Below are 56,601 nucleotides of genomic sequence, written 5' to 3'. Positions count from 1 at the left end.
AGCTGAAATGCTCATTGACTTGCTAGCGAGATTTTGCAATCTCTTTTTGAACGATTTCTCGTTCGTGCTTACTCACTCGTTGTTCAGTTTTCAAAGATCAATTTCTTTCGTATTTCTTCGCCATCCGTTTAGCGGCGACTTTTATAATATATCACATCTAGGCTGCTCAATGCAAGCTTTTTTTATTTTTCTTTTTTTCTTACTTCGCTTACATCTTGGTACTGCGTTGGCTTTCGAATGCGAACCGTTTTTAGCGGCGAGAGTTAATTTATCATAGAATCGCAATCAAAGTCAAGCAATAAAATAAGAATAAAAAAAGAACCAGAATAATACCTGATTCTTCTTGGGGTTGGCTCGATTAAACACTCGTATATCTTAACTCTATTTCTGAATTCTCTTCATCAATGAGAACGGCCACTTCTTTAATCAATCCTTTTTTGACAAGCTTATTCAACAGCAAGGGAAGCTCCGTCCTAAGCTCAACTAACTGAGAATGCTGCTGCAGTTCATCTGTGCTTAAAGGCATTTCATTTTCTCTTAGGATTTGAATAAACGCCTCACAGCAGCGCTCCATTTTCGACATAACCGAAAATTCACAAGCGAGTAGAACGAGCTGGACTCTCTGTTTCAACGTTTCCTTACTCATTGTCAGTTCCTCATATAACTTATACACCCCAGGATTAATCGCACGGATCTGCCTCCATACGGTGATTTCCGGGTGATAGCCATCTTCGATAATAACAATGCGAGCCCAGTGATGAAGTGCTTCTAGAATATTATTGTACGCATCCAGCAAATGCTCATCTAAAATGTATTCCTTGCTCTGAAGGTATTTACGTAGAAAAAGGGAGAATTCAACAAGTAGTTTGTGCTCACGCAAGTCCCCCGGAAACTCGAGTATTCGATGACGCAAGCCTTCTAAATAAGTGTTCTGATCCAGAAGTATCTCCCCTTTTAGCAGCCAGTGAAGGATATTTCGGTTGACGCCATGACGTATCCATTGCTCTATGGAAGATGGATCTATCCATCTTTCTTGTATCCTCGAATCGTCTCTTATATAATTAGTCGTATGATTGTTCAGGCTCAGGTCGTTCGTTACTATAAGAAGTAGCGTATCAAAACCATCCGTCAGTGAAGGAAGTTGCTTAGGATTATCTACCGCCATGACACTAATGATCCTCTGGTCATTTCGGAACTTAAGCAAAAACTGCTCTTTATCGATTCCCATGGGTATCCGAAGCTCCTGTCTCCAAATTGTTTATATCTATTTCTACATCGTAGAAGGAGTTTCCTGCTGATTTCTGTGACAATTCATACAAACATGATAGCAATTGAATGGGGAGGAACAACGCGTGCGTTTCAGATCAAGTAAAGTAAATGAATTCCGCTTATGGGGTCTCGGCATGACCATGGGTGGAATGCTGCTTATGATTATAGGGCTAGCGGGCATCGTTTTTGACTGGGGGAAGGCTGGGCGAATCATTGCTGTAGTCTTCATGATCATTGGTATGATAAGTATGATGGTAAGCATGGGTATATACTTCTGGGCAGGGATGCTTTCCACATCGGCAACTGTCATTGATTGTCCGGAATGCGGAAGAAGAACGAAGATGCTAGGGAAAACGGATCGCTGCATGTTTTGCAAAACGATTTTAACAGTTGATCCACAATACGAACCTACAGCCGAGAACGAAACAGCTGCCACACAAACAGTTCAACTGGAATTGGACAGAGCTCACGAACATAAGCCTCATTGATTGAAAAATAAAAGCCGCAACCCTCTTGGGTTCGGCTTTTTGTTTTGTTATTGGTTAGCTTGTTGTAATGTATCCTGAATGACTTTCCACGTTGCCGGCTGTTCAAAGCCTCTTCTCCATGAGGCCACTCCTGCTAAATCGTACTTCTTCACGAGTTCAAGCCTTGCTTTCATCGATGTTTCATCTTCTAACCAGATACGTATGAGTTTCTCTCCTTCTTTGTACTCCACATAGTTCTGACCTGTTTCAGCTAAGAAAGTAGGTGTTAGTTTCTTATCTTTAATAATCATCTGGGCGGCTTCCATCGTTAAAGTCTTGGAGGTGACAGTCGTTTTACCATTCTTCGTCTCTTCGGTCCACTGACGTGTATAGAATGGCACACCTAGGACAAGCTTAGATGGTGGCACCTTCTCGCTCCCCAAGAGCTGGGTAACAGAGCGCTCTGTCCACGGCAGCGATGAAACGGAGCCAGATTTGGGGCTAGAAGCCCAGTATTCGTCATAAGCCATCAGCATCATATAGTCAACAACTTCGGCAAGAGCAGGTCTGTCATAAAACATGGACCACATCTCATTCGTTGATTTCGGTGTTACATCGATGGAAACGGCAAGACCTTGTTCATGCATAAAAGGTGTCAATTCACGGACGAATTGGACCAAATTTTCTTTGTCTTTGAGATGCACATTTTCAAAATCAATATTGATGCCCTGCAAATTGTACGTTTGTGCAAAGCCGAGCAACTGTTTAATCATATTCATACGACGATCATAGGACGAAAGTGCTTGAGACGTTCGATCGGGTTCAAAGCCGTTGCTAAACAACGCCCAGACTTGATAATTGCGCGTTTGCGCCCATTTCACATAAGAAGCGTCGGCCAAGTTCTTAATGCGCCCCTCACCGTCAGCCAGAGAGAACCAGGTAGGGCTAACAACATGTAAGCCGGGCATATCGCCAAGCTTAGAAGTGTCGGGATTCTTCGTAACGACGTGTTCCCAAGTGAGATTTAGTTTACCGTTAAGCGGCTTCCAAGGTACATAAGCTGATGCCTGCTCCTGAGCTGGTATAGTTTCTTCATGATCCTCCAATATATCAGCTTTACGCACATAGCCTATAGGACCACTCTGCTGCTGAACCCGATACCATTCTCCCTCTACGGCTAGTATCATAACTTGCTCATTGTTTGCGATCGTGGAGACTATCGGTGCTTTTATAGAAGCAAATGTCCGTAGCTGGGCATCTTCGGTACCCACATGCTTCCCCCACTTGACGAGGTCGCCCTTTTTGAATAAAAGAATGGCACCTGATTTCTCGGACTCTCTAATTTCAAAAGGATATAGCTGCCGAAGAGGCTCAATGGGAACGTAAATGTCATTCCCTTTCTTTTCAACAGGAAAAGATAAGGTGATTGGTTTCTCGTTCATTAAAGCTGAAAGCTCCGTAGTCTTTAACCGCAATACTTTATCTTTCGATGTGATAATAACGGAATCACTGCTTTTTTCATATATAATCGATGGGTCCATCCACTCCTGAATAAGATCCAACGGAAGCTTCAGTCCCTCTTTTTCCCCAATCGCGCTTGTCTTATAGTAATTACCTTGATAAAAAACCGGCTTGCTTAACTCGTTATATTCTAACTCTACCTTCGTCCGGTTCGGCGCTAACTGCTGCCATAAGAAAGTAGCTGCTCCCGCGGCAAACATTCCAATACAAAGGCCAAATAATAAGAGAATTCTCTTCGTAGATCTTTTGCGTTTCGGTTGCAGATCTGTAGGTGATGAATGCAAGGTTTCACTTCCTTTATGTGATATATAAAAAGAAAAAACGTGTTCTTACCTCTCTACATCCGAAAGGAAGGATCACGTTTCATTATACATCATAGGTACAGATAATGAGGAATTCTGCTTAAGTTAATGCTTGGTAATCCCTGTACAATCCGGGCAAACGCCATAAACCTCTAGTCGATAACCGCCAACTCGGAAGCCTGTTTGCTCAGCAGCGGTAGTCTCTATATCCGAAAGTGGCGGATACTCAAAATCCGAAATCTTCCCACACATATCGCAAACAGCATGATAATGGTCCGTCATATCCGCATCAAAGCGACTCGAGCTGTCTCCATAAGTCAGTTCCCGAACGAGTCCCGATTCAATAAATACTTTAAGATTATTGTAAACAGTCGCAACGCTCATGTTAGGAAATTTCGATTCAAGAGACTTGTAAATGTCATCTGCTGTCGGATGAGTCATGGAGTCCAGCAAAAAGGATAGAATAGCATGCCGCTGCGGCGTCATCCGAACACCTGTTGTTTTCAACTTAGCTAAAGCCTGTTCTAATTGTGCTGCCATGGTACTCACCACCTGATGTTAGTCATTAAAACCTTACATTATATTGTACGTGTGTTAATTGACTTTTGTCAATGATGGTTGCGCATATAGCCCCATTTGGCTATTTATTTTTACGGGAATCTAGTACATACATAGCCAAACCAGCAAGGACAAGGATAACCGATCCAATATACGAGCCCATGAGATCAAAGAGCCCCGTGAACCAACGAGGTTTGTTACTGAGAATAAAAAACAATACTCCTGCGGCAATGAGAATAACACCAAGATTAGTGCCTTTGATCAGCTTCTGTAAAGGATCTTCACTATCATAGAGACCAGCCGCAAACTCACCTAGCTCATTGCGCCGATTCACATTGTCCGTGGTTTGAAGCGCATCGAATAAATTGTAGAAGTATATGACTGGAATGAACAATGCAAAAAGCGTAACCATTGGTACACTTGTGTCGGAACGAGACGCGAAAGATGTGATAATAAAAATATCGATAATAAGAAGCATCATAATAAATAGACCGCGCTGCATAAGGCCTAAGTAAAAATGTCCAGTTCCCGGGACAATGAACGATAGAATGCCTGCGACCCATTTGCGCTTCTTAGGAGCTTGATAATAAGGAGCATAGTGTTGAAAAGATGGATTGGGCGAATAATCCGGAATGTGCGGATTGTCTTTGGGTAGATTCACTTAAATACCTCCTATATGTTTTACAAAATTCGGGATAAATGTTGGATATAAGTTGTTATCTGAGCGATCCCCGTATCTATATTCATAATTTTGTTGATAATCCCTGATTGCATGAGGAGTACCGTCGCGGCTATCGCAACAAAACTGTTCACCCATTGTTTTCTTTTGCCAACTTGATAATTAATTGGATTCTCAGGAATTTCTGCAGATTGTACCCTGCGCATCACACGGTCCGTCAACATTGGGCTTGGTTCGCTAAGCGGCATCTCGTCCAGCAATTTATTTAGGTATTGCGTGAGCCGTGTGTCTTCCTGATGTTTGGGAATCATGTGCATTCACCTCCAACCATTTTTCTTTTAGCATCGCTTTTCCCCGATAGAGTCTAGTTTCCAACGTTTTCACGGGCAGCCCGGTCACCTCAGACATTTCTTGGTACGAGAGCTGCTTATAATGAAACAAATACATAATTAATCTATACTTGTCTGGCAATTCGGAAAGCAGAGCCTGCATACGCTCCTGCTCATCCCTCCGCATAGCCATTTCCTCGGGCTGCTCACGGGCATCCGTAAACCAGCCCTTCATTTTATCGAGAAGCGCTTCATAGGGCTTACGTTTCTGCGAACGCCGAAAGTCAGTCACGAGATTCGTCGTCATGCGATAAAGCCAAGTTGTGAACTTCGCATCCCCGCGAAATTGAGCTAATGAACGAAACAGCTTAACGAACACTTCTTGGGTTAAGTCTTCAGCAGTTTCCTTATGCCCGACCATGCGGTATACCAATGTATAGATGTAGCTCTTATGCCGTTCTACCAATACACGGTAAGCATCGGAGTGACCTTGACGGACCCGGTCGATCAGCTGCTCATCCGTCATTTTGTCCATGCCTGACTTCCCCCCTTCTGTTCGTCCAAAAGCTTAGACGCTTCTCATGGGCTGACCCCTTCAATTTTTACTTTTTTCGAGGGTAACGCCGGTAACCCCTTTCATTTGATTGATTTCTTCAAGAACCGTCCCAATAATGGACGGCCTAGGAATGGTGACGTGGAATGTAATTTGAACATGATTCGGTTTACTTTCGCTCTCTTGTTCTTCCATTGAGATCTTACGGATGTCAACTTTCTGTTTACCAAGAAGGGTCGTAATAAGTCCAAGTGTCCCCGGTTGATCACTCGCCAGTATTTTGAGAATACGAATTTTCTTGCCGTTAAAATATTTATGCTCCACTTTATTCAAAATCCATAAGGAGATGAGCACCATGAAACATGCTAGAACAGCTGGATAATAGAAGCCAGCCCCAATGGCAAGGCCGATACCCGCAACTACCCAAAGGGAAGCTGCTGTCGTAAGACCCGTAATGGATCTCCCATTAAAGATAATCGTTCCAGCACCTAAGAATCCGATACCACTAATAACTTGTGCAGCTAAACGCGAAGGATCAATACGGACATTCACTTCGTTCACAAAGGCACTAAACCCATACATGGAAAGCAACATAACAAGGGCAGAGCCCACACAAACTAAAATATGCGTACGAAGACCAGCTGCATGACTGCTGACCTCCCTCTCAAACCCGATTAAGCCGCCTAGAAAAAGTGCCAGAACTAACCGTATCGTAATATGGAGTTGATCAATAACCCAAGGATTGCTCATCGTGTAACCACTCCCTTTTTTCATACTGATAGTGCCTTGTATTACACAAGATAGCGAGAACCACTGAAAATATATTTAGGAGATGATGGCAGGCCGTTCGAAAGTGGTTAAGCTTATTCCCGGAGGAACTGTGAATACTCGACGTACGGCGAAACCGAAACTCTCGTATAACTGAACAGCAGGTAAATTCTCCGTTCCGGTGGATACAATAAAACGCGTTGCTCCATTTAACTGTTGATCCATTAGTATATGTTGTAAAAGTGACCTAGCAATCCCACGGCGAAAAAAATTCGGTTGCACCATCATGCGGCAGATCGTGACTATGCAGCCTTCTCGGGAGTAGGATATGGCCCCAGCAAGTGTCGGCTCATCATTCTCCTGAACGTAAAAGCCATAAAATGTTTCCTCCGCTTCGCGTATAGAGTGGATCCCGTCCCTCAGCGGCGGGATGTCATCGAAGCCGATAAGGTCAGCTTCCACGCGATAGGAAGCAATCTGTAGAGATAACAGGACCAAGATATCCTCGTTGGTTTCCAATAGAAGTTGTTGAATGGACAATCTGAGTCCTCCTCTCTAGAACTTACACGCTAATTAACTGAAAAAAGTGGCGTCCATAACATCGGATCACCACTTCAACCTTCATCATTTACTGTTCAGGCATTCCACAATTAACTTGTTGACCAGGCCTGGATTTGCTTTACCTTTAGTTTCTTTCATGACTTGTCCGACTAAGAAGCCCACGGCTTTTTCCTTGCCGGCTTTGAAATCCGCTACCGATTGTGGACTGTTCTCCACAACTTGCTGGGCAATGGCCTTGATAGCACCTTCGTCGCTGATTTGTACAAGCCCTTGCTCTTCAACGATCTTTTGCGGCTCTTTGCCGGATTCGATCATTTCCTTGAACACCGTTTTGGCGATTTTGGTGGAGATTGTGCCTTTCTCAATCAGACCAATCATCTCACCTAAGCCTTTACCCGTGATTTTCACATCGGCAAGTTCCAGGCTATTCGCGTTCAAATACCCAAGTAGATCTCCCATGATCCAGTTCGAGACCGCTTTGGCATCTTTGGTATATTGCAAGCTCTCTTCGAAGAAATTAGCCAGCTTCATGGATGAAGTGATTACATCAGCATCATAGCTCGGTAACCCGTACTCACTGCTGTATCTCGCTTTACGCGCGTCTGGCAATTCAGGGATAGAGGCTTTGACGCTAGCTTTCCAAGCATCGTCGATATGCAGGCTGACTAGATCCGGATCTGGGAAATAGCGATAATCATGCGCGTCCTCTTTGCCGCGCATGGATAACGTCTTGCCTTGCGCTTCATCCCAGCGGCGAGTTTCTTGATCGACTTCATCACCGCTGCGGAGAATTTCAGCTTGGCGATATTCCTCGTACTCGAGTCCTCTTTGGACACCACGGAACGAGTTCATGTTCTTCAGTTCGGCTCTTGTGCCGAATTTCTCTTGCCCGAATGGACGCAAGCTGATGTTAGCATCACAGCGCAGCGAGCCTTCCTCCATTTTCACATCGGAAACGTCACAATAGATCATGATCGCTCTGAGTTTCTCCAGATAAGCTCGCGCTTCCTCTGGTGAACGCAGATCAGGCTCGGATACGATTTCAATCAGAGGTGTTCCTGCACGGTTCAAGTCCACAAGAGAGGTGTAACCACCATCAACGTGTGTCAACTTGCCTGCATCTTCCTCTAGATGAACGCGAGTCACGCCAATACGCTTGCTTTCTCCATTCACTTCGATATCGATCCAACCGTTCAAACCGATCGGCTGATCATATTGCGATGTTTGGTAGGCGTCCGGTGAATCCGGGTAAAAGTAGTTTTTACGGTCAAATTTACTATGTGTAGAAATCGTACAATTGAGTGCCATAGCGGCTTTCATCGCATATTCGACTGCTTGACGGTTAAGTACCGGAAGTACACCCGGATGACCTAAACAAACCGGGCATGTATTCGTATTCGGAGGTGCTCCGAATGAGGTTGCACAACTACAAAATATTTTGGAAGCGGTATGAAGCTCTACGTGAACTTCAAGACCGACTACAGTTTCAAATTGGGTATCTGTTGCCGACAAAATGAATGCCTCCTTCGTTACTCATGAACTATTAACCTACAATTGCGGGCGCTGCTTATGGTGATCTGTATGCTGCTCGAAAGCGTGGGCTACACGCAAAAGGGTAGCTTCATCCAACGCTTTGCCGATGACTTGCAGGCCAACGGGAAGTTCGTTCACGAATCCGCAAGGTACGCTAATCGCAGGAATGCCCGCCAAACTGACCGGAATGGTCATGATATCGTTCAAATACATCGTGAGTGGATCACTGCTTTGCTCACCGATTTTGAAAGCAGGTGTCGGAGCCGTTGGTCCGATGATGATGTCGAATTTCTCGAACACTTGATCAAAATCTTGCTTGATCAGGGTGCGGACTTGTTGTGCTTTCAAATAGTAAGCATCATAGTAGCCTGAGCTTAATGCATAGGTTCCAAGCATGATACGGCGTTTGACCTCGGGGCCAAAGCCTTCGCTGCGGGACATATGGTATAGCTCAAGCAAGTTGCGAGCGTTGTCCGAACGCACACCGTAGCGCACGCCGTCAAAACGCGCAAGGTTCGAGGACGCTTCGGAAGAAGCGAGCAAATAGTAAGTCGCTACGGCATACTCAGAATGAGGCAGCGTCACTTCTTCCCATACAGCGCCTAAGCCTTCAAGCACTTTGAGCGCTTCAAGCACTTTCTCTTTGACAGCAGGGTCGATACCATTGCCCATGTATTCTTTGGGTACGCCGATGCGCAGACCTTTGATATCGCCAGTCAATGCGCTGAGGTAATCAGGGATATCCACTTTCGCAGACGTGGAATCCTTCGGGTCGTAGCCAGCGATAGCTTGCAGCAGGTAGGCGGAGTCTTCAACGTTTTTCGTCAGCGGCCCGATCTGGTCAAGTGAGGACGCGAACGCGACTAAGCCATAGCGGGACACGAGTCCGTACGTAGGCTTCAGCCCGACGATACCGCAGTAAGCAGCAGGCTGACGAATGGATCCGCCTGTGTCTGAGCCCAGCGCGAAGTACACTTCGCCTGCAGCTACTGCTGCAGCGGAGCCGCCGCTGGAGCCGCCTGGCACGTAATCCGTGTTCCACGGATTGTGGGACGGATGGAAAGCGGAGTTCTCGTTGGAGCCGCCCATGGCGAATTCATCCATGTTGAGCTTGCCAATCGTAACGGTTTGAGCATCCTTGAGCTTGCTAACCACGGTTGCATCATAGATCGGCGTGAAATTCGATAAGATTTTGCTTGCACAGGTCGTTTTCAAGCCTTCGGTGACCATGTTATCTTTGATCCCAATCGGAAGGCCGAATAAATGGCCACGTTCACTGTTGCTCGCGAACTGCTCGTCCAACTTGGCAGCAGCTTGTCTAGCGTTCTCTTCATCTAAGGTAAGAAAGGCGCGAACCTTGCTTTCCACTTGCTGAATTCTTGTATAGGATTGATCCACGAGATCGGCAACTTTAAGTTCTTTGCCTTGAAGCTTCGCGTGAATTTGCTGTAGGTTTAAATCAAACAAAGACAACGACAGGCACTTCCTTTCATATGGTTCTTATTCTAAAACAGCTGGGACTTTGAATTGCCCGTCTTCGTGATCGGGTGCGTTCAGCATCACTTTCTCAATAGGCAGCGATGGTTTCGTGACATCTTCACGCATGACGTTGACTAACGGCATGGCATGACTAGTCGGAATAACACCTTCGGTATTTAGCTCATTCAGCTGCTCGGCATATTTTAAAATGGCATTTAGCTGTTCAGTAAATAGTTCTTTCTCGTTATCACTCAGGTCGAGTCTAGCCAACTTCGCAACGTGCTCGACATCTGTTTTCGTTATGCTCAAGTTTTCTACACCCCTTTAATTAATCAGCATTTAGTCATTCTTTTCATTATATCCCAGATATTTTACGAACTCAATCCAGAAAAAACCACAAATCAAAAACCACAGCTTTCTTCTCAGCTTGGCTTGGAGGCCGTCGCTAAAAAGAAGCTGTGGTTGTTTGTGGTCAAGAATTATTGGATAAATCCCGTATCCATCGCTTTCGCTTTTTCTTTTAACACGTAATACTTGAGCTTAGCAGCGGCTAAGGTCGTTTCATTCTGACGGACTTTGATTTCGAATTTATTCAGATCATGCTTGGAGATGACGCCAACGCTATAGCGAAACTTCATTTTAGTCAAATCGGCCTGCACATCATTCAAGTTCCGCTGTTCTGTGAGAACGGCTTGATACGCATTCTTGGCATCGTTGTACGTCGCTTGAATTTTCTTGGTTAGTTCAAGCTTGGTCTGCTCATTTTTCTGCCCGTTTATGGCCAGATTAACGCCTTGATACATTTCGCCATACGTGTTCTGGGTAACCGTGTGACCCGTTTCCCATACAGCTTCGTCGATGTTATTGCCGGCTGTTTTCATCTGATAAGAAGCCTTCAATAAGGTGGTCGTGTCTGTCTCCGAAATGGGATCCACTGAAATGGACTCGATATCCTTGATGACTAGATTAGGGTCATAGGAAATCCCAATGTCCGTCGAAAGCTGCACAAGTCCCAACCGATAGTTATTAAGCAGTGTTGCTATATCGTCCTTTTGCTTATTGATGGCTTTCTGCACCGTCTGCACATCATCAGGTGATGCTAACCCTTGCTGCGCGAAAAGCGCAGCTTTCAGCAGGTCTTTCTCCATCACAACTTGGTATTCATTCATGAAATCAAGCTGCTTCTTCTGTGCTAATAATTGCACATATTGTGCGATGGTTTGCAGGCGAATGCCCGCCTTAGCTTCATCTGACTGCAGCAGCGAGTTCCGCCCATCCGTCCCGAGCTGATGCGCTGCCGTGCTCATTTGCGCGCGTTGGGAGGATATGATTTTATTCATTCCGCCAGCGAGAGCCCCCATCCCCTGCATCATCTGGTTCATCGCATTATTTTGCATGACTGTCCAGGCGATATCGGTCGGATTTGTTAGGTTAGGGAGCTGTGGATTCCCTGTATTGGTGACTTCTGCAGGAGTGCTTGGCAAATGACCAGGCGTCATCGAGGCCGAACCCATTTCGTTCATTTGCTGTTCGAGATCGCCCTTTTTACTGCCTTGTGCAGCGTATTTTAGCGTTAGCAAGGCAAGGTTATGGGAATCTTTCAGTGCTTTATCCAGTACATATGTCAAATCTACGGAAGATACGGTTTCCAGAATGTCTACGTTGACGTATACATTTTGAGTTGGATCTTGGGCATTATCGGCGAATACGAGAGTTTGCGTTGTGCTTGAAAGGAGTAACAGGGCTGCAGATAAACTTATGAGCGTTTTTTTCAAAAAAATCGCTTCCTTCCTCTTCGGTTATAACGTGATATTCGATCCGGATGGCAGCACAGTTCGCGTGCCAGCAGCGGTATCTTTTGATTTCTTTTTAGAGAAAATAATGAATCGAGTTAACAACATAGCAATGAAATAAGTGAGTGCACCGGTCAAAATCAATGAAACGCAATCATGCCAAATGACGGAAAAGTCATTTCCTTTAACAAATACGTTGCGCACGCCATCTAAAAAATAAGTGAGCGGAAGCATATGCCCGAGCACCTGCAGCACTTTAGGCATGGCTTCGAATGGCCAAGTGAACCCAGATAGCATGAAGGAAGGAACTGCAATTAACATGGCAGTCTGCGTCGCCCCGAGCTGATTGCTCGAGAACAAGCTGATTAGATAACCGATACCGCTGACCGCAAAGGTAAAGCTCACAACGATGGCCAAGCCGACAAGCAAACTGCCGCTCATAGGTGCACCAAAGGCATATAATGCGATGACAAAGGTAACGGATGTGTTAAAGAAATTAATTAAGAAGTACGGAGCTGTCTTCGCGTAAGCGATGCGCCACGGATTTCTTCTCCATGCCTCAAACCGCTGCCACGTCCCAGCATCTTTCTCGCGAGTGATGGTTAAAGCAATGCCTAGAAACAGAACTTGCTGTAAAATCGCGCCAACAAGCCCGTACAGCATAAAGTCGCTGTAATTGAAAGCAGAATTGTACATAATGCGATATCGGAATGGAATTGGTGAGAGTGTGTTCATCACTTCTTCATTCTGAAGTCCTTGCTTTAGTTGGAGCTTTTTTTGTGAGTACCCCATGCTGAAGGTTGAGATAACTTCGTTGGCACCTTTGGTTGCCGAGTTCGAAATCATCATGTTACTGCCGTCGATCAGTGTAAGCAGAGGCAGCGTTTCGCCATGCTTCAGCTTCGCTTCGAAATTAGAGGGAATGACGAGGCCTACCTTGGCTTCTCCAGATGAAAGCGCCCGCTTCACATCTTCCTCCGAGTGGTATTCGTTCTTGATCTGGAACGTTTCACTCTGCTCGAAGGCTTGAATAATTTGACGACTAAGAGGACTTTGGTCTTCATCGATAACAACAGTGGCCATTTCGGTCACTTTATGGTGTAAGTAAATCGATCCGAACAGCACCGTATAAAGAATCGGAACGAAGAACAAGATCAGAAAAAGACGTCGGTCCTTCAGAATGTGCTTCCATTCTTCTGTAATTAGCTTGCCAATCTGAAGATCCATCTCCTTCATCATCCTTCCGTTTTACCGTTCCATTGCAAGGTCATCCCTGTTGTTGCTGTGTCCGGCAATGTGTTCAGTTCGATTTTGATCCCAAACGAACGAATGTCCGTTTCGCCTGAGGTTTGTGTCGCTTTCTTGATTGCGAAATCCGGCGCAGCCGCTACAGTTTTAACGGTACCAACGACTTTCTCGCCCGTTGACAGCATGGTCATGCTGATGTTGTTGCCTACTTTTAGTCCAGCAATAGATGTCTCCGGCAAGTAAAACTTAGCCCAACGCTTCTCAGTCGACTCGACCGATAGTACAGGAAATCCAGAGCCTACAAGCTCGCCTACCTGTGCAGATTGACTAAGAATGACCCCATCGGTTGGTGCAACTAATTCTGTGTAGCTCAAGTAAGTCTCCGCTTCCAGCTGAGCCGCTTTCGCTTGCTGTTCACCGGATTGCGCTGATTGAATTGCTCCTTGAGCTTGCTGCACAGCCGCAGCCGCCGCCGCCACATCGCCCTGTCTCACTTGCACGTTTCCGCGATTGGCTTCAGCCAGCTTCAAGGTCGCTTGCGCTTGGGCTAGCAAAGCTTCCGCTCCGCGAATTTCTTCCTCACGAGGTCCTTGATTCGCCATGTTTAACTGCTGCTGTGCCAGATCGCGTTTCGTTTTCGCTTCTTCGTAGCTCACCTTCACTTTATCCACATCAGCTTGTGCAACAAGCCCTTGCTCCAGCATCGCTTTCATCCGATTCAAGTTTTGCTCAGCAATGGTGTATACTTCGGAAGCCGCTTGGAACTGAATCTCAGCTTGCTTCTTCTCTTCCGGACGCGCCCCGTTATGAAGCCCATCCACTTTGGCTTGCGCCGCACTAACAGCAGCTTTGGCCTGTTCGACTTGCTGCTCGGCTGTATCAGCCGTCACGTTGACACCGGCAATACCCTGCTGCTTCTTCGCTTGAGCGGTCGCGGTAGCTCCTCGCGCCTCAGCGATTTTGCCTTGAGCGAGCGCGACGGCCGCTTTGGCCTGCTCGACTTTCGCTTCAATCTCGGTGCTTTGCAGACGGGCCAGTACTTGCCCTTTTTTCACGGCATCCCCTTCTTTCACGAGGATTTCAGTGACTCTTCCGCCCACTTTGAAGCTGGCGCTTACTTCGTTCGATTCAATATAAGCCGTTGGATGCAGTTGGTTAACGACATCGGTTTGGCTAGTTGCTTGTTTCGTTGTTAAAAGAAATGCACTCGTTCCGATGACAATCGCCATCGCAGAATAAACCATTGGTCTAATAAAACGCATAATTACCCCTCCATGAAATAAAAATAAAAAAAATTACTGAATCAGAAAGTTATCAAAATACAACTGCAGTGTGCTCATAATCCGCTCGTCGGTTAATGGCGTATTCTGCTTCTGCTTCTCCCAATCAAAAACTAAAGCGACATACAGCTTGAATAAAATGAAAGCTGTCATTTTCGGGTCACAGTTCTTCATCGTGCCGTTATGTATCGCGCGTTCCATATGTTCACTCATGAACTGAATCACTTCTGTTTCGATACTGGCCATCGCTTCGATCGTTACCGGACTGCCAAATTGTTGAACCTCGTGAGCCAATTGGATGAGCAGCTCATGCTCTTTGCGAAAAACGAGAACCCCATAAATCGCACTATGAATTTTCTCGAAGGGTGTTGCTCCCTCTGCAATAGCTTTATCGGCGACTGCCTTCATTTCGGCAATTAACGACTGTACAATTTCATGCAATAGCTCTTCCTTATTCGCGAAAAACGTATAGATCGTCGCTTTACCGACACCGGCTATTTTGGCGATTTGATCCATCGTTGTACCTTTGTACCCAAAAAGTGAAAAAGATTTCTTCGCCGATTCCATAATTAACAATTTTTTGGCATCCATTTGCGCACCTCAGAACTAGAATACTAAAATAGTTTTATGTTCGGATATTAATGTACCACCATTTCATGATTTTAGCAACCCAAAAACCATGATTCTCAAGCAGCTTCTTTTGTATACATAATCACACTAATAAAACAAAACCCGCACTAGTGAGCACTAGGCGGGTTTTGGTGTTTGATGAAACATGTATTAAATCCAGGCCTTCAGGCCGATTTGTTTAATGAAATCTTCGGTTGATTGAACATCTTTGTCTCGTTCTACTTCCTGTTGTCCACTTGGCTCACCATTCATAATTTTACGAAACAGCTCTTCATTCTTCGTTGCTAGAGCGAAATCAATTAACGCTTCTCTCTCGACTTGATCCGCCTGCTGATGGAGAAGAACTTCTTCAAGCTCGATATCTGACGCAGGTACGTAATAGTGTTTATTATCCTTGGGGACGCGAACGACGTAGTCGAAAATGTTATCGTTATTCCGGTCGTAAGCAATAATATATCCATATCCGCCTATAGGCAGATTCTGTTCTAAACTATCGGCAATTACTATTATTTTTTCACCAAGACGAAGCATCTGAATTCCCCCCCACCTATATAAGCCCACAATCTATATGTCAACCAGACTTATCCTCTACTCTACTAAAAAAAATAGTTTGTGTCCAATTGATAGAGGGCTCATTAGTAAAATATGCAATTATTTTTGGAATGAGATGGAAGAAGGTATAATGAATGAAGAACTTTAAATGCTTGTATCTGAATGAATAACAAGGAGATTTCCCATGAGCGAGAAAACCACTAAGAAGCCGCGCCCGTCTTTGACGGAAGGCCCGATTGCCAAGACGTTGATCTTATTTTCGTTACCGATTCTGTTAGGTAATGTGCTCCAGACACTTAATGGTTCTATTAATGCCATATGGATTGGCAAGTACCTCGGTGAAGGTGGGCTTGCGGCGACGTCCAATGCCAACATTATCATGTTCTTCTTAATTAGCTCTATTTTCGGCATTGCAATGGCCGCCGTTATTATGATTGGTCAAAATCTCGGCGGACAAAAGGTAGAAGAAGCTAAAAAAGTTGTCGGCACCAGCGCCGTCTTTTTCCTCATTCTTTCCATCGTCGTTGCCTTATTCGGGCTGCTTTTCTCCCATACCATTCTGGGGTGGATGAATACACCTGCGGATGTTAAGGATCTTGCCGTTACGTACACGCGAATCATTTTCGCTGGTGTTCCATTTATGTTCGGCTTTAATCTCATTATGGCCATATTACGGGGTTCAGGCGACGCCAAGACTCCTTTCTATTTCCTGTTATTGTCTGCCGTTTTGGACATTATGCTTAATCCATTGCTCATTCAAGGCATGGGGCCTTTTCCGAAAATGGGGATAGCCGGCTCGGCTGTCGCTACCTTTGTGGCACAGCTAATCAGCTTCGTGCTGTTGACTGTGTATTTGTATCAGAAAAAGTATTTTCTGCGGATTACGAAAAAGGATATTCCCCTGCTTCGCATTAATTGGATGATCATTCGGACTCTGATTCAAAAAGGACTGCCGATGGGATTAAATATGGTCGTGGTTTCCCTAAGCAACTTAATTCTCATCCATCTCGTGAACTCCTATGGTTCTGAATCGACCGCTGCCTTCGGCGTTGCGATGCAAATATCCAGCTATGTGCAAATGCCCGCAATGGCGATTGGCGGAGCTGTGACTTCCATGGCCGCGCAGAACATTGGTGCTGGGAAATGGGATCGGGTGAATCGAATTACGTGGACCGGTGTTGGGGTTAACATCATGATGACGGGACTTATTGTCGTTCTTCTTCATTTGTTCAACCGTGAGGTCGTCAGTTTCTTCCTTCCTTCTGAGGGCAAAGCGATCGCAATTGGGGTACATATTAATAATATAACGCTATGGTCGTTTATTATTTTTGGCGTATTTAACGTCGTTGCCGGCGTAGTTCGTTCTGCAGGGGCTGTTGTGTTCCCGCTTATTGTTGCCTTTATTGCCCTGCTGCTTGTTCGAATTCCGCTTGCTACTGTGTTGGCGAACAAATATGGATTTGATGTGATCTGGTGGAGCTTTCCGGTTAGCTTCAGTGTAGCGGCTGCGTTGAACTTACTTTATTATCGCTTTGGTAAATGGAAGCAGGCAAGGATGCTTACGAGTAGGGGCTAGAAAAAAGTCTGCCGAGCCAGTTTAGGGCTTAGGCAGACTTTTTTTCTCACGAAAATCTATTCGTTCCAGAGCTTCACTCTGTCTTTCACCAACTGTGTGAATTGTTCACCCATTTTCTTCACGCCGACTTTCTCCAGGTCTGCCATGAAAGCATCCCATACTTTATCAAAGTCTTCCGGCTTCGCAAGAATCGCCTCTGGGATCCGTTTTTTCATAATATCTTCGGATTTTTGGAATGTGACTTGTATATCGGAGCCTGTTGGCATCGAAATTCCCCAAGCAGCGCCGTACTTTCTAACTGGGAATTCTCCATCTTTTGGCCACAGATCTTTATAAGTTGTAACATTATAAGCTTTCAATGTTTCAAGGTCTGCTTTTGTGTAATTCTTTTGGATTTGTTCAGGGAAACTAGTCGTATAGTAGTTGCCGGTAGGATCTTTAACTCCATCACCATAGCGTGCGGACAGGAAGTAGTTTCCGATTCCGTTTTCTTTCTTATAGCCGCTCGGGTTGTTGGTTTTTTTGTCCTGCGCTTCAGGTGTAAGTACACGCTTGCCATTTTCCACCTTGTAGTCGACGCCTTCAATGCCCCAGTTAACCAATACTTGGCCTTCATCCGACGCCAACCAATCCAGAAACTTGATCGCACGAACGGGATCTTTCGCTTTCGTTGTAATACCGATTCCCCAGCCTGCTAAATAACCTGTATCCTGGAAGGAGTGATCTTTTATATTCTCATTCAAAGTTACTGGGAAATGCGCATAGGTTTGATCCAACTTTCCGTCTTTCTTTAAGACGTTTTCGCCGTCGCCGTACTCCCAATTTTGGTCAATCAGACCAAGCACACGTCCGCTGGCTATTTTCGCTTTATATTGATCGTATTTTTGCACAAAGCTTTCCGGATCGAGCAGTCCGATACTGTTCATATGGTTAAGCCATTTGAAATACTCTTTTTCTTCAGGACGCAGGAAATGGTACTTGGCTTCATACGTATTTTGATCGATATTGAATTCGCCGTCATCTGTAGTTCCTGTTGTGATGACCGCCGGGTTCGTCACAGAGATCAGAATACGCCAGTCGTCTGCTAGCAAAGATAGTCCGACTGTTGGTTTTCCATCAATGGTTGGATGCTTTTCTTTGTAGGCTTTTAAAGCGTTCTCATAATCCTGCACGGTCTTGATTTTCGGATAACCAAGCTCTTTTAAAACCTGATGCTGAAGTTCAAATCCACCTCCAGCATCAAAATACTTTTGGTTCACTCCTGCGGATGGAAGCACATAAATAGCGTGATTATCATTGCTGTAACGGAGCCTTTTAAAATAATCGCCATACACTTTTTTGATGTTCGGACCGTATTTGTCAATTAGAGGCGCAAGATCCACCATAGCACCGGCATCGATTAGCTTTTGCACATCACCTTTCCCACTTATCAGATCAGGGTATTCACCGCTGGAAGCCATTAGAGCAATTTTTTGATCTGCAGCACCTACCGGGAATTCTTGTTTAAGCGTTACTCCGGTCTTTTCTTTAATTTTCTTGCCAACTCCGGATTGCATATCGTCCCAGTCTGCATTCGGATCAGCGCTAAACATAGAAAAAGTTATCGGTGCCAATTCATTTGAATCAGCTGCCTTCGTACTGCCTGGTGCTGAAGATGCAAGATCTGAAGCGTCTTTGGAGCAGCCCGTCACGGTTACGATAGCTGCAGTAAGCAAGACTGCTGTTATTGTCGCGGCTTTCTTTCTCATGGTTTGTTGTCCTCCCTTTATATGAACAAACTATTGAATCACAGGAAACCCTGTTATTACCACAACCTTTTAACTCTTTACAGCACCAAGCGTAATCCCTTTAACAAAATATTTTTGTAAAAATGGATAGACAAGTAAAATGGGTACGGAGACAACCATTGTTATCGCCATTTTAATGGACTCAGGTGAAACCTTCGCCACATTTTGCATAACATTGGGATCGTGTGATTCGTTGCCGCTTTGTGTACTCTGAAGTACTTTCATTAACTCATACTGCAGGGTGGTCAACTTTTCATTCGAGCTGTTATATAGGAATGTATCGAACCAAGAGTTCCAATGTCCTACCGCAATGAACAAAGCAATCGTTGCTAGTACAGGCTGACAGAGCGGCAATATAACCTTCCAATAAATCGTGAAATCATTAGCTCCATCGATTTTTGCCGATTCTTGCAAAGCATAAGGCAGCCCATCCATATAAGATCGAATGATGAATACGTTCCAAACTCCGAGGATACCAGGGATGATATAGACCCAGAACGTATTAATCATGTGCAGATCACGCATCAACATATAGCTAGGAATCAAGCCGCCTGAAAAATAGAGTGTAAGTGCAAACAACATGGAAACCGGTTTACGAGCTTGGAAATCTCTACGTGACAAAACAAAAGCGACCATCGATGCACTACCTACACCTAGAATGGAACCGATTACTGTGCGCAGCACGGAGTTTTCGAAGCCTTTGATTAGACCTGGAAAACGAAAGATAGACTGATAGTTTTGCAAGGTGAAAGCGCGAGGCCAAATGTGTATACCGCCCCTCACCGTATCGACAGAATCATTAAGAGATATAGCTAATACATTCAAGAAAGGATATAAGGTAGCAATTGCTGCTAAAATCATAACCATATAGAGAAACAGATCGAAAACAATATCGAAAAAGCTTCTCCTGAGTAATGCCTGCATGCTCCCACCTCCAATTGGTTGCTTTAGAACAATTTCCATCTTAAGCATAAGATCTAGATAATAGTTTCTTTAGTAACTTTTTTATAGATGGTATTGGCTGTTATGACAAGAACAATACTAACTACTGAACTAAAAATACCAACCGCGGTTCCAAACGAAAATCGTCCTAATTGAATCCCGTATTTAAGCGCATACAATTCCAGCACTTCCGCATAGTCGAAAACGAGCGAGTTTTGCAGCTGAAACTGCTTTTCAAAACCAATGCTGATCAAATTGCCAATCGACAAAATGAATACAACCATGAATGTGGTACGAATACCTGGCAACGTAATGTGCCAAATGCGACGAAATCGACCCGCTCCATCCACGGTAGCTGCTTCATACTGCTCCTGATCTATACCCGCCATGGCGGCAAGGAAAATAATCGAGTTCCACCCGGTTTCTTTCCACATATCGGAAGCTGTTACAATCCCCCAAAACCAAGTCCCTTTAGCCATAAATTGCACGGGTTGATCAATAATATGAAACTTCAAAAGCAGTTCATTAACGGCGCCTCCGTCAATAGAAAGCATCTTGGTCACCAAGCTGGCTACAACAACCCAAGATACGAAGTGAGGCAAATAGGAAATGGTTTGAATGGAACGTTTGAACAATTGCCCCTTGAGCTCATTCATCAGAATGGCAAACACGACAGGTATTGTAAAACCAACGACAAGCCCCATGATACTCATACCCAGCGTATTCTTTAATGCGTTGTAAAACCGCTCATCCATGAACAATTGTTTGAAGTTATCGAATCCGACCCATTGCTGCTGCAGAATCGACTTCCCAGGCTTGAATTTCTGGAATGCCATTAGCCAACCCCACACAGGCACATAATTAAAGATGATCACGTAGATGACAAAAGGGATCGACATCATATAGAGATAACGCTGTTGAACCATCGTTTTCCAAAACTTCGAAGACTTCTTCCGATCCGTAAGGGGGATGGTCGTCTCCGTAGATAGCGTTTTCATAGTATCCCTCCGTTTGTCTTATATTTCTATCATACTGGATCATTCCCATTCAAAAAACCACCCAAATTCAGCTTCAAATCATGTCAAAACAGCGCTTTTAGATGGTTGGTTTCACTGGGAAGAAATAAAAGAGATTGCCTTCCTATCCAGCTCTCAGGCTAGAAAGGAAGGCAATCTGTTCAATTCTTCTTCCCTTTATACGAGGAAGGCGATTCGCCTACATATTTCTTAAACTTGCTGTGAAAATAGTCTACGTTAGCGTATCCAACACGCGTAGCGACCTGATGCACCTTGTGCCCTTCGCCCAGCAGCTCAATCGCTTTTTGAATGCGGATTTGATCCAGGTAGGTGTGAAAGTGTGCGCCGGTATAGTTTTTAAAGATTTTACCTAGGTATCCGCTTGTATAATTAAACAACTCCGCTAACGTATCCAATTTCAAATTCTCAGCATAATGCCGCTCGACGAAATCCATAACCTGCTTTAACAACGGTTCATTACTAAAGACGCTAATCTGGTTCGTCAAGTCACACAACTGCTGACGGATACGATTTTGGATGGCAGTCAAGTTCGGTTGCTCGTAGATTTGCGAAATGATGGACATAGCATTCTGCACGATTGTATACGTTTTATCATTCTGTCCAGCTAGTTTGTTCAATACCATTGAGATCAGCTGTGCATAGTTCGTTTTTAGGCCATGTTCGCTGCTATCATAGGCGATGAACTCTGTTCCTGCAAGTTGGAGCCAGTGCACCAAGCTTTCTTTATTCCCCATATCCATCGAGTAGTAAAGCTTCTCAGCTAAGGAGACGATATCTAAGGTGGCCGATTGCTCACTTGATCGAATGATATCATGCTTGGCAATAAGCTCATCACCAAAGAGAAAATGGCTCGTTAGCAAGTTCGCTGCTTCTCCGAAGGAAGTGCTAATTTCTTTATTCTGCTTAACTACACGACCTATGGCACCGTGGAAGATATGATCAGGCAGAGCTGCCTTAATCTCACAGTAAACACGACTCCTTGCTCCTTCATCCACAATCGGCTCCGTTAAGAGAACACCGACATAGGAATTCGCTGCAAAGACAATACCTCTATGCTTATTAGTCTCAAACAAAACGGTTAAACGCTGTTGGATCACGGCGTAGATACGCAGATCAGCCCTTTGTGACTGGGCAAGCTGGAGCAGCAGTATTTGATACCCTCCCGCTGAAGCTCCAATTAGAGTTTCAACATCATGAGGAATGGACCGCTGATCAACATCCGCTGCTAGTAAAGCTTGTATGCATTCCTCTCTACGCTGCGCCTCACTTATTACACCTAAATTGGATAACTCCTCTTGCTTCTGAAGATATTTATAAATGCGCATTAATTCATTCACAATCTCTTCCTCGTCCACAGGCTTAAGCACATAACCATCCACCTGTCCGACAATCGCTCTCTTCGCGTAATCGAAATCCGCATATCCAGTGAGGATAAGAAACCGGCACGAAGCATCCGTTTTGCGAATTTCCTCAATGACCTGTAGCCCATCCATCACCGGCATGCGAATGTCAATAATAATTAAATGCGGCTCCAACTCTGCGTACTTGCTCATTGCTTCTCGGCCGTTCATCGCATCGCCTACAACCTGGAAGCCATAATGCTCCCAATCGATTAATGTCTGCAGACCCGCGCGAATCATAGGTTCATCGTCAACAATTAATACTTTGTACATGATCTCACCCCTGAATCGGTATCGAAAAGTAAATGTGCGACCCCATGCCCTCATGGGAAATAATCGTCACGCCATAGGTGTCGCCATACATTAATTTAAGCCTTTGGTGTACATTACGCATGCCAATGCGATGCTCTTGTTTGTCCTGGGTGTCGTTCATCGACTCCTTAATCTCCCTCAGTCTAGACTCGCTGAAACCAACCCCATTATCGATCACTTCTATACGCAAATGTTGACCTTCAATCGTTGCATGAACCTTCAAAATTCCGTTATCTTCCATACATTCCAAACCATGAATGACCGCGTTTTCAACAAGTGGTTGTACGATCAGAGGGGTAATCATAATGTTGCTAACTCCCTGATCTAAATGAATTTCATACGTCAACCGATCTCCAAACCGGAACTGCTGTATATCTAAATAACAACGAATCATGTCAAGCTCATCCTTGAGTGGAATCAGACTCCCCATGATTTCAAGCTTTTTGCGCATTAGCTTGCCCAGTGTTCGAACGATGTCGGAAATTTCTGCTTCGCCTTTCAGGTGGGCTTTCATGCGAATCGATTCCAGCGCGTTAAACAGAAAATGCGGATTAATTTGACTCGCCATCATCTTCAACTTAATCTCTTTTTGCCGCAGTTCTAACTGATGGTTCATTCGGTTAGACTCATGGATCTCGCTCATCAACTCCCGAATGCTTCGGACCATGTTATTGAACTGCCTTGCGAGCATGCCAACCTCATCGTACCCATCAATTTCCGAAGAAACATGCAGATCTCCTAGCGCCACTTTATTGATCTGTTTGTTCAACTGAAGCATTCTGGATGTCAGCATGTTGGAAAAGAAATAAATAAGTACGAAGGCAATGAGTAAACTCGCTAACGTAATGTATAAACCCATATAACTGATCTTGTTGGCTTTGCCAACGATACTCTCTACTGTGAATACGGATACTATTCGTAAGCCCTTATCACTTAACGTCGGGATGAGGTCATTGATGAGAACTTTAGAATCTCTTTCTTTGAACCGCGTCTGGTATGTGCCTTCCGGCTTATTGAGAAAATCTTTGGCGAAATCCAATTCGCTTAAGTTTTTGCCTACCCATTCCGTGTTCTTGGCAGCCACGATATTACCTTTGCCATCCAAAATCATCGTATCAAAAAGCTCTTGACTAACGATCGCATTCATTTCGTCAGGATTAACATCAATTACCAACACACCACTGGTTCGATAATTAGGGAAATAAATTCTTTTAACCAAACTAAGCACTTTTCGATTATTTTTCGTTTCATCCTCGATAAAGTACCAGCTGATCTTCTCTGTTTTTTTGCTCATTGCTTCCTGGTACCAAAAAGACTCCAAAACCACGGGGGAAGGCTGTATGAAATTCCAGTTGTTTAGCGTTGTTGGATTCGTTGTGTAGAACCGGATATTGTAGACCTCTTTATACAGCTTTACAAAATCAGTAAAATCCTGGAACTCTTTATAAGCGCTTACAACTTCATAAATAGATTGATATTGCGTGTTAATAACACGTTCCAACCGTGGATCAATCATCAGTTTGTTCGATATCTCAATCGGTATCCGGAGAATGTCGGATGCACGCTTGTTAATTTTCTCCACGTTATTGGATGTCTGTCCAATCGCATCACTAAGCACCGATTGCCGAAAGGCGTTCGTCAGGAACACACCCACGATCAGTACGGGAATGACAACCACCAAAATGAACGCGAGAATAATCTTATTTTTAATGCGAATATTGTTCGTCTTCTTCATGAAGTATTGGAGCATCGTCATCACCACTCGGCGTGAGAAATTTGTCGTACTTTTAATTATAATACAGTTTCATAACAATGGACTACCGAAGAGATTAGGCAGATTATCATGTCAAAATTGAAAACCTTCCGAAGCCATGTGATGACTTGGAAGGTTCAATGGTTGAGACGGGACTAAAGCTGCAAGAGATCTTTATGTATTTTAATAACAATCTTCTTGTTCGTCGTCTCCTCCGTAATAGAGCAGTTCGGACGATGGATATCGGAAGGAAAGCACACCGCAAACATGCCGGGTTTCAGAATAATTCCCGTTTCTTGCTGTGAAGAGTCCGATTCATAAAAGGCGATATCATGCGAGTCGAACTTATTATCGACCACTTTGGCGTCTGGATGCAGCTTGTAGAAACAAAGCTTTTCCTCGCCGCTGACTAGAAACTGAATATCCGTGTATATCACATGGGATTCAGGCATTTGCTCCTCAGATGGTCGGGTCATGACCTCCTGCACATTGGCGAACATCAGATGGCCGTTATCACCTTCTAGGTCATATCTGCCCGCTTCCGCTTCACCTAAGTTGCGATTCAAAATGTAATCGATACCTCGCCCAACCGCTGGGGGCCACAGATGGCGTTCTTGTTCAAAATGCTTCACGTCGCTAATAATCATTTGATACATGACTCCTTTTGGTTCACTTGAATAAAATTATAAGAATCGAGAAGAAATGTGAAAACATGGATTGGATTACTCAGCAGGACGAGGGCCAGGATCCATACCTGTTTCAGATGCAGTCATTAACGGTTTAACCGTGAGCTCCGCATGTACATGAATTTGACAGGATAAGCGGATATTGTCTTCTGTGATTCCTTTGGTCTCTCGGATCGCAGTCTCTACCTCATTCATGGGGCCAGCATCCCCCTCAATGATTTCAACACGGCAGGTTGCACATCTGGCGTTACCCCCACAGCGATGCAAGATGTCTACCCCTTGGTCCATCAGGGACAAAACGAGCTTTTTCCCTTCTTCAACTTCGAATTCACCTTTTCCTATAACTTGAATCAACGGCATCACAAATTCCTCCTTTTTAACCTTTGTTGCCTAATTGGCGTCATACCAAACACGAAGCTAAGCTAATCAGTTAAAAAATGACATGATAATGTGACACATTTGAAAAAACGTTCACACCATTGACGGTGAATTATCCCCGAACAGTGTGAACCTTACTTGGCTGCTTTATTACTAAAGTTTAAAACTTTTCTTGGTTAGCGCCTTCCCAATCTGCCAAAAACTTCTCGATCCCCGCGTCTGTCAGCGGGTGCTTGCTCATGGACTCGATAACTTTGTAAGGCACTGTAGCGATATGTGACCCTGCAAGCGCCGCTTCAATCACGTGAGCGGAGTGACGAACGCTGGCAGAGATGATTTCGGATTTGATACCATGTACTTGGAAAATTTGGCTGATTTCTTTAATTAGATTCATACCCACTTGGTTGATATCATCCAAACGTCCGATAAATGGAGACACGTAAGTTGCTCCTGCGCGTGCAGCAAGTAAAGCTTGCGTCGAGCTGAAGATCAAGGTTACGTTCGTTGGGATGCCCAGTGAGCGGAATACGCTAGTCGCTTGAAGTCCATCCAATGTCATTGGAAGCTTAATAACAACATTTGGGCTTAGCAAAGCAAGCTTCTTGCCCTGCTCAACCATTTCGTCTGCTTTCAGTGAAACGACTTCTGCACTAATCGGAACATCGCCTACAATGGAGATAATTTCTTTCACTGTTTCGAAGAAGTCTCTACCTTCTTTAGCAATCAATGAAGGGTTGGTTGTTACTCCTGCTACAACACCTAACGCGTGAGCTTTGCGAATTTCGTCTACATTGGCTGTGTCGATAAACAATTTCATCCTGTATCCCTACCTTTTCTCCCTTTTGTGGGCTCTTATTGGAAATACTTCTGTCTGATTTGTTGAACGATTGCATCTGCTGTAAAGCCGTATTCACGAATTACTCGATCTGCCTTCGCTGATGCACCAAATTTACGGATACCAACAACGAAGCCATCGCCTCCCGTAATCTCTTCCCATCCAGCAGGATAGGCCATCTCAATGACAACATTTGCTTTTACTTGTGGTAAAAGGATGACATTGCGCACCTCTTCAGGCTGCTGCTCGAACAATTCACGGCTTGGCATGGAAATAACACGAGCCCCAATACCATCTTGCGCCAACTGCTTCTTCACGTCAAGTGCTAAGCTCACTTCCGAGCCTGTTGCGATGAGTTGAATATCAGGTGTCGCTGATGCGTCAACATCGGATAAAATATAAGCTCCTTGATGAATATGAGCATAAGCAAGCTGATCCGTTCCCGGAAGCACCGGCAAATTCTGACGCGAAAGCGCGAATACGAACGGGCCTTCCTTCGCTTGGAGGACATACTCCCAAGCCGCTGCAGTCTCGTTAGCGTCCGCAGGACGGAACAGGGTCAGATCTGGAATCATCCGCAGGGATGGGATCTGTTCGATCGGCTGATGCGTAGGGCCGTCTTCGCCGACAGCGATGCTGTCATGCGTGAACACGTACGCAACAGGGAGCTTCATAAGCGCGGACAAGCGAATCGCGCCGCGCAAATAGTCGCTGAACACGAGGAACGTTCCGCCGAAAGCACGCAGTCCGCCGTGCAGCAGCATGCCGTTCAGTGCTGCGCCCATGGCGAACTCGCGGACGCCGAACCAGAAGTTGCGGCCGCTGTAATCGGCGGCACTGAATGCCGCGGCGTCGTTAATCATGGTGAAGTTGGAGCTCGCTAGGTCGGCGGAGCCGCCTACTAGTTGAGGTACCCGCTTCGCCAAGCCGTTAATCACTTTGCCAGAAGCTGTGCGCGTCGATATAGCACCGCTCTCTGGGGTAAAGCGCGGCACATCGGCGTTCCAGTCTGCTGGAAGGTCGCCGCTGTTAGCGAGCTCGAATTGCTGAGCGAGCTCGGGGTGCGCAGCCTGGTAGCTGTTCCACAGCTGCTCCCAGCTGGTTTGGGCTTGTGAGCCCAGTTCTTTGTGCTGGGCGAAGTGCTTGTAGACCTCGGCCGGGACGTAGAAGTCCGGCTCAAGCGGCCAACCCAGAGCTTGCTTCGTCAGCAGCAGCTCTTCTTTGCCGAGCGGCGAACCGTGCGTGCCGCCGTGGCCGCCTTTGCCGGCTTTGTTCGGACTGCCGAAGCCGATCGTTGTTTTGATCTCAATCAGGGTTGGACGACCCAGGTCCGCCTTGCCTTCTTCGATCGCGGCGGAAATCGCCTCGACGTTGTTTTGCTCTTCCACACGTAAGTATTGCCAACCATAGGATTCAATACGCGTCCGGATATTTTCAGAGAACGACATGTTCAACTCGCCATCAAGCGAAATATCATTTGAATCGTATAGCACGATTAGCTTGCCCAATTTCAAATGACCTGCCAATGAAGCAGCTTCAGAGGAAACACCTTCCATTAAATCGCCATCTCCGCAAATGGCATATGTGAAGTGATCAACAATTGGGAAGTTCGGTTTATTGTAGACAGAAGCCTGATGAGCTTCGGCCATTGCCATTCCGACAGCCATTGCAACTCCTTGACCCAGTGGTCCCGTTGTCGCTTCAACACCTGCCGTATGACCATACTCGGGATGCCCTGGTGTGCGGCTTCCCCATTGACGGAATTCCTTGATGTCGTCAAGGGTTACATCATAACCACTTAGGTGCAGTAGGCTGTAAAGAAGCATCGAACCGTGTCCTGCGGATAGAACAAATCGATCACGATCAACCCATTTGGGATTCGTCGGATTGTGCTTCAAGTGCCGTGTCCAAAGTGCATACGCCATAGGCGCCGCACCCATCGGCATACCAGGATGACCCATAGCCGCTTTCTCGACTGCATCGATTGTAAGCGTTCTAATTGTATTGATGCTTAACTCTTCAATGCCAACAGTTGTTTGATTCAAAAGAGATTCGCCTCCATCAATTTAGTTGTATTAATTCCATCTACTCTTTATTATAAGGATAGATGAAGCATTCAAATAATTGATAGTTTCGATACTCGCTATAGAAGGTGTCTATATGGTGAATTTTGAGCTTTATAAAGTATTTTATCTGACTGCCAAATCTGGCAGCTTATCTAAAGCAGCAAAAGAACTGTACATTACCCAGCCCAGCGTCTCTCACTCGATCAAATTGTTGGAGGATACTCTGGGGCTGCAGCTGTTTGCCAGAACGTCCAAAGGCGTCGAGCTTACCAAGGAAGGTGCTGTGCTATTTTCCTACATCGAACAGGCGTACAATTTCATTTCACTCGCAGAAGAAAAATTAAGTGAACTTCGTAATTTCTCTAGCGGAGAAATCAAAATTGGCGGCAGTGACTCCTTGTGCAAACACTATCTGCTCCCTTTCTTGGAATCATTCCACGTTCAGTATCCGCATGTGCAGATTAACTTAGTACACGGAACAACACCGGAAATTGTGAAGCATCTGAAGGAAGGCAAGATTGATATTGGAATTGTCAGGACGCCTATTCTAGATGATCAATTGCAGGTGCGAGAAGGCATTACCATTCAAGATTGCTTCGTAACGGGGCCAAAATACCGAGAGCTGTCATTGGGAAAAGTCTCCCTTGCTAAGCTGTTAACCTACCCGATCATCTTATTTTCGAGTAATAGCTCATCACGGAAATTCGTCACCCGACTTTTCAGTGAAAATGGCTTGCTGTTGGAACCGGAAATTGAGCTCGGCAGCGTGGATTTGCTCATTGAATTTGCAAAGATCGGCTTTGGCGTTTCCTTCGTAACCAAAGAATTTGTAGCGAAGGAGCTGGCAGACGGAAGCTTGTTTGAGGTGAATATTGACGCTACCATTCCGTCGACTAAGATTGGTATTATCACTTTGAAAAATATGCCGCTATCGACAGCAGCCTCTGCTTTCGTTGCAGAGCTGGAAAGCCCGGGAAGTTGAGCCGAGTTGAGAATAACTTGGAGTCATGCGCAAAACCTACAAACCTACAACGTTAAGCGCCTTTTCGGCGCTCCAGAACTAGATGGACCTCCCTAGGAGAGCGGGAGGCTAGGAGCTACAAGCTGGGGGCTAGCGTTGAAACCCCATCGGAACGCAAAAAAGACGCGCTCAGCCACACTGAGCACACCTTTTTCAAATTCACAAACTAACGATCGCTTTGATGACCTTCGACTCTGGCTTCAGCCAAGTCTCGAACTGATCAATCATGTCCTCGAATGTCGCACGGTGCGTGATGTAGCGCTCGATGTCGATGATGCCGTCTTGCATGGCGGCACGTACGGTGTCGAAATCCTCCATGGTCGCATTGCGGCTGCTCATTAAGGTCAGCTCCCGTTTATGAAAGTCGGGATCATGGAAGGTGATATCGGCCTTAACAAGTCCGACATATACGAGTTTGCCGCCATGTGCGACAAGTCCGAACGACTCTGTCATCGACCTAGCGTTCCCTGTCGCATCGAAGACGACAGTAGGATATTCGCCGTTCGTGAGCGCGGCTAGCTGCTCCATCGGCTGCTGCAAGGCATTAATCGTATGGTCGATGCCTGCCCAATCACGGCAAAAGGCCAACCGCTCATCGTTAATGTCCATCGCAATGACGTTTGCTCCGCGCTGCCTAGCCAGAATCATAACGCCGAGTCCGATTGGACCGGCACCAATCACGAGCACGTTTTCACCAGCGCGAAGTTCGGATCTTCTCACTGCGTGAGCTCCGATGCTAAGCGGCTCTAACATAGCTGCTTGGTCCAGCGTCAGCCCATCGGTTTTGATGAGATGGCTGACTGGTAAGGAGATCAGCTCTCTCATACCCCCGTCGATATGTACGCCAAGCACCTTCATATCTGTACAGCAGTTTGTCTTGCCGTTCCGGCAAGCAATACAAGTCCCGCAGTGCATATAAGGGACGATGCTTACTTGATCACCGATTTGCAGTCCTGTTACACCCTCACCGATCTGTTCAATATAACCCGCCAGCTCATGCCCGAGAACACGCGGATAGCTAAAAAACGGTTGATTCCCTTTATACGCGTGCAAATCCGTCCCGCAAATGCCTATCCTTTTGATGCGAACAATAGCTTCCCCTGCACTTAGACTAGGCTCCTGTACTTCTACTAGCTTAAACTTCTCGATCTGCTCACATACGATTGCTCTCATTCCTAGTTTCCCCCTGTCCTATTACACATAGGTTTTTTCGTTATATTCGGGTCTTCCACTAATCCAAGACTTATTGTGTATGGGGGTCAGAATCTCCAGCACCTCATGAAGCAGCTCCATGTCGATTGGTTCATCTGTCCACGCAATATTATTGCGAATGTTGTCAGGGTTCGCTGTGCTGACTAGTGTCGTAGGGATGCGTTCGTTCGCTGTTGCATACTGCACAGCCAACTTGGCAATGTCAGTTCCCTTACTTGCACAGTGTTCAGCAGCCTGTTTACATAGTCGCTGAATTTCGCCTGAGGCGGGATGCCATTCCGCAGCTGGTCTAGTGCTCAGAAGCCCCATCGACAGCGGCGATGCATTCACCAAACCGACCCTATGCTGTTCCAGAACTGGAACTAGATCCAGCAAGGAAGTATCGTTCAAACTATAGTGACAGTAGGACAAGACGGAATCCAGTTCTTTGTGAGCCAATGCCTTTTCAAATATAGATAACGGTAAACCGGATACCCCAAAATAACGAATCTTGCCTGATTGTTTCAATTCATCCAGCGCAGGAAAGGCGCCTTCCAGAATCTCGTTAAATGGTGCAAACTCAATATCGTGTAAATATAAAATATCGATATAATCCGTTTGAAGACGCTTTAAGCTCTCATCGACACTTTCCAGAATTCGCTGCTTCGAGAAATCAAACTCTTCTGCTCCGTACCGCCCTGCCTTCGTCGTCAGGATGAAACGATCCCGCTCCAATTGGGCTATCGCTTTACCTAGTACTGTCTCTGCTTTGGTTAACCCATAAAAAGGAGACACATCAATCAGATTAATGCCCATATCAATCGCGGTATGAACGGTTCGGATGCTTTCTTCTTCATTCGTTTCACGGAATACAGATCCTAGTGAGGATGCACCAAAGCTCAGCACAGAGACGTCAAGTCCGGTTTTGCCTAATTTACGATACTTCATAATTTATAAAATTCCTTTGCATTTAGTCCGAATAAGCGGGCTTTATCTGCTTCTGACCAATTTCCTGGCAATGCTTGAGTAAGCACATCTACAACGTCATCGTACTCTGCTGCGAGCAAACAAACCGGCCAGTCACTGCCGAATAAAACACGCTCCGTTCCAAATACCTCTAGCACATGCTGGATATAAGCAGTAAAATCCTCACACTTCCATTCCGTATGATTGGCTTCTGTCACCATACCGGATAGCTTACAATATATATTTGGATGTTTCGCAATAGCCGTCATTTGGCTTTTCCAAGGCTCAATAACACCATCCGCAATTCGAGGCTTAGCCATATGATCAATAACTGCGCGTAAACCTGGAACCAGACTCAAAAGCTGAACCACCGGTTCCAATTGATGAGATACGACAAGCAGATCAACGGGTACATCTTTTTCGGCAAAATAACGGACCGCTTCAACAAAATGAGGCTCAAGTATGACACTCGCATCCGGCATTTCTTGAATCATGACTCTAAAGCCTACATATTTAGGATGCTGGCTAAATCGTTTATAGTGAATATGAAAGTCAGGATCATTCAGATTGAGCCAACCTACTACACCGGCAATTGTATCTGATTCCTCGCTGAGGGATAATAGATAATCCGTTTCTTCTAATGTCGGCGCCGCTTGAACCACAATAGTTTGATCCAAGTTGTGCTGGTGCAGGTGGGGTAATAAGTCGTTCGGCAGGAAATCACGATACAATACCGACAGCTCCGGTGTAAGCCACCCATAGTCACCCCGATCCATCTTCCAATAATGCTGGTGTGCATCGATCCGCATAGAGATTCTCCTCTTCATTACCCATATATTTGGTACCGCTTTCTTCTATTGTATCACCAAATAAATCATATGAAATAACGATATCTCGCATCTTTATACGGTTTTTTGATATCATGGCATTACGTATTAACTTGAAGGAGGGATCTCATGCATCCTGTACGTAAAGTGTTCGAAGCGAACGACGCCTTCCCGTTTTCATTTGCCTATAAAAACACAAAAAGCTCGCAAAGCGAGCTTCCTGATCATTTCCACGATTGGTATGAAATTGTGTATGTGTATCGAGGAAAAGGAACCTTCTTTATCGATCACACGTTTTATGAAATGAAACAAGGTGATCTCTTCCTCATCCCTGGCAATACGATTCACCGGGCAACTCCGGATAAAGAGACGCCTGTAACGTCGACAGCGATTTATTTCAGCCCCAGCATTGTACAGGCTCCTAACTTAGGTGACTCTTTCTCATATTTGCATTGCTTCGAGCAAGCCGCAGCACATCACAATTACAAGTTTGAAACTCTACTCTCACAACACCAACACCTAGATTCATGGTTGGAATCCATTCAATATGAATTCAAACATCCGAATTTGGGTCACCGGCAAGCTATCTTGCTGCAGCTTCTTCAACTCCTGCTTTTTATGAATCGTGATCTGGGTTCCGGCACGAAGCCTAGTACTGGGGATTCCATTGCTCCCCCGATGTGGATGAGGGAAATTTTGCTCTATATCGATCAGCATTTCTGTGAGGACATCGGCCTTAAGACGCTTTCGAAGCAAGCCTCTGTCACACCTGCCCATTTCAGCCGTGTATTTAAGCAGTTAATTGGGATGAATATTACCACATATATCATGACCAAACGAATTATCCGAGCGAAGCAGCTGCTTAGCGAAAACGACCTCAACATTAACATCATCGCAGAAATGTGCGGCTTCGAGAGCTTACCTCATTTTCATGCCATGTTCAAAAGAGTTCTGGGTATGACTCCCGCAGCTGCTAGAAAGTCGGCTAGATAGCTGAGCTGCACTAGTTATTTAGAGACATTCAATCGAGCAATTGTGATCATATACGTGGTACCTTTGGCCAATTCACTCTTGACCTCTATCTTACCTTGCATTTTTCTAATAATACTAAACGAAACCATTGTGCCAAGGCCCGTCCCTTTATCTTTGGTCGAATAATAAGGAGTTCCAAGCCGATTCATTTGCTCTTTGGTCATACCAATGCCAGTATCTCCAACTGAAATGACAACATGTCCGTTTATCGAATGGGCTGTAAATGTCAAATTTCCACCCTCAGGCATGGCCTCAATACTATTTTTCCCGATATTAATTAGCGCTTGCCGTAATTTATTTTTATCACCAAGAATAAGAAGCTCCTCTTGTTCGATTTGTTTGATGATCTGTACATTTTGATAATTGGCATAGGAAGTAAGGACGTTAGCAACATAATCGATCTCATTCTTCATCTCGATTACTTCTATTTTTTCCGGTTCAGGCTTCGCGAAGGTTAAATAGTCGGAAATGATGTGCTCCGCACGATCCAATTCCTCCAGACAAATTTTTTGATAATATTGTCTATTGGATATCGTAAGATCATCTTTCCCCATCAGTTGAATGAACCCTCTGACAGAAGTTAAGGGGTTTCTTACCTCGTGCGCAACAGATGCCGCTATATCACTGACGATCTTCATCTTCTCGCTTCTTATGATTTCTTCGCGCAATCGGGTATTTCTCTTGAAAGTCTCGAGTACATACACAAATAAACCGGAAATAGAGCATTGGACAATAATCACGCCGTAAAAAATCGGATAATTCGTATTAAATAAAGAAGACATATTGCCTATGAGATAACTATAGATAGTTAAACTTATAAGACGAATACTAGCATAAACAAGAATGGATGAGATCATTTTTTGAATCAATGATAATCCCTGGAACTTGATTACAAACCAGATAATCACCAAAAAAGTAGGTAAAAAAGCGATGATATATGCCATCTGGTTGGGACTGCCTAGTATAAAGCGATAGACAAGAACAACCGCATACAAAAAAAGTGAGACATAAACACCTCCATATAAGGAGCCAATACTTAGCGCAACAGCACGTAAATCAAAGGTAAGACCATTAAATACAACAGGAAACGTCATTGTGACCACGAGTGTGAAACTAAATACAATGGCAATTATCATCCGAGTATAACCATTTTCACGATCTGTCTTCATGATATATGGGTAGATAATAACAGGTAGAAACACAATAAATAAATTGAATAGAAGATCTCTAACGTTATTAAACATACAGCCCCCCAGTAGCGTCCATACACATAACAGTACCACTAAACATGATGCGGAAACAATTAAAAAAAACAACCTCCATAGATGTCTATGGAAGTTGCTTATGTCTAAACCGAAGCCTATTAATTTTAGAATCGCCAGTAAGCTTTTTCACTTAATCGGGTGAAGAATCCTCGGACTTCCTTGTAAATGATGCTTTGCGAGATAAAGGTATGCACCTCGATCCGCTTCAAGAACGTCAGCAATCGAAAGCCGCTCCAGCTATAAGCAGTAAGCCCTGCCATAAAGTAGCTAAACCCATAATAATCGAAGCCCAGAGGCAGCAAGGCGAAAGTTAGTATCATATTTAAGGTGAAATAAATTCCCCCGGTAATAACTGCTCCTTTACGATCTTCGAAATATAACATGATTAAGATATTAATGAGCATGATGGAATTCATCAGTGCTCCTAGCGTACACATCTTAAAAATGTCGATTACGATTTCTTGTAAGCCTAGCCTTTCAAGGAGCATATCACTAATTAAAATGATAAATAGCGTCAATATGCCTTGCAGCTTCGTCAGACGATACAATTCACGCCATAACACCTCGACCATTCGCTTCTTCGCCTTGGTGATCATTTCCAGGGTTCCGCCATGGGTTACATAGCCATAGAACGTTTTGTATTTATCATAAAATTGCGTCTCCACCGAAACGACGAACAGAACGAGTGACGGAATGATTGTCAGATTAGCTAGGAAGACAGGGGTATCATAGATGGGGCTATACCTAAACGTCTCCTCGATCCGGACACCCGATGGTCCTAACCAAATGATGATGTTATGCGTCCAAACGCCTATGTTGTAAAGAAATCCGATCCAAAGCAGCGAAGGATATTTATCGACATAATGTAAAAAACCATATGGATTAGACGCTTCTTTAGCCGGAAACGAGCGCAGCAGCACAAATACCAGCATGCTCATGGTAAGTAGAATACCACAGCTAAAACCTATTAAAATGTTGGTCGCCTGCTCATGTTGCTCGAAAGCAATGGGGTACCTCATCAGAACAATCACACCGATGATCGAGACCAGCCCACCTGCTAAAAACGAATAAGAAATAATCTTATAATCCTTAGCCGCGGTTAAAAAGACCATGGCCAGCCATATTTGTCCAATCATGAAAAATAACAATACGCTCGTCACTTTATAAACCATTGATAATGGGGACGACCAATAAAAAATCACAGCAATAATGAGCGAAATACCGAGTATGATCCTACTTATACCAACAAAGGTAGGCGTGACGACCTCAAGGCGATTTTGAAAGAAATGATCGGCTAAATACCTTGTAACACTTAGCTGCCAGCCCCCGGAAAGTATTTGCGAGAAAATGAAACAATACGATACCGTAACAATAAACAATTGACGCTGAGCGTCATCTACATGTCCGAATTGAACAAGCATAAAGTTAATCAGAGCAATACTGCCGACAGATAGCATCCAAGGACCAGCAGCAATGAAAGAAGCGTAGGCATAAGCCCGAACTCTTAGTGTAAGATAGTCATCGCGGAACAACTTCTGTAGGGTAAATCCAATTCCCGCCATTAGGTAACCACCTCATCATATAACTGCCGATAAGCATCAATAAAATGATCAATCTGATAGTAGGCTTCCACACGATTGCGTCCTACTTGTCCCATATAGGCTCGCTCTTCAGGGAGCGAATACATTTTCACCATAGCCTCAGACATGGCTTTTGGATTAACAGGAGGAACGATATAGCCGGCTATTCCGACATCGTGCTCGTCCTTCCCCTCCAACAGCTCGCGGCAGCTGCCTACCTCTGTACAGATCCATGGTATTCCTGCGGCCATTCCTTCCAGAACGGCGAGGGGCTGTCCTTCACTAATCGAGCTCAGTATGAGCGCATCAATCTTGGGTAAATATTCGTCGATCGCTACTTTTCCCATAAAAGTAACAATCTCCTCCAGATGGAGATTGCGGGTTAAGGCTACGCATTCTTGATAGTAATCAGGATCTTCGTCCGTAGGCCCCATAATCCAAAGACGTATGTCAGGGATGTCATGACTGGCGAGCCGAACAGCATAGAGCATCGTCTTAATATCCTTAATGGGTACGAGACGCACTAAGGCTCCGAAGACTATCCCTCCACCAGAGGTACTCGTATGTCTTGGAAGTACTGACAATTTGTGATAATCAATGCCATTAGGGATAATCATAGCTTTCTCAGCATGAAGTCCGAGCTCAAGCTGAATTTGATGTGTACCTTTATAAAGAGAGATGGTTCGATCAGCCGTGTGATAAGCCCCTTGAGACATATGGTAGAAATATTCGATCCATCTTTTTTTGAAGGGAGGATCTACCCACACTGATTTCAAAATCTCTTCTTCCCGTTCACGTGCGTATACGCCATGCTCAGTAAGCAGGAATGGCTTCTTATGCTTCATTCGCAGGTAGGTGGCAATCAAGCCAGCATATCCAGTTGAAACAGCATGATACACATCGGCTACCGGATAGGACTGCTGCAGCAGATAAATGGCGGGGAGGTACATGGATCTCCACGTCCAGAAATAGCTATTGAACGAATGATTCGGCATTTCTTGCTCATAGGAAGCGACCAGGAAATCCCAAAATATTTCACTTTTCATAAAGGTAATCGGATTTCCCAGCTTTTTAGAATCAGCAATGCAGGGAATAGATTGCTCGGAATTTTTTTGAAAAGCAAACCACTCCAGACAGGAAGCAGCTTCGTTCTTGGTTAATCGTGGAGGTTTCCCCTCCTCTAGCTTCAGGTAATCCATCATGAAAACATCATGAATGCCTGAAATATTAGGCGGAAGCTTGTATTTATAGCTTGAGGCCTCTTTACGAGAGGAAGAAATCGCGATGATTTCAAATTCATGCTCTGGCATTGCCGAGACCAACATCTGAATCCAATTCGCTACCCCACCTGACACGTAAGGGTAACTCCCTTCCACTAGCAATGCGATTTTCATGGCTTCATTTCCTTCAATTGTAGGGTCACAGTAGGTTGATGTGCCTCCAAATGCCAAAGTCCGTCCGTATGCTCCATACGTGTCAGTACGCCAGCTACCTTGGAAATCTCTGGTGTTCGGTTATCTGGCACACGAACGGTGTAATGCATGGGGACCAGTTCATCCTTGGTCGTAATCGTAATTGCGTCTTGACTGTAATGAACGTCGACCTTTCCGGTCGAGTAAATACTTAGCTTTTTCACCGCGTCCCTAACCGTTAAAGGTTGAAGATATGCATAGTTTTTATTGAGTGATGCCATCCATGCTTCGAATTGCTCACTCAAGTATTTCCAGCCTTTACCCCCGGAACGTTGAATATCCAGCGCATCATCCGGATGTACAAAGTGATTTACCAAACCAAAATTAGCAATAACATCATTGATGTAAAACTTCGTGCTGTCGTCCAGCCAGTAACCGGATGAAACCCGGGGGAAATTCGTGAATTGCGGAAATTCACTGTCCACCCCAAATTCCTGCTCCAGAAAGCCCTCTTCTTCCCCCGTATAATAAAGGGAAGAAATGATATCAATGGAGGGTACTGCTTCAGCGATCGCTGCTTTCCCAGTCTTGTTCAGCACATTGGATGGAGGCACATATGTCTTCAACTCATGTCCGGGAAGCAAGTCGTTCGATAGCTCTACCATACGCTGAAGACTTTCAACCATGGAAGCCTTATCAGGCCAAGGCACATAGCCGAGATTAGTATCAATTGGCTCCTTAGCAGTGACAAGAGATTGGTGATTATAGCCATGCAGACCAATCTCACCACCTTGACCTACCAATTTAGAGCCAAAATACGGCAGAATCTTTGGGTAGTTGTCCAGTAGTGAAGGAAGTGGGGAACTCGTCTGATTTTGATAATTCCCAATCATGAGGCCTGTATACTTCCACCCGTAGAGCTTAGCGAAACGAGCCATATCCGCCCACCAAATCCGTTCATAAAATACAGGCGTGCTAAGCCCGTACTCCTGACGAATCAGCGGATTAACGACAAGCGGAACGGGGGATGGGAAATCGTCAATATTCAGACTTCGTACTGCCACTTGTGAGGTAACCAGGCTGTCTAGAGCAAGACCAATGGATTGAACCATAAGCCCTCGACCTACCTTCTGGATACTGCTGGTTGAGTTCCAGAACACGACGCTCCCCTGTCCATAGTTATTTTTCCAGAGCATAGGATTTCCTTCGGCCGATAAATAAATTTTAACCTGCGGCTTAAGCTTAATATCCAACATACTGTTGGAAAATAGCGCATTGCTAGCCGGAAGATTAGGATAGCCGGGGAATACGGTTTGGTTGACTTCTATGCCGTGTATCGTTCTTTCAATGAACCCGTTATTACTTTCTATCCCGAGCATGTCATTCCATTCTGGCGCATAAAACCGCGTATAGGCAAGAAGTCGACCGCCTTCATTCAAATAGGACTGGATAACGGTTTGATCCAGCTCACTTATATCTTCGCCGGTGAGTAGAATGACAGTCCACGGGGTTGGTCTAATTGTCCTTATTTCGTCTGCCGTTATGGAATCCGCATGCAATTTGGCAAGCTCCAGTGCTGTCTGTAGGTTGACTTTGACCTTATTGCCTTCTGAATCTTTAGGATTTGTATACATATACAGACCGAGTTTATCACCTGTTACGGATGATTGTGCCGAGCTTTTCACCGGAAACTGCGCCTCTTGGTATACATTTCTTGCTGAAGATAAAGGAAACAAGTCGACGGTTCGGACGATTTGCAGCCCGACACCGAGCAGAAGCACACTAACGATAACGCATGTAAAGATGATCAGCTTGTGGGACACCTTGTTCCTTCAGCTCCTTCCAAAATTGGATCGCAGGCAGATGCTCGACCGGAACCTCAATGCTGCTGTCCAACCATTGCTGTGCAAATTGACTAAGTTCGTTTAATTTTCCTTCTGCATACATTTTTTCTACTTTAGTTAAATAAACCATATAGCGATATTCACCCACATTGGAAAGCTGCTCAGCGTGGCGGATGGCCGTCTGGTAATCCTTTTCCATTCGTGCCAGATTGCATAACTCTGCGATAAATCGGGGCTCATCGGGAAATTGAGTAAGTCCCCTTCCTATCCATTGTTTGAACGTCTGTCTAACTTCCATAGCGAGCTCTTCCGTCAATAAATGGCTTCCCAAATAAAGTCGGTAGGCTTCCAATAGTTCTTTCCATGTTTCCCAGCTTTTATCGTCCTGCTGCAGAAGTACGGTCCATTTCTTGATACTTCGTATATATTGTTCATTTAAATAGTTCAAGCTAGTTGCTGCATAATGAACCACTTCGGGATCATCATTGCGGAGAGCTTCGTTAAATAACTGCACTTTATTATTGCCTTCATATTGGAGGAGAGAAAATAAAGCCTCCTTCTTGCCCACAGGCTCACCTGACATCAGAATTTCCCGGAATGGTAAACGGTTCGATTCCGCTTCCACATTAATATTATAGCTTTCCATGGATTGCGGAGAATAATAGACGTAGTTCTCATATTCCTCGTAAAAGTCGTGCCGAAAGCGAAAAAGTAACAATCCTAAGAAGACAACCGATCCAACCAGAAATCCAACGCTAGGAAAGAAAAGGATGATGGTTTGCACCCACCCGGCACTTAGTCGATCTTCGATTCGGAAGGAGATAATATGGAGCAGCCGATTATAAATGAGCACAAGGACGAGATGGAGAAGCAAGCTAATCCAATGAAAAGAAAGCCCAATGATCTGCAATCCGTCTAACACTGCGAATAGTAGACTAACTGCCACGGCAAGCCTTGCGTAAGGAGAAACATCAAAATGCCGGACATTCCGAGAGACTCTCATTCTGAGCCCCCCCTATTGAAACGATCCCTAATCCTGTCTTCAATACGTGATGCCAGCTCTGGAGACGTTGCAGGAAGTAGAAATAACAGCTCACCGCGGAATGAATCGTAGGCCATAGCATCTTCATCACGCAGCATCTGCTGTGTCAGAGCATTGATCTCTATCAGAGCCTCTGTCTCTTCCATTTCGCTAAACTCGATTGGAATCTGCAGTAATAGGAAATTTTGGGCAAAATCAGTTGCGCGTATCGTTTCTTCATTCAATTTGGCGTAGAAATAATCCGGCTTCATTACCCGGGTATTGGGGAAATAACGTTGTTCATTCAACTTCTGTTCCTTTTGGAACGCTTTAACGCAGCTCTCGCCCATCCAAGTGAGAATAAGTCGAAACAGGTCCATCGTATGCTTGTTCAGGGCAACAAAATCAAGCCCGTTCAAACCTATAATGCCTATAATTTGCTTGTTCTCATCCAGAAGCGGTCCTGCAAGTATGGGGATATCTGCCGATTCCCCCTCCGGGCGTATTTGAATCGTTTTCTCCTTACATACTTGGGAATACAAGGATGGTTGATCTAGGAATACGGTGGACGGATAATGTGTCTCTGCACCGTAATAGACTTTCAGCCTCAGTACATCACCGCCTGGACTCATTCGATAGATGACGATGGATCCCGCCTGAATTAAATCTTTGCATAAGCGCACCGCATCCGTGAAAATAATTTCCGAATCTTCGGAATCTAATGCTTTGGCAATTTTATAGAGGGTATACATGCTTTCTTGAGCGCCGACTACCTTCGTCTCCAGGGCTTTCTTAACAAAGAGAAGATCATGATAGCTGGTATCCATTTTCGCTAGCTGCTGCTTATTGTCCTCAAATTCATCCGCCAAAATGGCATATCGAAAACGTAAATCGGAGGAAACGTGACCTACAAATAAAGCGATCCCCCAATAACACACGAACCATTTCGCCTGATCCCATCGGTCAAACAGCCCATATAAATCACCGTTAATCTGGAGGTACGTTAAGATATGCAGCAAGCTGGCTCCAACCGCCGAGGCTGCGCCTATGCGTGTTCCATAGCGAAGTGAAAAGTAAAGAGTAACAAATAAAAATGGATTGGGTGACCAATTCAACCAATCAACGTTGTACACCATATGGATAATAAATAGAACGGCCAGAAAAAAAGCCAGTTCACACCAGGCTAACCAGCTTCGGTTTTGTCGAAAAATCAATCACGTTTCCTCCAAACTTTAACTATCCAAAGGCTTGATAATGATGGGGTTATTTTTCTTCCTATAAAACTGTTTCAATTGCTCATAGATATCATCAATTTGAAAAGGCTTAATAATATACTCATCGGCTCCAGCCATCATTGACTTCGATAATTCGCCGATGGAATGCTTCGCGCTCATCAGAAAAATGGGTGTTTTTGCAAAGGATTTGTCCGAGCGAAGCTCTCGGCATAGTTCAAATCCAGTCAAATTCGGCATAAGAACATCGGACAGCACCGCATCCGGTTTCAATTCCTTTATCGATTTTAACGCAGCAATAGGATCATTGAAGGCTGATACCTGGAGACCTCTCACTTCAAATAAATCCTGTAAAATGTGTAGTAGGACATTATCGTCGTCCACGATAGCTAGGTGATTCATGGCTGTCAACTCCTTACATTTATCTAGCTGCATATTTCATAAATTTACGTATGTAAAAGGATATGTTTGAATGTTTATAGGTTTATTTTATCATATAATGAAGCTAATCCAAATTTCAGGAAGGTCCGTGAAAAGCGATGAAGACATCACAGGTAACAGCTGCCATTATCGTCTCCATGGTCTTTTTCTCATTCCCATTCAAGAAGCAAGTCCAAGCTTCTAAACCTTTTCAAAACGTGAAAGACTACTCCCTCTACTATGGTGCACCTACTGAGCAAGCCATCATTCAATTAAAGAGCAAAGATCTTATTATTATTGAACCTCAATTGTTCTCAAAGCTACAAATACAAGACATTCAAACGACAGGCACTATGGTTATAGGTTATATAAGCGTTATGGAAACCCCTGCCTGGAACACTCTTCGTGTGAAGGAACTTCTGTCTTCGGACTATTTATTGAAGCAGGGCGAGCATATCCATTTCAAGCAATGGGACTCTTATTTGATGGATTTGCGACAATCACATTACCGTCAGCTGCTGTTATCAGAAATCAAAACTTCGATCTCAGACAAAGGTTTAGACGGTATGTTCCTAGATACGGTTGGGGATATCGATGACTGGATTCAAGATGCAGCCACTCAAACCCAAACAAGAGAAGCCTACCATTCTTTCCTTCAAGACGTGAGCGGCCAATACCCCAAGCTTTCCATTATTCAGAATCGCGGCTTTGATACACTCGACTATGCGCTGCCTTATATCGATGGTTTGTTATGGGAGGACTGGAGGGCGAATTGGAAAGAGGATGCGTGGATGAAAACAAGAGTGGACAGACTGCGAAAGGAACAAAAGAAGGGCTTGACCGTATTTTCCATCCATTTAAATAAAGAGAGCTCCCCTGGTAGAGAAGCCCGTAAACTAAAGTTTATACATATAGACGCACCTAACGGTTATACGGAAGAAGTCAACTAATTTTGATTCGACATTTTAATAGTCACATTACATGTTATCTATGATAAAATCTCACATATAGCCTACGATTTAAGAGCAAGGATGGAATGAGGTACATAGATGGATGAGGTCTGGAAGCAAAGCGCTAATTTTCTGGTTATCGATGATCAGGAATACAATATCAACCTTTTAGAGCGGATACTGCGCCGTGCGGGTTTTTCCAATATACACTGTACGACGGATCCCAAGCGTTTAGATACCCTTTTTGATGAGGTTCAGCCTGATATCATTTTATTGGATCTGCATATGCCGGAAATGGACGGATTTGCAGCGTTGAAGCTTTTGAAAGAACGTGTCTTGGAAAGCAATTACCTACCGATCGTAGTACTTACCGCCGATGTAACTCAAGAGGCAAAGAAGGAAGCACTGCATCTGGGAGCGCATGATTTCCTTACGAAGCCTTTGGATAAAACAGAAGTGGTTTTACGGATCAACAACTTACTCAAGACACGATTCTACCATTTGCAGCTTCAAGACCAGAATCAACGATTGGAGCAGCGTGTACAGGAACGAACTGCCAAACTGGAGCAAGCCAAGCTGGAAATCCTGGAATTGCTTGGACGCACCTCCGAATTTCGTGATGATCAGACAGGACAGCACACACAACGCGTAGGCCGGATAGCGAAGGAGATCGCCACTTCTCTTGGACTGCCTAACCAGGAAGCGGAGCTCCTCGAGCGGGCCACTCCTTTACACGATCTAGGGAAGATCGGCATCCCCGATGAGATTTTATTAAAACCGGGAAGATTCACCCCCGAAGAGTTTGAGCACATGAAAACACATACGACGATCGGGGCAAGCATACTCGAAGGAAGTCAATTTCCTGATCTGCAATTAGCCAGAACGATCGCTTTGTCGCACCATGAGAGGTGGGATGGAACTGGATACCCGAGCGGATTAAGCGGTGAAGAAATCCCACTAGCTGGACGTATCGTGGCAATTGCCGACTTCTATGATGCGTTGACTCACGAGCGCCCCTATAAACGGGCATGGTCGGTAGAAGAAGCTTTGACGGAAATTCAGAAGCAGCGCGGCATTCATTTTGATCCCCAAGTCGTGGACGCCTTCATGGGCATAGTCCGAAGAAACAACAATTTCGAATAGAAATGGAAGGTGTTCTTATGAAAGGCATGGTTTTTACTTCTTTTCTCGAAATGGTCGAAAATAAATTTTCTCTAAGTATTGTCGATCAAATTATTGAAAGCTCCGACTTGCCCTCAGGCGGTAGCTATACCTCTGTCGGTACATACGACCATAATGAAATGATTCAGCTTATTGTGCAGCTAAGCCAGCGGACAAACATTCCCGTTACCTACTTGATCATCACTTTCGGCGAATATCTGTTTACACAGCTAATCGAGCTTCATCCTCAATTCATCCAAGAAAACAGCACCGTATTCAGCTTTCTGCAAAAAGTGGACAGCTATATTCACGTAGAAGTCCGCAAGCTATATCCAGGCGCCGAGCTGCCGGCATTCGAATATGACACTTCGGTACCTGGAACGCTGATCATGACCTACCGGTCCTCGCGACCTTTCGCCGATTTGGCAGAGGGGCTCATCATGGGATGCATTCAGTATTATGGCGAGCAGATTAGCATAGCACGGGAGAATTTAGACGAAGGAACCGCGGCCCGATTTATTTTAACGAACACGGAAGTGAAATAGATGCAGGATACGCAGGAACTAGACGTTCTTCGCCGACAACTAGAGCGGGAAAAGAAAGCGCGCAAAGAAGCGGAACAGATCGCCGAGCAGAAAACGCGTGAAATTTATTATGTAAATCAAGAACTTAGACAGTTGAACGATCAGCTGGAGGAATTGGTGAAGGAGCGTACGGTGGAGCTATCCAAAGCACGCGATGAAGCCATTGAAGCCAATCAAATCAAAAGCCAGTTTCTGGCCAATATGAGTCATGAACTACGCACGCCGCTCAACGCCATTATCGGTTATAGTGAAATGCTCAAAGAAGATGCCGAAGATATGAATGAACCCATATTCGCAGACGACCTCGGCAAAATCCATAACGCTGGTAAACATCTGCTGACACTTATCAATGATATTCTGGATCTCTCCAAGATCGAAGCCGGCAAGATGGATCTATACTTGGAAGTATGTGATATCCCGACGCTTATTCACGAAGTTCTGACGACTGTCAATCCTCTAATAGAGTCAGGCGGCAACCATTTGGAAGTCGCCTTCCCCCAAGGCGAAATGAAGACAGACATCACGAAGCTTAGACAGATCTTGTTCAATTTGCTAAGCAATGCCGGTAAGTTTACCAAGGATGGAACGATATGGCTAACAATTGGCTATGAAATGGCAAATGGGCATCCAGGCATTAGCTTCAGCATTAAAGACACCGGCATCGGCATGACGCCTGAACAGATGGAACATTTATTTCATGCTTTTAAACAAGCCGATTCCTCGACAACAAGGAAATACGGAGGCACGGGACTGGGACTTGCGATCAGTCAAAAGCTGTGCAAAATGATGGGCGGCCAGATCACTGTCGATAGTACGCACGGTCAAGGCACAACTTTTGCTTTCTGGTTGCCTCTACTAGAGAATCATGCGGAAGGCATTAACGATCCATTAACAGACAACGGCTCATGGACGATGCAGCGAAACCGCACGGTTCTGGTTATTGATGATGATCCGGCTATGCTGCAGTTGATGCAGCGTTTTCTCAGTAAAGAGGGATGTACGGTAGCGCTGGCCCAAAATGGACAAGAAGGCATTCGTCTTGCTAGGGAGCTGCGTCCTACGCTTATCTCCCTTGATGTGCTCATGCCGGGTATGGATGGTTGGACCGTACTAACAACGCTCAAAAACGATCCAGAACTATCAGAAATACCTGTCATCATGATGACAATGACCGATGATAAAAATATGGGCTATGCACTTGGCGCTGCGGAGTTTTTGATCAAACCGATTTATAAAGAAAAATTAATTTCTGTGCTGGACAAGCATATCCCTGAGAGGCAATCTAACTCGATACTCGTCATTGAAGACGATATCACAACAAGTCAGATGATGACTCAGATGTTGGAGAAAGAAGGCTACAAGGTCACTAGAGCGAAGGATGGACGCGTGGCCTTGCAATTCATGACACAAGCGCTCCCGCAATTGATTCTGCTCGATTTAATGATGCCGGGAATGGATGGATTCGAGTTCGTTACGGAACTGCGCAAACGCGAGGAATGGCGCTGGATTCCGATTGTTGTCATTACGGCGAAAGATATTGCTTCGGAGGATCGCTTGCGACTGAACGGCTATGTGAAAAAATTAATCCAAAAAGGAAGCTTTAGGCGCGAAACATTATTACATGAAATCCGCAGCCTAATGGCTGGTTCCATGGACGACCAGACCATTGGGGAGCATACCTAAATACGCAATAAAGAGGAAGCAAACGATGTATAAAATCTTATTAGTTGAAGACAACGAAATGAACCGTGACATGTTATCCCGTCGTTTATTGCGCAAGGGTTATGAAGTCATCATGGCAATGGATGGACAGCAAGGCGTCGATGCCGCAAGGTCCGAATCCCCAGACCTCATTCTCATGGATATGAGCCTTCCTGTATTGGACGGCTGGAACGCCACACGTCAGCTTAAAGCTTCGCCGGAGACAAAGGAGATCCCCATTATCGCGCTAACCGCCCATGCAATGGCGACGGATCGAGAACAGGCATTTGAGGCGGGATGCGATGATTTTGACACGAAGCCTGTTGAATGGAATCGGCTGCTCGAGAAGATACAAGTATTTTTGAAAGATCAGTAGCGATCTTTGTAATGGTCAAAAGTTTCCTGCAAGCCACTTCTTAATGTATATACCGGACTCCAATCCAAACCAGTAAGCGCGGCACGATTATCCAATCGGCTGTGAACGATGTCTCCAGCTCGAGAAGGTGCGTAGGAGGGATTGAAGCTCATCCCGCTGATGTCGCACATTTCCTTAAGAAGAGCGTTAACACTTGTCTGCTCGTTCCAACTAATATTGTATAATCCTCGGCCGCCCTTACTCAGTGCGGCCATATTTGCGCGAACGATATCTTTCACATAAATAAAATCTCTTGTTTGCTCCCCATCACCAAAAATCAATGGTTGTTTACCCGCTAGAAGCTTGTCAACAAAAATGGAGACTACGCCTCCTTCACCCTTTGGATCCTGTCTAATCCCATATACGTTCGCATAACGCAAAATCGTATAATCCAACTCATACAGCGAAGAAAAGCTCTCTATATAGTGTTCCGGTGTATGTTTAGAAATACCATAGAAGGATAGCGGCTTTATCGGATGATTCTCATCTACTCCCAAATATTGCGGAGTTCCATACACAGCTGCGGATGAAGCATAAATCAGCTTACGAACACCATGCTCCCTGCATTGTTCCAAGACGGCAAGGGTACCGAGAATGTTTATTTTAGCGTCTAGTAAAGGATTAGTAAGCGAAGTCTGAACATCGATTTGTGCAGCATGATGAATCACGACCTCTGGGCGTGCAGCGGTGAAAGCCTCTGTTAATCCATTATCTAACAAATCTCCATGATGGAAGACAGCAAGGGGATTCAAATTTTCTTTACGACCTGTAGATAAATTATCAAAAATATGTACGTGATGCCCCGAAATGATCAATTGATCGACAATATGTGAAGCAATAAAACCCGCTCCCCCAGTAACTAAAATATTCATAAGCGCATGCCCCCATCATGATAACGTAAATAAGCTGCAAAATAGATCACCGACTTGAGTTTTATTATATTATAGATCTCCTCCGTGTAGTTAGAATGAAAAAAACACAAATAAAAAAGAGCCATTATTTCGAACTAGATGAACTAGCTCAAGATAATAGCTCTATATTTTGTTTGACTTGGATTTAATTCTTCACGACTCTATCATATAAAAAGTCGGCAATATGGACGGCCTCCATGCGGTCTTTTTGCCCGTGCTTTTCAATACCAAGCTTCATTTGCAGCAAGCAGCCAGGGTTGCTTGTAACGAGATATTGAGCGGCAGTAGCGTTCACATTTTCCATTTTATGCTCAAGAATTTGGTTCGCCATAACGGGCTGTGTGACATTATAAATGCCGGCCGAACCACAGCAGGAGCCTGCATCTTTCATTTCTATATAGGCAACGTTGCCTACCTCTTTCAGAAGCTGTCTGGCAGGATTGCTGCCTTTCATAACATTACGTAGATGACAAGAGTCCTGATACGTAACGCGAGTGGAAGTTCCACCGTCAACTGTCTCTGCGAACTGGAGTGGACGTCCTTGCTCTACAAGAATCGTACTGATGTCCTTCACTCGTGCAGCGAACCAAGCCGAGGCTTCCTTCCATTCCGGCTCCTCATGAAGCAAATGATCATACTCTACAAGAATGGCACCGCAGCCACCCGCATTGGACACGATATAATCTACACCGGCCTCTTGGAAAGCGCGAATGTTATTCTTGGCCAAAGCTTTCGCTTGATCACTCTCACCGCTGTGTGCATGTAGGGCTCCGCAGCAATTCTGCGTCTCTGGAATGACTACGTCAAATCCCGCTTCAGAAAGCAGTTTTACCGTTTTAATATTCGTTTCAGTAAACAAAACATCCATTAAACAGCCGCGGAACATGCCAACCGTAGCAATCTTTTCCCCTTTTGCCGGAATGTAGGTACCCAATTGCTCTACGATCCCTTTACTGGAAGCGTCAGGGAGTATTGTTTCCATATCGGATAAGTGCTTGGAAAATACCTTTACAGCGCCTGTTTTCCTAACGATGGTTTGCAACCCTGATTTTTTATAGAAATGTAGGCCTGATCCCAACAAACTCATCCTTTTTTGATGAGGGAACAGCTCCTTGAACACCAGCTTACGTACACCGCTTACCCACCATCTATGCTGCTTCGTATGCGTCTCAATCGCATCACGGGCCTGCTCAATTAACTGTCCATATTTCACATCTGCCGGACAGGCTGGTTCACAAGCGCGGCATCCCAGGCAATGGTTCATTTGGTCTTCGAAGCTGATACCTGGCTCCATAATACCATCCACGGCCGCTTTCATAAGTGAAATTCGTCCACGAGGGGATTCGGCTTCCACGCCGGTCTCCTTGAATGTCGGACATGCAGGCAGACAAAAACCACAGCGCATACAATTGGTTAACTGTTCATAATCCAGCTTTTGTACGAGTGTTTCTTGAAGTGTTGCTGCTGGATGCTTAGCCACGATCAATCACCACCCTGCGTCTGGTCTCTTTGGCAAACATTTTACCGGGATTTAAAAGATGGTGAGGATCGAAGACTTCCTTTATCCCTTTCATCATGGCGATCCCGGCACTTCCCACTTTCCATTCCAAGAAAGGTGCTTTAACTAAACCAACGCCATGCTCGCCAGTAATCGTCCCTCCCATCCCGATAGCCGCTTCAAATATTTCCTCGAAGGCTAATTCAACACGATGTATTTCTTCGTGATCCCTTGCATCCGTCGTCGCTGTTGGATGAAGGTTACCATCTCCTGCATGTCCAAAGGTACAAATTTGCACGCGATGCTTCTCGGCTATGCGATTAATCTCTAGGACCATATCAGCAATCTTAGAGCGTGGAACGGTCGCATCCTCTAATATCGTTGTTGGGCGTAGACGGGCGAGTGCTGTAAAAGCGCTTCTCCTTGCCGTTAACAGCTTCAGGGCTTCCTCTTGATTGCTCGCAATGCTGACTTCATCCGCCAGCTCCTCGCGGCAAATTTCCGAGATCCGTTCGATATCCCGCTCGACGGTTTCCATTTCTCCATCCTGCTCGATTAACAGAATAGCTGCCATATCGAGCGGAAGCCCCAATTTGGCGAAATCGTCTACAACACGAATCGTAGGATTATCCATGAATTCTAAGGTAGCCGGAATGATGCGATTTTCTATGATTTTAGACACCGTACGAGCTGCTCCATATAAGTCTTTGTACATGGCGAGCATCGTTTTCTTATATTTGGGAGGCGGTATTAGCTTAAGCGTTGCTTCGGTAATGACTGCTAATGTACCCTCCGAGCCAATGAGCAGCTTCGTTAAATCATAGCCGGCCACATCCTTCATCAGCTTCCCGCCTGTGCGCATAATTTCGCCTGAGGCTAGGACACATTCTAATCCGATCACATAATCTTTGGTGGTGCCGTATTTTAAGCCGCGAAGACCTCCGGAGCATTCCGCTATATTTCCGCCTATCGTCGAGATAGACATACTGCTTGGATCTGGTGGATAAAATAAGCCAAGATTTTCAATATGCTCAATGAATTGCTTCGTAATGATACCCGGCTGAACCGTTGCCGTTAAATTTTGCAAATCAATGTCGAGTATCGCATTCATACGATGCATGACCATCACGATCCCCCCTTGAACGGGAACCGTTCCGCCGCAAAGATTCGTGCCTGAACCTCTGCTGACCAGCGGAATGCGATATTCATTTAACACCTTCATAATCGCAGATACCTGCGCCGTATCTTTGGGATAGATCACACCATCAGGCAGCGCTTGGAGCATAGGTGTTCCATCGTAGGAATGCGTAACAAGAGATTCCATATCATCTTTGAAAAATGCCTCGCCTACAATATCCTGCAGTTTTTGTCTTACTCGGTTCTCAAGCATAAATACCTCCCATGGGACTACTCATTTATTTCAACACAATTGATCATGTGATCAGATGACTTTTTTTCTATTTTAACTTATGATTGAATAGATGTATAGATACTTCATGGGGGAATTATATGACATTTCAGCAGATTCGACCGCAAAAGGGCTCGGAAATCGTGCTTCAACAAATAAAAATGCAAATCGAGACGGGTACCTATGCTCCAGGTTCGAAACTTCCAACTGTTGTTGAACTTGCAGCTAGCTTTCAGGTTGGCCGTTCTACGGTTAGAGAAGCACTTAGCGGGTTAAAGGCTATGGGGTGGGTAGATATTCGACATGGCGGAGGCACCTTCGTTACGAACCCTTTGCCAACAGACAGCAGCAGCCTTTTTGACCAAGGCCAAACGCTGCAGGAAGTGCAGGAGGTGCGAAGATTCATAGAGGCGGGTTGTGCTTCGTTAGCCGCAAGTCGCCGTACGGAAGGAAATTTGACGGCACTCAGGCAGATCCTCAGCACGATGGAAGCTTCACTTGAAAATGAAGAAGAAAGCGAGCAAGCCGACATTCGCTTTCACCTAGAAATCGCCAAAGCCTCCCACAATTCCCTCATGATCGGGATGATGGAGTCATTGACAGAGCGGTTGCAGCTAAGTATGAAGGCTTCTCGCCGTCTATGGTTTTTTGCTGAACGTGCTTCCGCAGAGAAGCTCCTTCAGGAACATCGTGACATCGTCGATGCCATCGAGATGAAAGATGAGCAGCTTGCAGCGGAGAAAATGTCGCAGCATATTCATAAAGTGGACCAAGTTATTCAAAAGCTTGCTAAAATCTCTACGGATAAATTCTGAGAAACTTCCCTGCTTATTCTTCTATAACTGGAAAATTCAGAAACGACCGCGAAAAGTCTCCATAATACCAGGAACACCGCCGATTGGCGGATGTAAATGCTCCGGGCATGTTTGACCAGGGAACAGAACTAATTCTTTGGCACAATAACGATCCGTGTTCACAAAGGTAATTAATTCAAGCCCTTGAACTTCCAGTTGATTCAGCCCAAAACCAGCCACTTCAATGTTCCTGATTTCGTTGTCTGTCAGCACAATACCGCTAAGCTTCAGCACTTCTGCTGCACGCTCTCGAGCCCTCGTGATCTCGCTTCTTTTCATCTCTTCTCGCCCTCCCTAAAAGTACCATCGGAAAGTGCACATCTGCCAGTTGTATATCAAAAGAATCTAAGGCAGGGCTAACTTGCCCATGATCGTAGGTCGTTCAGCCCCGGTAGCGGACGGCAGATTATTAGGAACGCCATGAATCCAATCGTTACCCAGCAAGGCAAACAGGACAGCTTCTTTGGCATCACCCGATAAGCCAAGTTCATCCGATGTAAGAATGGATTGCTCTGGAAGCAGCTCTCGGAGCATTCCGAGCAGCGTTTGATTATGCGCACCGCCGCCGCTTACAATCACTTCCGCAATGTTATACTCCGGGAAAACGAAGTCGTTGTAAGCTCGGGCGATGGAATGCGCGGTAAATGAAGTCGCTGTCGCAACGATGTCTTCGGGAGGTAATCCTCGCTCAAGAGCAGTCGCCAAATAAGAAGAGGCATATGCTTTACCAAAGAGCTCACGCCCCGTAGTTTTGGGTGGAGGGAGTTTGAAGTAAGGATGTGCCAGCATGCTATTAAGCAGCTCTACATCTACAAAACCGATAGAGGCCCATGAGCCATTCGCATCATAAGTCAACCGGCCTTGTGAAAGCTCAAAGACAACTTGGTCCATGATCATATTGCCTGGTCCCGTATCAAAGGCGATAAGACGTTGAGCATCGGTCGATGCGGAGGCCGGAATCGCGGTGCAATTGCCAATCCCCCCGATATTTTGGAGAATACGACCCTTTTCCTCATGGCGGAACAGAATAAAGTCCCCGTAAGGCGCAAGCGGTGCACCTTGACCGCCAACCGCCATATCCGCAGTACGGAAATCGCCAACAACAGGTCTTCCCGTCCGCTTAGCAAGGACGGATAAATCGCCGATTTGCAGGGTTGATTTCGGCAGAAATGGATTTGCTTCATCCGCAACAGGGATGTGCCATACCGTCTGACCATGAGAACTGATGAGATCAATTTGCTCCAAGGGGATATTAGCCGCTGCCGCCGCACGTAACACTGCATCGGCAAAGCGTTCCGCTATCGCGAAGTTCATCCCGCATAACAAAGACACATCGGAATGTTCGATGGAACATAATTCTTTGAGCTTTTCCCGTAATTCATCTTCATAGGCGAAGCTCTCAAAGTGGAGCACCTCGACCTTCGCGTTAACGCCGCAGCCATCAATCCGAACAACCGCGACGTCAATGCCATCAAGGGAAGTACCGGACATAATTCCAGCAACCGTCAGAGACGTTTGATTCAATAAAGAACGCAGCATTATAAACCTCCCTCCCATTTCCATCCTGCAGGATAGTCTAGACCGAGCGAGACCGGCAGCCGGCCTTGCGGAGTAAGCTGACCAAGCAAGCATTTGGCCGCACTCTGAAGGGCAAGCGGCCGGCTTTCATAAGCCGCGACGAAGGTTGAAATCTCCGGCAGCTCCAGCAAATCGTACGGCACCCGTAGCGCGACGACGACAAGCGGCTTGCCGAGCGCCTGCAGGGCACGCACCAGCTCGACCTGCGCGGGATGGAATCGGGCGTTGTACGTCCCGATGACGATCTGCTCCGCCTGCTGCGCCTCGGCGAGCAGCCCAGCGCTGCTCACTGCCACCTCCGGCAGCGGTAGCACGCGATCGAGCACGTCTAGGCCGTGCTCGGCCAGCGCAGCCCCCAAGCTCGCGGGGCCCGCGTATGTTTCGTCGACACCCGACGAAACAGCTGCGGCCACAGTGATCGCGAGCGTCTTCACCCGCTTCAGCGGGAGCAGCTTCTGCTCGTCTTTGACGAGCGTGATGCTCGCCTCGCTGAGGCGCTGGGCGACCGCGCGGTGCGCCGCGGTCCCGACCTCATCCGCGGCCGCAGCACTTGGCCGCGCTTCAAACAAGCCGCGCCGCTCCTTGAGCGCGAGCAACCGGGCGACCGAAGCGTCAATACGCGCTTCGGTAATCCGCCCTTCGCGCACCGCGCTCTCCAGCGCGGTGATGGCCGCGAGCTGGCGGTCGCGGCTGTGGCTGATCAGCACGAGATCAGCCCCCGCTTCGACCGCCATGACAGCCGCCGGCGCTGTGCCGTAATGCTCGGAGATCGCGTTCATTTCCATGCAATCGGTCATGATAACTCCCTCAAAGCCGAGCTCCTCACGAAGTAATCCAGTAAGTACCGACTTCGAAAGAGTGACAGGCAGCTTAGCTGATTCTAAAGCGGGGAAATAAATGTGCGCTGACATAATAGCATCCACGCCGCTCTTGATCGATTCAACGAAAGGCACCAATTCAACCGAACGAATACGCGCTTCAGAATGCTCGATCGTTGGTAAATCCAGATGCGAATCCACGTTTGTATCACCATGACCCGGGAAATGCTTGGCCGTTGCAACGACCCCGGCATCCTGGTAACCTTGCATAGACTGACGTCCAAATTCGGCAACAAGCTCCGGAGACTCCCCGAATGATCGAACGCCGATAACGGGATTATCCGGGTTATTATTCACATCCAAAACAGGTGCGAAGTTCATATTAACGCCCAGTGTTCGCAGTTCCTGCCCTGAAATAAAGGACGACTCATAAGCAGACTTTGAACCGTCAGCTGCTTTAAGAGCTCCCGCAGCTAGTGCCATCTGCCCTGGCATAAGCGCCACTCCCTCAGTCAAGCGAGCCACCATGCCGCCCTCTTGATCGATAGATATCCATAACGGCAGATTTTCGGAACGATTTGCAACTTGTTGGAGCTGCTCGGATAACCGAGCAACTTGCTGTGTATCCTGTACATTACGTGCGAAGTAAATGACCCCGCCTATGTGGTTTTGTTCAATAAAGTTCTCCAGATATTCGGTCATACCCGTGCCTTCAAAACCACAGAGGATCATCTGACCGATTTTTTGCCGAAGCGTCAATTCATTGAGGCTTCTCTGGCTCCTGCTCGTATTCATATTCATATCGTTTACTAACTCCCCTCGTAAAGCAATCAAATTCCTAAATGTAAGTGTTTACAATGCAAACCGAATACCTATAATTATAGGAATAAAAAAATAATATTTCAATATGAATATAATATGTGAAATTTTATTTTAAAACGAAATAGAACTGAGAAGAGTGAAAAAGAGGCAAACGAATGTCACACTCGCTGCCTCTTTTTTGCTAACCCATATATGTATCAATCGCTGCCAAAACCTCTTGTAATTTGCGATTAACTTCTGTCAGCTTAGATTCCAGCTGTTCATTGTTACTTTGTGTATCAAGAGTTGTATCATGAATTGCATCCTGCAAGTCATAGGCTGAGCTGGAAAGATCTATCGCCTCAATATTGGACGCAATCACTTTCAGCGTATGGACCAGCAATATAGCTTTCTTGATGTCTTCCAATGGGGCAGCCCTTGTCGAAATCAAATTCAGGGATTAAAGAACAAAAAAAGTGGTTGAGCAGGAAAGCTTCCTGTTCAACCACTTTACTTTGTCATACGATACCGGCAAGAGGACTCGAACCTCCACCCTTTCGGACTCGATTTTGAGTCGAGCGCGTCTGCCATTCCGCCATGCCGGCTTATGTGGCGCGCCTAGATGTGTTAAGGCGCGCATGCAGTTAAGATAATGCCGAAGACCGGACTTGAACCGGTACGGTAGTCACCTACCGCAGGATTTTAAGTCCTGTGCGTCTGCCGATTCCGCCACTCCGGCTTAATTGAAAGCTCCGAACTGGAAGTAACTAAGTTACCATCCAGTTCGTCACTTTGGGATGCGCGTAGAGGGACTTGAACCCCCACGGTCGCCCGCTAGATCCTAAGTCTAGTGCGTCTGCCAATTCCGCCATACGCGCATGCTGTAGATAAGGCAAAGTGAGTCATGTAGGATTCGAACCTACGACACCCTGATTAAAAGTCAGGTGCTCTACCAACTGAGCTAATGACTCATGTAAGACATGAGTTCTTGATTGAAAAATAATGGGCGGACGACGGGACTTGAACCCGCGAATGCTGGATCCACAAACCAGTGCGTTAACCCCTTCGCCACGACCGCCATATGAATAAGTCTTGCTGGGCCGAAAAAGTAATCAGCGTTACTACAACGCTTCGCTTCACTTTTTGGCTATTCTGGTGCCGTCGAGAGGACTTGAACCCCCAACCTACTGATTACAAGTCAGTTGCTCTACCAGTTGAGCTACAACGGCTTATTAAGTTTGTAAAAGTGGTGGCTCGGGACGGAATCGAACCGCCGACACGAGGATTTTCAGTCCTCTGCTCTACCGACTGAGCTACCGAGCCTTACTTGATTTTGTAAAAATGGCGGAGCTGACGGGATTCGAACCCGCGGTCTCCTGCGTGACAGGCAGGCATGTTAGGCCACTACACCACAGCTCCAAAATGTACAATTTATGGTGAACGCTGACGGGATCGAACCGCCGACCCCTACCCTGTCAAGGTAGTGCTCTCCCAGCTGAGCTAAGCGTTCATGATGAAATCTTGTTGGGCCCACGCAAAGTATTCGGAGTACACTTCGTAAGCATCACTTCACTTTGTGGGGATTATTGGTGACCCGTAGGGGACTCGAACCCCTGTTACCTCCGTGAAAGGGAGGTGTCTTAACCACTTGACCAACGGGCCTTATTTCCGCGCAAAAGAGGCGGCAAAAAAAATACCCAACTAGTGGGTACTGCTTGGCAACGTTCTACTCTCCCAGAACCCTGCGGTTCAAGTACCATCGACGCTGGAGGGCTTAACGGTCGTGTTCGAGATGGGAACGCGTGGGTCCCCTCCGC

51 protein-coding genes, 10 tRNA genes, 1 rRNA gene and 1 pseudogene are annotated in these 56,601 nt (G+C 45.6%); 10 read left to right on the top strand and 53 right to left on the bottom strand.

Features of this window, described 5'->3' with window-relative positions; translation table 11 throughout:
- Positions 1-358: 358 nt before the first annotated feature.
- Positions 359-1,228 carry a nucleotidyltransferase-like protein gene (locus AC58UU_RS36875; RefSeq protein ID WP_497322398.1) on the bottom strand — a complete coding sequence of 290 codons (870 nt, stop codon included), beginning with the start codon at positions 1,226-1,228 and terminating at the stop codon, positions 359-361.
- Positions 1,229-1,352: 124 nt separating this feature from the next.
- Between AC58UU_RS36875 and AC58UU_RS36870 the strand changes: the two genes are divergently transcribed.
- A complete protein-coding gene (locus AC58UU_RS36870; protein WP_171693616.1) occupies positions 1,353-1,757 on the top strand; it encodes a DUF2614 family zinc ribbon-containing protein in 405 nt (134 codons plus the stop codon).
- A 47-nt stretch (positions 1,758-1,804) separates the two neighbouring features.
- Here AC58UU_RS36870 and AC58UU_RS36865 read toward each other — a convergent pair whose 3' ends face one another.
- From AC58UU_RS36865 to AC58UU_RS36795, 15 genes are all read right to left on the bottom strand, one after another.
- On the bottom strand, positions 1,805-3,457 hold the full coding sequence (locus AC58UU_RS36865) for a glycosyl hydrolase family 18 protein (protein WP_497322397.1): 1,653 nt from the start codon (positions 3,455-3,457) through the stop codon (positions 1,805-1,807).
- Between the two features lie 207 nt (positions 3,458-3,664).
- Entirely contained in the window at positions 3,665-4,099 is a 435-nt protein-coding gene (perR, locus tag AC58UU_RS36860) for a peroxide-responsive transcriptional repressor PerR (RefSeq protein WP_171640648.1), read from the bottom strand.
- Between the two features lie 100 nt (positions 4,100-4,199).
- Positions 4,200-4,778 carry a hypothetical protein gene (locus AC58UU_RS36855; protein WP_497322396.1) on the bottom strand — a complete coding sequence of 193 codons (579 nt, stop codon included), beginning with the start codon at positions 4,776-4,778 and terminating at the stop codon, positions 4,200-4,202.
- Between the two features lie 20 nt (positions 4,779-4,798).
- Positions 4,799-5,107: a hypothetical protein gene (locus AC58UU_RS36850; RefSeq protein ID WP_497322395.1), complete on the bottom strand. Its 309-nt coding sequence runs from the start codon at positions 5,105-5,107 to the stop codon at positions 4,799-4,801.
- Positions 5,058-5,660 (bottom strand): RNA polymerase sigma factor, encoded by a 603-nt coding sequence (locus AC58UU_RS36845; RefSeq protein WP_497322394.1) that lies wholly within the window; start codon positions 5,658-5,660, stop codon positions 5,058-5,060. Before AC58UU_RS36845 ends, AC58UU_RS36850 begins: the two co-directional genes overlap by 50 nt.
- Positions 5,661-5,720: 60 nt before the next feature.
- The gene (locus AC58UU_RS36840) at positions 5,721-6,428 is read right to left on the bottom strand and encodes an MgtC/SapB family protein (RefSeq protein ID WP_497322393.1); all 708 of its coding nucleotides are present in this window, start codon (positions 6,426-6,428) and stop codon (positions 5,721-5,723) included.
- Positions 6,429-6,503: 75 nt separating this feature from the next.
- Entirely contained in the window at positions 6,504-6,986 is a 483-nt protein-coding gene (locus AC58UU_RS36835) for a GNAT family N-acetyltransferase (RefSeq protein ID WP_497322392.1), read from the bottom strand.
- Positions 6,987-7,070: 84 nt separating this feature from the next.
- Positions 7,071-8,522 (bottom strand): Asp-tRNA(Asn)/Glu-tRNA(Gln) amidotransferase subunit GatB, encoded by a 1,452-nt coding sequence (gene gatB / locus AC58UU_RS36830; protein ID WP_497322399.1) that lies wholly within the window; start codon positions 8,520-8,522, stop codon positions 7,071-7,073.
- 33 nt (positions 8,523-8,555) lie between these two features.
- Entirely contained in the window at positions 8,556-10,013 is a 1,458-nt protein-coding gene (gene gatA / locus AC58UU_RS36825; RefSeq protein WP_497322391.1) for an Asp-tRNA(Asn)/Glu-tRNA(Gln) amidotransferase subunit GatA, read from the bottom strand.
- Positions 10,014-10,040: 27 nt separating this feature from the next.
- The gene (gatC, locus tag AC58UU_RS36820; protein WP_057305138.1) at positions 10,041-10,328 is read right to left on the bottom strand and encodes an Asp-tRNA(Asn)/Glu-tRNA(Gln) amidotransferase subunit GatC; all 288 of its coding nucleotides are present in this window, start codon (positions 10,326-10,328) and stop codon (positions 10,041-10,043) included.
- Positions 10,329-10,498: 170 nt separating this feature from the next.
- On the bottom strand, positions 10,499-11,794 hold the full coding sequence (locus AC58UU_RS36815; protein ID WP_497322389.1) for a TolC family protein: 1,296 nt from the start codon (positions 11,792-11,794) through the stop codon (positions 10,499-10,501).
- Between the two features lie 24 nt (positions 11,795-11,818).
- Positions 11,819-13,039, bottom strand: coding sequence for an ABC transporter permease (locus AC58UU_RS36810; protein ID WP_497322388.1), 1,221 nt, complete (start codon positions 13,037-13,039; stop codon positions 11,819-11,821).
- A gap of 8 nt (positions 13,040-13,047) precedes the next feature.
- A complete protein-coding gene (locus AC58UU_RS36805) occupies positions 13,048-14,322 on the bottom strand; it encodes an HlyD family secretion protein (protein WP_497322387.1) in 1,275 nt (424 codons plus the stop codon).
- A gap of 33 nt (positions 14,323-14,355) precedes the next feature.
- Positions 14,356-14,931, bottom strand: coding sequence for a TetR/AcrR family transcriptional regulator (locus tag AC58UU_RS36800; protein ID WP_497322385.1), 576 nt, complete (start codon positions 14,929-14,931; stop codon positions 14,356-14,358).
- Between the two features lie 189 nt (positions 14,932-15,120).
- Positions 15,121-15,501, bottom strand: coding sequence for an ATPase (locus tag AC58UU_RS36795; RefSeq protein WP_171693625.1), 381 nt, complete (start codon positions 15,499-15,501; stop codon positions 15,121-15,123).
- A gap of 205 nt (positions 15,502-15,706) precedes the next feature.
- On the opposite strand from AC58UU_RS36795, the gene AC58UU_RS36790 reads away from it, so the two are divergent.
- Complete coding sequence (locus AC58UU_RS36790) at positions 15,707-17,098, top strand: MATE family efflux transporter (RefSeq protein WP_497322384.1); 1,392 nt, start codon at positions 15,707-15,709, stop codon at positions 17,096-17,098.
- Positions 17,099-17,154: 56 nt separating this feature from the next.
- On the opposite strand, the gene AC58UU_RS36785 is transcribed toward AC58UU_RS36790, so the two are convergent.
- The 9 genes from AC58UU_RS36785 to tkt form a co-directional block, all read right to left on the bottom strand.
- Positions 17,155-18,846, bottom strand: coding sequence for an ABC transporter substrate-binding protein (locus AC58UU_RS36785; RefSeq protein WP_497322383.1), 1,692 nt, complete (start codon positions 18,844-18,846; stop codon positions 17,155-17,157).
- Between the two features lie 69 nt (positions 18,847-18,915).
- The gene (locus AC58UU_RS36780; RefSeq protein ID WP_497322382.1) at positions 18,916-19,809 is read right to left on the bottom strand and encodes a carbohydrate ABC transporter permease; all 894 of its coding nucleotides are present in this window, start codon (positions 19,807-19,809) and stop codon (positions 18,916-18,918) included.
- Positions 19,810-19,862: 53 nt separating this feature from the next.
- Positions 19,863-20,825, bottom strand: coding sequence for an ABC transporter permease (locus AC58UU_RS36775; RefSeq protein WP_497322381.1), 963 nt, complete (start codon positions 20,823-20,825; stop codon positions 19,863-19,865).
- A gap of 179 nt (positions 20,826-21,004) precedes the next feature.
- Positions 21,005-22,537, bottom strand: a complete 1,533-nt coding sequence (locus AC58UU_RS36770) for a response regulator (RefSeq protein ID WP_497322380.1) — start codon at positions 22,535-22,537, stop codon at positions 21,005-21,007.
- Between the two features lie 4 nt (positions 22,538-22,541).
- A complete protein-coding gene (locus tag AC58UU_RS36765; RefSeq protein ID WP_497322379.1) occupies positions 22,542-24,311 on the bottom strand; it encodes a sensor histidine kinase in 1,770 nt (589 codons plus the stop codon).
- 173 nt (positions 24,312-24,484) lie between these two features.
- Positions 24,485-24,976 carry a NanQ anomerase/TabA/YiaL family protein gene (locus tag AC58UU_RS36760; RefSeq protein WP_497322378.1) on the bottom strand — a complete coding sequence of 164 codons (492 nt, stop codon included), beginning with the start codon at positions 24,974-24,976 and terminating at the stop codon, positions 24,485-24,487.
- 75 nt (positions 24,977-25,051) lie between these two features.
- Positions 25,052-25,375, bottom strand: coding sequence for a 2Fe-2S iron-sulfur cluster-binding protein (locus AC58UU_RS36755; RefSeq protein ID WP_497322377.1), 324 nt, complete (start codon positions 25,373-25,375; stop codon positions 25,052-25,054).
- Between the two features lie 178 nt (positions 25,376-25,553).
- Positions 25,554-26,210 (bottom strand): fructose-6-phosphate aldolase, encoded by a 657-nt coding sequence (gene fsa, locus AC58UU_RS36750; protein ID WP_497322376.1) that lies wholly within the window; start codon positions 26,208-26,210, stop codon positions 25,554-25,556.
- Between the two features lie 35 nt (positions 26,211-26,245).
- Positions 26,246-28,273, bottom strand: a complete 2,028-nt coding sequence (gene tkt / locus AC58UU_RS36745) for a transketolase (RefSeq protein ID WP_497322375.1) — start codon at positions 28,271-28,273, stop codon at positions 26,246-26,248.
- Positions 28,274-28,388: 115 nt separating this feature from the next.
- Here tkt and AC58UU_RS36740 point away from each other — a divergent pair, with 115 nt between their 5' ends.
- Entirely contained in the window at positions 28,389-29,276 is an 888-nt protein-coding gene (locus AC58UU_RS36740) for a LysR family transcriptional regulator (RefSeq protein ID WP_497322374.1), read from the top strand.
- Between the two features lie 198 nt (positions 29,277-29,474).
- On the opposite strand, the gene AC58UU_RS36735 is transcribed toward AC58UU_RS36740, so the two are convergent.
- The 3 genes from AC58UU_RS36735 to AC58UU_RS36725 are packed head-to-tail and all read right to left on the bottom strand — an operon-like array spanning position 29,475 to position 32,281.
- Positions 29,475-30,488 carry a zinc-binding alcohol dehydrogenase family protein gene (locus AC58UU_RS36735; RefSeq protein WP_497322373.1) on the bottom strand — a complete coding sequence of 338 codons (1,014 nt, stop codon included), beginning with the start codon at positions 30,486-30,488 and terminating at the stop codon, positions 29,475-29,477.
- 21 nt (positions 30,489-30,509) lie between these two features.
- On the bottom strand, positions 30,510-31,454 hold the full coding sequence (locus tag AC58UU_RS36730; protein ID WP_497322372.1) for an aldo/keto reductase: 945 nt from the start codon (positions 31,452-31,454) through the stop codon (positions 30,510-30,512).
- Positions 31,451-32,281: an amidohydrolase family protein gene (locus AC58UU_RS36725; protein WP_497322371.1), complete on the bottom strand. Its 831-nt coding sequence runs from the start codon at positions 32,279-32,281 to the stop codon at positions 31,451-31,453. The genes AC58UU_RS36730 and AC58UU_RS36725 overlap by 4 nt, the downstream gene beginning before the upstream one ends.
- A gap of 147 nt (positions 32,282-32,428) precedes the next feature.
- On the opposite strand from AC58UU_RS36725, the gene AC58UU_RS36720 reads away from it, so the two are divergent.
- On the top strand, positions 32,429-33,292 hold the full coding sequence (locus tag AC58UU_RS36720) for an AraC family ligand binding domain-containing protein (protein ID WP_497322370.1): 864 nt from the start codon (positions 32,429-32,431) through the stop codon (positions 33,290-33,292).
- A gap of 14 nt (positions 33,293-33,306) precedes the next feature.
- Here the strand turns inward: AC58UU_RS36720 and AC58UU_RS36715 are convergent, their stop codons facing one another.
- From AC58UU_RS36715 to AC58UU_RS36685, 7 genes are all read right to left on the bottom strand, one after another.
- Positions 33,307-34,575: an ATP-binding protein gene (locus AC58UU_RS36715; protein WP_497322369.1), complete on the bottom strand. Its 1,269-nt coding sequence runs from the start codon at positions 34,573-34,575 to the stop codon at positions 33,307-33,309.
- A gap of 125 nt (positions 34,576-34,700) precedes the next feature.
- Complete coding sequence (gene pelG, locus AC58UU_RS36710; RefSeq protein WP_497322368.1) at positions 34,701-36,158, bottom strand: exopolysaccharide Pel transporter PelG; 1,458 nt, start codon at positions 36,156-36,158, stop codon at positions 34,701-34,703.
- A complete protein-coding gene (gene pelF / locus AC58UU_RS36705) occupies positions 36,158-37,570 on the bottom strand; it encodes a GT4 family glycosyltransferase PelF (RefSeq protein WP_497322367.1) in 1,413 nt (470 codons plus the stop codon). Before pelF ends, pelG begins: the two co-directional genes overlap by 1 nt.
- Positions 37,567-39,411, bottom strand: coding sequence for a DUF2194 domain-containing protein (locus AC58UU_RS36700; protein ID WP_497322365.1), 1,845 nt, complete (start codon positions 39,409-39,411; stop codon positions 37,567-37,569). Before AC58UU_RS36700 ends, pelF begins: the two co-directional genes overlap by 4 nt.
- Positions 39,371-40,435, bottom strand: coding sequence for a tetratricopeptide repeat protein (locus AC58UU_RS36695; RefSeq protein ID WP_497322364.1), 1,065 nt, complete (start codon positions 40,433-40,435; stop codon positions 39,371-39,373). Before AC58UU_RS36695 ends, AC58UU_RS36700 begins: the two co-directional genes overlap by 41 nt.
- Positions 40,432-41,667, bottom strand: coding sequence for a hypothetical protein (locus tag AC58UU_RS36690; protein ID WP_497322363.1), 1,236 nt, complete (start codon positions 41,665-41,667; stop codon positions 40,432-40,434). Before AC58UU_RS36690 ends, AC58UU_RS36695 begins: the two co-directional genes overlap by 4 nt.
- Positions 41,668-41,685: 18 nt before the next feature.
- Positions 41,686-42,087 (bottom strand): response regulator, encoded by a 402-nt coding sequence (locus AC58UU_RS36685; RefSeq protein ID WP_497322361.1) that lies wholly within the window; start codon positions 42,085-42,087, stop codon positions 41,686-41,688.
- A 137-nt stretch (positions 42,088-42,224) separates the two neighbouring features.
- Here AC58UU_RS36685 and AC58UU_RS36680 point away from each other — a divergent pair, with 137 nt between their 5' ends.
- The 5 genes from AC58UU_RS36680 to AC58UU_RS36660 all read left to right on the top strand — a co-directional run bounded on the left by AC58UU_RS36680 (position 42,225) and on the right by AC58UU_RS36660 (position 46,877).
- Positions 42,225-43,055 carry a glycoside hydrolase family 191 protein gene (locus tag AC58UU_RS36680; RefSeq protein ID WP_497322360.1) on the top strand — a complete coding sequence of 277 codons (831 nt, stop codon included), beginning with the start codon at positions 42,225-42,227 and terminating at the stop codon, positions 43,053-43,055.
- 99 nt (positions 43,056-43,154) lie between these two features.
- Entirely contained in the window at positions 43,155-44,198 is a 1,044-nt protein-coding gene (locus AC58UU_RS36675) for an HD-GYP domain-containing protein (protein ID WP_497322359.1), read from the top strand.
- A gap of 17 nt (positions 44,199-44,215) precedes the next feature.
- On the top strand, positions 44,216-44,761 hold the full coding sequence (locus tag AC58UU_RS36670) for a heme NO-binding domain-containing protein (RefSeq protein ID WP_497322358.1): 546 nt from the start codon (positions 44,216-44,218) through the stop codon (positions 44,759-44,761).
- The gene (locus AC58UU_RS36665; protein WP_497322357.1) at positions 44,762-46,483 is read left to right on the top strand and encodes a hybrid sensor histidine kinase/response regulator; all 1,722 of its coding nucleotides are present in this window, start codon (positions 44,762-44,764) and stop codon (positions 46,481-46,483) included.
- Between the two features lie 25 nt (positions 46,484-46,508).
- Entirely contained in the window at positions 46,509-46,877 is a 369-nt protein-coding gene (locus AC58UU_RS36660) for a response regulator (RefSeq protein WP_497322356.1), read from the top strand.
- On the opposite strand, the gene AC58UU_RS36655 is transcribed toward AC58UU_RS36660, so the two are convergent.
- From AC58UU_RS36655 to AC58UU_RS36645, 3 genes are all read right to left on the bottom strand, one after another.
- Positions 46,871-47,788, bottom strand: a complete 918-nt coding sequence (locus tag AC58UU_RS36655) for an NAD-dependent epimerase/dehydratase family protein (protein ID WP_497322355.1) — start codon at positions 47,786-47,788, stop codon at positions 46,871-46,873. The two genes, AC58UU_RS36660 and AC58UU_RS36655, sit on opposite strands and share 7 nt — an antisense overlap.
- A gap of 184 nt (positions 47,789-47,972) precedes the next feature.
- On the bottom strand, positions 47,973-49,307 hold the full coding sequence (locus AC58UU_RS36650) for a (Fe-S)-binding protein (protein ID WP_497322354.1): 1,335 nt from the start codon (positions 49,305-49,307) through the stop codon (positions 47,973-47,975).
- Positions 49,300-50,715, bottom strand: coding sequence for an FAD-linked oxidase C-terminal domain-containing protein (locus AC58UU_RS36645; protein WP_497322353.1), 1,416 nt, complete (start codon positions 50,713-50,715; stop codon positions 49,300-49,302). Before AC58UU_RS36645 ends, AC58UU_RS36650 begins: the two co-directional genes overlap by 8 nt.
- Before the next feature lie 119 nt (positions 50,716-50,834).
- On the opposite strand from AC58UU_RS36645, the gene AC58UU_RS36640 reads away from it, so the two are divergent.
- A complete protein-coding gene (locus tag AC58UU_RS36640) occupies positions 50,835-51,548 on the top strand; it encodes a FadR/GntR family transcriptional regulator (protein WP_497322352.1) in 714 nt (237 codons plus the stop codon).
- A gap of 39 nt (positions 51,549-51,587) precedes the next feature.
- Here the strand turns inward: AC58UU_RS36640 and AC58UU_RS36635 are convergent.
- From AC58UU_RS36635 to rrf, 15 genes and pseudogenes are all read right to left on the bottom strand, one after another.
- A pseudogene (locus tag AC58UU_RS36635) lies at positions 51,588-51,866 on the bottom strand (cupin domain-containing protein); the annotation flags it as partial.
- Positions 51,867-51,932: 66 nt separating this feature from the next.
- Positions 51,933-53,126, bottom strand: coding sequence for an anhydro-N-acetylmuramic acid kinase (locus AC58UU_RS36630; protein WP_497322351.1), 1,194 nt, complete (start codon positions 53,124-53,126; stop codon positions 51,933-51,935).
- Positions 53,126-54,784, bottom strand: coding sequence for a beta-N-acetylhexosaminidase (nagZ, locus tag AC58UU_RS36625; RefSeq protein ID WP_497322350.1), 1,659 nt, complete (start codon positions 54,782-54,784; stop codon positions 53,126-53,128). The genes AC58UU_RS36630 and nagZ overlap by 1 nt, the downstream gene beginning before the upstream one ends.
- Positions 54,785-54,986: 202 nt before the next feature.
- Positions 54,987-55,211: a hypothetical protein gene (locus AC58UU_RS36620; protein ID WP_497322348.1), complete on the bottom strand. Its 225-nt coding sequence runs from the start codon at positions 55,209-55,211 to the stop codon at positions 54,987-54,989.
- 99 nt (positions 55,212-55,310) lie between these two features.
- Positions 55,311-55,389 (bottom strand) — tRNA-Leu (locus tag AC58UU_RS36615).
- A 48-nt stretch (positions 55,390-55,437) separates the two neighbouring features.
- Positions 55,438-55,523 (bottom strand) — tRNA-Leu (locus tag AC58UU_RS36610).
- 59 nt (positions 55,524-55,582) lie between these two features.
- Positions 55,583-55,662 (bottom strand) — tRNA-Leu (locus AC58UU_RS36605).
- 20 nt (positions 55,663-55,682) lie between these two features.
- Positions 55,683-55,755 (bottom strand) — tRNA-Lys (locus tag AC58UU_RS36600).
- A 34-nt stretch (positions 55,756-55,789) separates the two neighbouring features.
- A tRNA-His gene (locus AC58UU_RS36595) sits at positions 55,790-55,862 on the bottom strand.
- 75 nt (positions 55,863-55,937) lie between these two features.
- Positions 55,938-56,013 (bottom strand) — tRNA-Thr (locus AC58UU_RS36590).
- Between the two features lie 18 nt (positions 56,014-56,031).
- Positions 56,032-56,107: transfer RNA gene (locus AC58UU_RS36585), tRNA-Phe, on the bottom strand.
- Between the two features lie 19 nt (positions 56,108-56,126).
- Positions 56,127-56,203, bottom strand: a tRNA-Asp gene (locus AC58UU_RS36580).
- Positions 56,204-56,218: 15 nt separating this feature from the next.
- Positions 56,219-56,294 (bottom strand) — tRNA-Val (locus AC58UU_RS36575).
- A gap of 77 nt (positions 56,295-56,371) precedes the next feature.
- Positions 56,372-56,446, bottom strand: a tRNA-Glu gene (locus tag AC58UU_RS36570).
- 51 nt (positions 56,447-56,497) lie between these two features.
- A 5S ribosomal RNA gene (gene rrf, locus AC58UU_RS36565) occupies positions 56,498-56,601 on the bottom strand; the annotation flags it as partial.

The organism is Paenibacillus sp. JT22N1 (genome assembly GCF_059692155.1).
Note: the sequence above shows the minus strand (reverse complement) of the source record. Positions and strands in the feature narration are given on the sequence as shown.

What these genes read in the sequence shown, in the direction of transcription:
- AC58UU_RS36875 (WP_497322398.1), bottom strand. Translation starts at nt 1,228, where the DNA reads ATGGGAATCGATAAAGAGCAGTTTTTGCTTAAGTTCCGAAATGACCAG.
- AC58UU_RS36865 (WP_497322397.1), bottom strand. Translation starts at nt 3,457, where the DNA reads ATGTTTGCCGCGGGAGCAGCTACTTTCTTATGGCAGCAGTTAGCGCCG.
- perR (WP_171640648.1), bottom strand. Translation starts at nt 4,099, where the DNA reads ATGGCAGCACAATTAGAACAGGCTTTAGCTAAGTTGAAAACAACAGGT.
- AC58UU_RS36850 (WP_497322395.1), bottom strand. Translation starts at nt 5,107, where the DNA reads ATGATTCCCAAACATCAGGAAGACACACGGCTCACGCAATACCTAAAT.
- AC58UU_RS36845 (WP_497322394.1), bottom strand. Translation starts at nt 5,660, where the DNA reads ATGGACAAAATGACGGATGAGCAGCTGATCGACCGGGTCCGTCAAGGT.
- AC58UU_RS36840 (WP_497322393.1), bottom strand. Translation starts at nt 6,428, where the DNA reads ATGAGCAATCCTTGGGTTATTGATCAACTCCATATTACGATACGGTTA.
- AC58UU_RS36810 (WP_497322388.1), bottom strand. Translation starts at nt 13,039, where the DNA reads ATGGATCTTCAGATTGGCAAGCTAATTACAGAAGAATGGAAGCACATT.
- AC58UU_RS36805 (WP_497322387.1), bottom strand. Translation starts at nt 14,322, where the DNA reads ATGCGTTTTATTAGACCAATGGTTTATTCTGCGATGGCGATTGTCATC.
- AC58UU_RS36800 (WP_497322385.1), bottom strand. Translation starts at nt 14,931, where the DNA reads ATGGATGCCAAAAAATTGTTAATTATGGAATCGGCGAAGAAATCTTTT.
- AC58UU_RS36795 (WP_171693625.1), bottom strand. Translation starts at nt 15,501, where the DNA reads ATGCTTCGTCTTGGTGAAAAAATAATAGTAATTGCCGATAGTTTAGAA.
- AC58UU_RS36790 (WP_497322384.1), top strand. Translation starts at nt 15,707, where the DNA reads ATGAGCGAGAAAACCACTAAGAAGCCGCGCCCGTCTTTGACGGAAGGC.
- AC58UU_RS36785 (WP_497322383.1), bottom strand. Translation starts at nt 18,846, where the DNA reads ATGAGAAAGAAAGCCGCGACAATAACAGCAGTCTTGCTTACTGCAGCT.
- AC58UU_RS36780 (WP_497322382.1), bottom strand. Translation starts at nt 19,809, where the DNA reads ATGCAGGCATTACTCAGGAGAAGCTTTTTCGATATTGTTTTCGATCTG.
- AC58UU_RS36775 (WP_497322381.1), bottom strand. Translation starts at nt 20,825, where the DNA reads ATGAAAACGCTATCTACGGAGACGACCATCCCCCTTACGGATCGGAAG.
- AC58UU_RS36770 (WP_497322380.1), bottom strand. Translation starts at nt 22,537, where the DNA reads ATGTACAAAGTATTAATTGTTGACGATGAACCTATGATTCGCGCGGGT.
- AC58UU_RS36765 (WP_497322379.1), bottom strand. Translation starts at nt 24,311, where the DNA reads ATGAAGAAGACGAACAATATTCGCATTAAAAATAAGATTATTCTCGCG.
- AC58UU_RS36760 (WP_497322378.1), bottom strand. Translation starts at nt 24,976, where the DNA reads ATGATTATTAGCGACGTGAAGCATTTTGAACAAGAACGCCATCTGTGG.
- AC58UU_RS36755 (WP_497322377.1), bottom strand. Translation starts at nt 25,375, where the DNA reads ATGCCGTTGATTCAAGTTATAGGAAAAGGTGAATTCGAAGTTGAAGAA.
- fsa (WP_497322376.1), bottom strand. Translation starts at nt 26,210, where the DNA reads ATGAAATTGTTTATCGACACAGCCAATGTAGACGAAATTCGCAAAGCT.
- AC58UU_RS36740 (WP_497322374.1), top strand. Translation starts at nt 28,389, where the DNA reads ATGGTGAATTTTGAGCTTTATAAAGTATTTTATCTGACTGCCAAATCT.
- AC58UU_RS36735 (WP_497322373.1), bottom strand. Translation starts at nt 30,488, where the DNA reads ATGAGAGCAATCGTATGTGAGCAGATCGAGAAGTTTAAGCTAGTAGAA.
- AC58UU_RS36730 (WP_497322372.1), bottom strand. Translation starts at nt 31,454, where the DNA reads ATGAAGTATCGTAAATTAGGCAAAACCGGACTTGACGTCTCTGTGCTG.
- AC58UU_RS36725 (WP_497322371.1), bottom strand. Translation starts at nt 32,281, where the DNA reads ATGCGGATCGATGCACACCAGCATTATTGGAAGATGGATCGGGGTGAC.
- AC58UU_RS36720 (WP_497322370.1), top strand. Translation starts at nt 32,429, where the DNA reads ATGCATCCTGTACGTAAAGTGTTCGAAGCGAACGACGCCTTCCCGTTT.
- AC58UU_RS36715 (WP_497322369.1), bottom strand. Translation starts at nt 34,575, where the DNA reads ATGTTTAATAACGTTAGAGATCTTCTATTCAATTTATTTATTGTGTTT.
- pelG (WP_497322368.1), bottom strand. Translation starts at nt 36,158, where the DNA reads ATGGCGGGAATTGGATTTACCCTACAGAAGTTGTTCCGCGATGACTAT.
- pelF (WP_497322367.1), bottom strand. Translation starts at nt 37,570, where the DNA reads ATGAAAATCGCATTGCTAGTGGAAGGGAGTTACCCTTACGTGTCAGGT.
- AC58UU_RS36695 (WP_497322364.1), bottom strand. Translation starts at nt 40,435, where the DNA reads ATGAGAGTCTCTCGGAATGTCCGGCATTTTGATGTTTCTCCTTACGCA.
- AC58UU_RS36685 (WP_497322361.1), bottom strand. Translation starts at nt 42,087, where the DNA reads ATGAATCACCTAGCTATCGTGGACGACGATAATGTCCTACTACACATT.
- AC58UU_RS36680 (WP_497322360.1), top strand. Translation starts at nt 42,225, where the DNA reads ATGAAGACATCACAGGTAACAGCTGCCATTATCGTCTCCATGGTCTTT.
- AC58UU_RS36675 (WP_497322359.1), top strand. Translation starts at nt 43,155, where the DNA reads ATGGATGAGGTCTGGAAGCAAAGCGCTAATTTTCTGGTTATCGATGAT.
- AC58UU_RS36670 (WP_497322358.1), top strand. Translation starts at nt 44,216, where the DNA reads ATGAAAGGCATGGTTTTTACTTCTTTTCTCGAAATGGTCGAAAATAAA.
- AC58UU_RS36665 (WP_497322357.1), top strand. Translation starts at nt 44,762, where the DNA reads ATGCAGGATACGCAGGAACTAGACGTTCTTCGCCGACAACTAGAGCGG.
- AC58UU_RS36660 (WP_497322356.1), top strand. Translation starts at nt 46,509, where the DNA reads ATGTATAAAATCTTATTAGTTGAAGACAACGAAATGAACCGTGACATG.
- AC58UU_RS36655 (WP_497322355.1), bottom strand. Translation starts at nt 47,788, where the DNA reads ATGAATATTTTAGTTACTGGGGGAGCGGGTTTTATTGCTTCACATATT.
- AC58UU_RS36645 (WP_497322353.1), bottom strand. Translation starts at nt 50,715, where the DNA reads ATGCTTGAGAACCGAGTAAGACAAAAACTGCAGGATATTGTAGGCGAG.
- AC58UU_RS36640 (WP_497322352.1), top strand. Translation starts at nt 50,835, where the DNA reads ATGACATTTCAGCAGATTCGACCGCAAAAGGGCTCGGAAATCGTGCTT.
- AC58UU_RS36630 (WP_497322351.1), bottom strand. Translation starts at nt 53,126, where the DNA reads ATGCTGCGTTCTTTATTGAATCAAACGTCTCTGACGGTTGCTGGAATT.
- nagZ (WP_497322350.1), bottom strand. Translation starts at nt 54,784, where the DNA reads ATGAATATGAATACGAGCAGGAGCCAGAGAAGCCTCAATGAATTGACG.